This is a genomic window from Anoxybacillus sp. B2M1, assembly GCF_001634265.1.
Classification (GTDB): domain Bacteria; phylum Bacillota; class Bacilli; order Bacillales; family Anoxybacillaceae; genus Anoxybacteroides; species Anoxybacteroides rupiense.
Map to the genome: position 1 here is coordinate 2,495,001 of NZ_CP015435.1, position 55,989 is coordinate 2,550,989.

The following is a 55,989-nucleotide window of genomic DNA, read 5'->3' on the forward strand; positions in this document are numbered from 1 at the left end:
TTTTTTATAACTTTCGACGACGTTTTATAATATAACATTTCCAAATTTTAATGTCAATCATTTTTATACGATTATGATTTTCTTTTCCATTTAATCAGCATTCTTTTTATGATGCAATAAAAACAGGATAAATCCAAAATTTTGACCATAACTGAAAAATGAAGTGACTCCTGTCAAGTAGACAGTTATAAAAAAGACTAGGCAACCAGTGTGTTCCGGTATTCTATCGGTGCACACTGGCTTAATTTTTTCTGAAAGCATTCATGATTATAAAACCATACTGTAGTTGTCAATGGCTTGATAGAGTTCTTGTTCTGTTTTACACGGAGAAATAGACTCGCTTATGATTCACATGGAATCCTTCTTTTCTCAAAGCGACTTGCATTCTCGGATAGCCGTAAAAAGGACAGGAACGATGAATCGCCAATAGGTGCTCCTTTAGGATCTGATCTCTTTGTTGCCGTGTCTCTCTCTTCCTCTCTGTACTACACACCATTTGTAATAACCGGCACGAGAAATCTCAGCGATTTCTACTAACCAAGTCAATGGATACGGTTGTTTTAGCTCATGAATGATCTCAAAGCGACTCCGTTTTGGAATCCCCCCTCCCTGTGAAGATTGGGTACTGCTTTTTTAGATACTTTACCTGCGCTTTCAAGTAATCCCGTTCTTCCTCCATACTGTTAAATTTCGTTTGGGGACAACCAACCAATGGATTCCTGTTCACTTGTTTTCCTCCGTTGATCGCCAAGAGATTCTCCATTACGACACTTTTTCACCCATACCTTTACTTGGGTACAGCTTGGAATGTCCAATTTCTTCGCAACCGCTTGACAGCTCATTCCCTCATTCTCATCCATGTGAATCGCTCTTTGTTTGAATTCCTCCGTATAACGGTGAAATGTTTATCCTTTTCGTGCCATAAAAAATTCCCTCCAAGTATAGTGAAACACCCAACGATTAAAAATGGGCTTTTTACATTGTCTACTTAAAGGGGATAATATCACAACATAGAGTCGACTTTATCGATTATAGAGAGTCGGGAGAAGAAACAGGCTGCTTCATTCGACTGAAGCCATAATAAAAAACGGTAAGTGAATAGCGAACAATCCATCTGCATGCTTTAACATTATATAAATTTTAAGAACTCATGTTCTTCAGCATTAGCCCTCTATCACACGTTCATATAATAAAAAACCCTACGACCGCGGGAAAAAATTCTCCATCTTTCTTTTTTAGAGCTGGCTCGCTCAATTCCCCTTCTTAGACAAATCATTCACTTATTTTCGCTGTCTTTCTCTATTCGTAAAACATAAGCTCTCAAAAAATGCTGTATCGTTTCATAATTCGATATGACAAGCATAAGATGGTCATAACAGGGGTTGATGAAATAAAAAAGGGGGGAGAACCGTGAATCATCGTTTTTATGCTTTAAATGGTCATTCGTTAAAGAAAGGACTTATTATTATTTTAGCAGCATTTTTCACCGCTTTTGTTTTATATGTAGAGAAAATCAATCTTTCGGTATTTTCAACATCTAGCGGCCCCAAAGCGATATATAAAGCCGAAAAGCGCGCTAACGAAATCGCTCTAACCTTTGATATTAGCTGGGGAGATCAGTACGCCTTAACGATTCTAGAGGAACTTAAAAAGAACCGAATTAAAAATGCAACTTTTTTTCTATCCGCTTCATGGGCCGAAAGCCATCCGCAAATTGTGAAACGGATTCAAGAGGACGGACATGAAATCGGAAGTATGGGCTACAACTACATAGATTATACTCAGCTTGAAGATGCTCAAATAAGACAGGATTTAATGAAAGCCAAAAAAGTATTTGATACCCTTGGATTAAAAAAAGTAACGTTATTGCGGCCACCAAGCGGCCAATTTAATACAAAAGTGTTAAAAATCGCTGATTCCTTAGGCTATTCTGTTGTTCATTGGAGCATTGACTCAAAAGATTGGCTAAATCCGGGTGTCAATCATATTGTCAAAAATGTCGTTCATGATATGAAAGCTGGTGATATTATCTTGCTTCACGCTTCTGATTCTGCCAAACAAACCCCTCAAGCATTGCCGCAAATTGTGGAAGCAATGAAAAAGAACGGTTATCGAAATGTCAGCATTTCTGAGCTAATCGAAAACGGCCAAACGCAAAGCAAAGACGTGAATTAACTCATGTGTAAAGAGGCTTTCCTGTCTTCAGATCGTTAAAATTCAGCCACTATGTTTAAAGGAGGCTTTGAGAGCCTCCCTCGTTTTTTATATAATATGGGACACTCCCTCATGCTTCGATACCAATCCGGAAATATATACAATGAATGTAAATGGTATCCGTAAAAGAAGTTGCGATTTACCTTTGCCAAATGCACGTGTGATCCAACGCGCTCTCAAACGGATTCACTATGAGTTAAGCATCTTTTGTCAGCTTATGAAGAATCAATAATTGGTAAGCATTGCAAACGAGCAAAGGAATTAACATCAAATATAGCCAGTTTTCATCGTTGATGCGTAACGCCGGAAACCATTCAATGATCGTTACAACTGTCATAAAAAATAAAGAAGGAATAAATGCTTCTTTGTTTGTTTGTTGTCTTTTAACAGCGGCAACAATCACGCCTACGAGCAAAATTCCCAATGCAATCAGTATGTAGCTAATAATGGATTCTCCATCCTTCGCAAACAGCTGATAACGAAAATATATTAAATCAAATAAAACAAAGGCAATCAAAACGATTTGTACCGAATTCCAAAGAGCTACAGACCGGAAAATTCCTAAGCCAAACCGATGAACGGTTAAATAAGCAAAAAAACCCATTTGACTGACTACGCTAAAAATAAAGCCAAAACCAATAAACCATACTAAAACAGCAAACAGTTCACCAATCTTAAACTCAATAAACAGCTTTTCATATTCACTCCAGCGAATAATAAAACCAGCTAACGCTGTTGTGATTCCACCAATTCCTAACGTCGTCAAAAATAACCGAACCCATTTGCGGCTGTTCACACCCTAAACCTCCATCATTTCTCAAGTATTCCTTTAAAATTTTATCAGTCGTTCCTTAAAAACGCTAGCGCTGAATTGGTTCAGCGTATATTTTTTTAGCGGAACATCATATTAAAGATAAGGAACTTTTGCAGAAAGGAGCTTATTACTACATGAAAAATTGGACACTGCTCCTCTTAGTAAGTTTTTTTATTGTTCTTAGTTCTTGCGCTCCACAAGAAAGCAGTCCAGCTCCACCTGATTATGATCAAATCAAAAAAATGGTTGTTGATATTTTAAAAACAGATGAAGGAAAAAAGGCGATTCAAGATGTCATGACAGAAGATAAAGTAAAGCAGCAAATGATTATGGATCAAGCGGTTGTAAAACAAACCATTGAACAAATTTTGACCTCGAAAAAAGGAGAAGAATTTTGGAAGACCATGTTTCAAGATCCAAAATTCGTTGAAAGCTTTGCTAAAAGCTTGAAGACCGAGCAAGAGAAAACTATAAAATCCTTGATGAAAGATCCTGAATACCAAGGAATGATGATAAACATTTTACAAAATCCTGAAATGGAAAAAGAGTTTTTAACTGTCTTAAAAAGCAAAGATTTTCGCAATCATCTTCAAACCGTTATGACAGAAACATTTGACAGTCCGCTATTCAAAGCAAAAATTCAAGATCTGTTAATGAAAGCCGCTGAAAATATGCAAACAACGAAAAAGCAAAGCGGTTCAAATGAAGATGGCGGAGAAAGCGAAGAAGGAGATGGCGATCAGCAAACCCAAAGCCAGTAGCTTTTTTCTAAGCTTATTGAATGCAAAACGAGAGACCGTACAAAAAGGACGGTCTCTCGTTATTCTGTTTGAAAGCGCTTTTCATCACGTGGCTTTTTCATACTCTTCCCCTCACACGTACACATCGTTTCACCGCAGAAAACTTCTCAATGGATAGGCTAGGAGCAAGCGGTCACACATTTCATCTACATGTTCTTAGAAACGGCAAATGTCCGCGTGAATATAAGGAAGCACTGTTCGGCTTATGTAAGCCGGCATAAAGATTAGCACTTCTTGGCTATTTTCTTTGCTATTTCCATATATATTTTTCCAATCTGATGATCCTCTCCATATACGGAAGGCGCAAAATCATCATCGTTCCAATCTGGCTGCTGCAGCGGCAGCTGTCCAAGGAGCTCCGTTTGCAGTTCTTCAGCAAGCTTTTTACCGCCCCCTCGGCCAAACACATATTCTTTTTCACCGGTTAATTTGCTTTCAAAATATGACATATTCTCAATCACACCGATGATTTCATGTTCTGTGCGAAGCGCCATCGCCCCCGCCCGTGCAGCTACAAATGCGGCAGTCGGATGAGGGGTAGTAACGATAATTTCTTTACAAGCAGGGAGCATGGTATGAACATCTAAGGCAACATCTCCTGTTCCAGGAGGCAAGTCCAACAATAAATAATCTAAATCTCCCCATTCCACTTCTTTAAAGAAATTGTTCAGCATTTTTCCTAACATCGGCCCGCGCCAAATCACCGGGGCATTATCTTCAACAAAAAATCCCATTGAAATGACTTTTACGCCAAATCGCTCCACAGGAATGATTTTCTCACCGCGCACAACGGGCCGCTCGGTAATGCCCATCATGTCGGGCACACTGAATCCATAGATATCGGCATCAACGAGCCCCACCTTTTTACCAATTCTTGCGAGCGAGACAGCAAGGTTGACGGAAACCGTTGATTTTCCAACTCCTCCTTTTCCGCTGGCAATGGCGATATATGTCGTTTGTTTTTTTGTTCCTTGATGCTTTGCCATTTCTTCTTCAGGCAATTGAGTAAATCGCAAACCGACAGATGTTGCTCCTGCGTTTTTAAGAGTTTGTACAATCGCTGTCTGTACTTGAAGCTGTTCGGCTGCTCCCGGCTGCGCTAAAGCAATCTTGACGCTTACGTGCCCTTTTTCCTGTTTAATTTTGATTTCCTGAATCGCATTTGTTTCTTTAAAAGGCTTATTTAAATACGGATCTTGTATGTTTTCTAACAATGCTTGTACATCTTGTTCGGTTATCATGATTCATCACCAGCCCTTTTTATGTATTCGTTATCATATTTTTACTATATCATATCTATTAATGATCTTAACATATTGAACCTCTCCGTCTGCAGATAGGGCACACTGATTTATAAGAAAAATGCAAAAAAGGAACAAATCCTCTCTGAAAAAGGAACATGTGCAGCCATCTCCTGAGCTTAGAACCAAATTCTGCTTCGGATGGTTTTCTGATCATTGAACCAGTTGATTGTGCCGATTTTTCAAAACACGCTCCATATGAAAGGTAAAAATAAAATCCTCCCTTAATCAGGAGGAGTTTTTTCATTAGAAAAATAGCGCAGTACTCCTTTATAAATAGAAGCGGCAAGCTTGGTTTGGTATGGATCGGAATTAAGTAGCTCGCGTTCTTCAGGATTCGAGAGAAATCCTACTTCCACAAGTGCCCCTGGCTTTTTTGCATATTTCAGCAAATAAACCGTATCGAGTATTTTCGCAGAACGGTCTGTGTTCTCTAAATTGCGACGTAGTTCAGCTTGAATAAATTTAGCGACCCTCTCGTTTTCAATGTATGTCCCATAATAAAATGTTTGTGCTCCTTTCCATTTCGGAGATGGAATAGCATTCAAATGAATGCTGATAAATAAATCTGCTTCGGATTCATTAATCATCTGAACACGCTTTTTTAAATCCTCCGCTTTCCGGCGGCTATATCCTTTTGTATCCTCTGCCGCTAGATCTCGATCATCCTCACGTGTTAAAAGAACAAGCGCCCCTTGTTGCTGCAAATAATCGCGCAATTTTTTCGCCACATCGAGCGCAATATCCTTCTCTAATACTTTTCCGCCGCCAACCGCTCCGCCATCTGGACCGCCATGTCCAGGATCTAAAATAATAATTCTCCCTGAAAGAGGCAGATTCCACGACTTCATAGAATGAACATCCAAAATGACATATTGAAAAATGATCGCAAATAGGACGATACTTGCACCGATCATCCATAACATTCGCTTCCGCTTCATCTTTTCTCCTCCTGCGTTTTCCCTTCATTATCTTATATGGGACAAGAGAAGAAAGTAGAACCCCTTTTAGCGGAGTTTTAAGCGCCAGCGTTTTTTTCCTTTTTCAAATCCTTCGGTCCACCAGCTGGAAATATAACCTTCACACGTATAATATAATGGCTCGCCAATATGAATATCGTTAAGATCTGTCCAAAAGCATAAAAAATCAAACAAAGCATCGGTCAAGTATTTTTCCTCATGCTGTGAACGTTTTTTGACCAATTCAATCGGCTCGCCATAATAGCCAAATCGGCTGTAGCTTGCACCAAGTAAATAGGCTTCTATCGCCATGTCAATACATCCATCTTCCACCGCTGAGGGAAAGGTGGACTTCCCTTGGAAAAAAGGACGAAAGGATTCAGATGCTTGCTTTTGCAATTTTTCTAACGATAGCTCACGGAGCATTTTTCGCTCATATTTGATCTCTTTTTCCCTTTTCTTTTCTTTAAAAGATGTGATCACACTCATTTGCTTTCACACTCCTTTAGAATATAGTGTCCTACCGTTGAATCGGAAACATGCGTCGAAAAGCGCTGTCACCGATGAAAAAAAATCCCAAGTGGAACGGAGTTTGATATACATCCTGCTGTACCAACGTTTGTCTCAAGTAATGACCTGATTTCGATGGTCGGATGATCGGCTGTTCGGCGCTCGATCACGCTTTTTTGATGCGATGAAAACAAGCTGGTGACTTTGCCCCCGAATATCGCTAAAAAACCACACAAAATGTTTAATTAAACATTCATCTCGCTGTGTTCTTACAGTATTGAACCAAATACTGTCATCATATATTAAGTAATATGACTACACATTTGGCAGGTGATGGCTACATGTACAAAATTAGCTTATGTATGATTGTCAAAAATGAAGAAGAGGTACTTCGGCAATGCCTTACTAGCGTCAAGGATTTATGTGATGAAATCATTATTGTTGACACGGGTTCAACTGATAAAACAAAAGAAATCGCCCAAGAATTCACACAGAAAATATTTGATTTTGAATGGATTGATGATTTTTCCGCAGCCAGAAACTTCGCTTTCAGTAAAGCCACCATGGATTATATATTTTGGATGGATGCAGACGACATCCTATTAGAAGAAGACCAAAAAAAATTTAAACAACTTAAAGCAGAGCTCGATGGTGCTGTGGATGCCGTTTCCATGATATACAATATTGCTTTTGATGAAGCTGGAAACCCGACATTTAGCTACAGAAGAAATCGCTTAGTCAAAAGAGCGCGAAATTTTAAATGGATCGGAGCGGTTCATGAGTATTTAGAAGTCGGAGGAAATATTCTTTCATCAGACATTGCCATTACACATAGAAAATCAGAGAAGTCAAATGGAAATTTGCAAAGCAGCCGCAATCTAACGATATACGAAAACCGGCTCAAAAAAGGAGAGACTTTTACTCCAAGAGATTTATTTTATTATGCTAATGAATTAAAGGATCATGGGCAGTTTGAAAAAGCAATCGAATACTATCAAAAGTTTCTGGAAACGAAAAAAGGATGGATTGAAGATGAAATTCGCGCGTGCATTCATTTAGCGTCATGTTACAGACATTTAGGCAATACGGAAAAAGAAATTGAGGCCCTTGTTCAGTCTATTATGTATGATGTCCCTAGACCGGAAGTCTCTTGCCGACTTGGAGATTTATACAAAGAAAGAGGCATATTCAAAAAGGCCATCATCTGGTATCGATTAGCACTTGAAGTAGACCTTAACGATTCTTTAGGGTTTAGGGAAAACAGCTACTCGACATGGTATCCACATCTGCAATTATGTGTCTGCTATTGGCACATTGGGGAAAAGGAGCTTTCATTTGCTCATCATAATGAGGCGAAGAAGTATAAGCCCACAGATCCGCAAATTCAATATAATGAACAATTCTTTAAAGAAAACTTCAGCAAAAACTAACTAGATCAATGAAAGCCCTCGATATGAGGTGTCATATCGGGGCTATTTTTTTGCCGATATTAGAGGTATAAATGGTTTTCAAACGGGACGCGAATCCTCTTACTATATAAAGATTGAAACATTTTCATTTTACTGATAATCGCCGTTTGATCCTTCATGATCTTGGATTCCAAATGTAAAATTTGTTCCGTAATGTCGTCCTGATCCGTCGAAATGATATAGTCTTCAAGATCTACCGACTTGATAAAGTCAAATACCTTAAATCGATACCCTAACGCAATAAATGGAACATGGGAAGCTAAAGAAAGATAATTCGCATGTAATTTAAAATTAATTGTGAAAGCAAAATGTTGAATGATATTCATTAGTTCCTCTTGATTATAGAGTGTTTTATCCAAAATGGCAGATTGTTTATTATGTAACTTGTTGTATAGCCGTTCAACCGCTTCTAAATCCGCATTCCAAACAATAAACAAGTACACTTTATATCCTTGGTCGATCAATTGATTTAAGGCTCTGGCTAACTGATTTTCAACTTCTATTTCATTTTGGCCATAAATGAAATTATAGGTCGTTCCCCAATTAACCCCGATCACTTTCTCTTGATGATGAAATAGGGGGACTTGATCACCATCTAGATTGCCGTTAGTTAACAGAAACCCGGGATCTCCGCTCACTTGGATATTTTTCACTCCAAAATTTTGCAATACCTTTGAAGTTAATGGTCCTCGCACTCCAACCCATACACTTTCCTCAAACACTTCTCTTGTTTTTAATTTAAAATCATCTGAAACTTCAAGCGGTATTTCTTCATGACTTTCTAATTGTTGAATATAGGATTTCGGCACCCAATCAATTCCTGTTCCCCAGATCATAATTTTCTTATTCAATGATAAAGCTTGATGTAAAATATCAACAGTATAAGGATGAACAAAATAAGGTTCTCTGCTTAAAATGGATCCCCCTCCTAAAACAATGAGATCATACTCTTTAAAAGAAACATTTTTGAGAAATTGATGTTCGATATTGGCGGATTCCAGTTTGTATGAACCATCCAGCTTTAAAAATTGCTGTTTAAATAAATCAAACATTAATTCGTCTCCTAGATTCTGATAGCCAATCCATCCAACATACAACACTTTCTTCAACGCAAATCCCCCCAACTCATACAAAATGAAAATCCAAAGAAATATACAAGGAGTCAAGCGGCATCTTATCCGTATCAGTTGTATTAGTTATCCAATAAAGCCCCATTGGTATCACTCGATTCCTCGCTTTTTTGCCGTAGTCATCAGCTATTGGCTTGTTAACTAGAAAACTCAACAAAAATCTTCTCAAGCAACAAAGGCTTTACAGGGAAATGAATTTGCCTGCTGGTGTTCTTATTCAAGGGAAGAGGCAGAAAAGTTGAGGTTTAGCTAAATCATTTTATGTTTTTAAGTAAACTAATGGATCATCAACACTGATGTTTCAATATCAAAATGACATTTATATAAAATTCCTTTGTTTGTACATAACCGTTTGTCACTTTTCTCTCTGATCCTCATTGATTCGATTGGGCAATTATTCTATTTAAGCATAACTCTTTGTATTTCAATGCTTTAAAGCTCCCCGTGCCTTTCAAAATAAGGTAATCCGGATGGCATTCACCAAGCTCTAGGCACTTTTCGAATGAAGCCAATGCCTCTTGATACTTTCCTTTCTGAAATAAAATATAGCCCTTCATAAAATGCAGATCAACGTAATCCGGATATAACTGCAACGCCTTCTCAATGCCCAGCCAAGCTCCGTCGATGCTATTTGTTTCAAGCAAAATTGTGTATTTCAAGCGATAAACAATAGCAGGTGGTTTCGTTTGTTGACGCAAAAAATTTAGAATCGAAGCATTTACATAAAGGAAAGCTTTACTATAATCCTTTTCACGATAATATTCGCTTGCCAAATGGTATTCAATCCAAGGGCTGTGATGAGGGGTGTTTATTTCTTCCATTATCAACTCTTTATTTCGTGATGACTTATTTTTCCTTTCAGCAATTTCCTTTATATAGCCGTAATGATGAATAGGTGCATCGACAATATCAGAGGTATGATGTGAGAGAATTTCTTCTGGAAGCTGAATCGTCTCGTGGATTCTGTTATAAAACCGAATACCCATATGATTGCGAAACAAACGAGGCTGATAATATAAAAAAAACTGATCTTCCTGAATCGGAAAATGATCTCCATAATAATTAAGAACCGGAAATAAAAGCACATGTGCTTTTGTCTGCACAACCGATTGCTCGACCAAGCGCTCTTGATTAGATTCGAGCTGCTCATCGGCGTCCATCCATAAAATCCAATCACCGCTGGCTTGTAAAAGTCCAAAATTTCTAGCCTCAGCAAAATGATGGTTCCATTCATAATGGTATATCTTTGCCCGGAATTTTTCACAGATAGATAAAGTGCCATCAGTAGATCCCGTATCAACGATAATAATTTCACTGACTAATTTGCTTACACTAACCAAACATTGCTCGATAAAATCTTCCTCATTTTTTACGATCATACATAACGAAATAGCAGGAAATTTCATTGCTGCATCACACCCTTTATCCTGATATCCCGAAATATTAACGATTGCTTAGATATTTAGGCTTCCATGGAGGAGGTAGCGAAGCATCGACTACGACTTTGATATTTTGCACATCAGGTGAGTAATAGGTTAATATTTGCCTGATAATCTTCTCACAAAGCTGTTTGTGCTCTTGTTTAAAAAATGGATGTTGGTGGATTAAAGTCATTAAACATTTTAAATCATGATAACTTTCGTTTTTTTTACTAAGAAAGGGTAATTCCCCCGATAACATCCCTATTTCTTGAAAAAAGAGCTGTTGCTCATACAGATACATATGGATTTTTTCAATCAACTCCAGAGAGTGAACAATAACCCTTTCAGTACAAATTTGTTTTTGTCGGGAAGAAGGGCGGCAAGAAATGGCGAAAAAATAATGAATGATAAATTGAAAAAAGAAATGAAAATATTTGAAGTAGTTGATTTTGCTTTGAATGATTTTATCTTGCACAGATGCGTATTTACTTCGCATTTACTTCTCACCCCACATTTAATCATGTCTCACAAACTACCTAGAACATTTAATCTTATTCCTCATCACAGCCACACGGATAATATCTATCAAGACAATCAGGGCATGGTGGTTCCTCATCACATTCATCTGGATCTTGACTAGGGCATTTTTCACAGCACGTATCACGGTCCAATAAAATGATATCTTCTAGTTTAAATTGCAGTAATATTTGTGATTTGACTACAGCGCGAAGGGTACGATTGATACTTTCGTTTATTTTTAAATAATCATTTAAATTGTTTGGATCTGTATTTAAAAAAGCTTGAAGCTTTTCGGCTTCTGCGTTCAAAATATTTGATAATCCGATTTCTTCAAGGGCAATGGATGATAATAATAAATCGATGGTTTCACATCGTTCTAACGATATAATCGGTGTAATGTTTGGAATATTGGGGAGCGACATATTTCGTTTACCTCCTAAATAAGCTTTTTGTTCCGAATCCTTTACAGGTTTTCCTTTCATCATAAGTCCAAGAATGATGGATGCTCTCTAGGCATTCCTTACATGCAGCTTTTCAAATGAGAACAAAACAAAGAAAGATGGGCAATGCTTTGATCGATAATGGTCTCATAAAGAGGTCTCTTGAAACAAATGAGTTCTGTAGCAACCAATCGCTCCTCACCTGTGCCATCTTCCCTGACGCTTTCTATTTAATGCATTTGCCTATATCATATGTAAAAAATAAGCAGATGTTACCCCAGTAGAAAATATGTTAAAAAAGCAATCATTCTTTCCGCATATGTTCTAATGAATAAAAAAGCTGGTATGCCATGATGCATCCAGCTTTTCTCACTTGAATTAAGCGATTTGGTGTACAGACCAGACAATTCCAGACGATGTACCACCTAAATTTAACCCGATTGTTAAACCATTGGCTTCATAAAATAATCCGATTTGATCCCCTGCTGTTAGTTCAACTTCTCCACTCAATGTAACAGTGCCGCTTCCAAGAACAGCTCTTAAAGTTAAAACTAATGCAACGTTCACATTTAATACAGGGAATAATCCTGTTATTAAGTCTGTCGTGGTAGGGGCAATACGCCTTACAACAAACGCTGGGTTTACACCTGTTCCTAAACTGATAGTCAGTGCAGCAGATGTCTGATAATTAATGGTGGCCGAAATAGAATATCGACCCGTTGCTGGAACCGTATAGGTCCCTGTCGCTTCATTAAAGCTAGGATTATCATAATAAGGGGACGATACGGTCCATCCAGCAATCTGGGTAGAAGCCGTAACCCCTGGCGCAGTAGTGAATGCGGAAAAACCATTTGCTGCAAACGCCGGACCGGTTGGGCCGGTTGGACCTGTTGCTCCTGTCGCTCCCGTCGGACCCGTCGCTCCGGTTGCTCCCGTCGGACCGGTTGGACCCGTCACTCCCGTTGGACCCGTCGGACCCGTTGGACCTGTTGCTCCTGTCGCTCCCGTCGGACCTGTTGCTCCGGTTGGACCGATTGGACCCGTTGCTCCCGTCGCTCCCGTCGGACCGGTTGGACCTGTTGGACCCACTGGACCCGTCGCTCCCGTCGGACCGGTTGGACCCGTTGCTCCTGTCGCTCCCGTCGGACCCGTTGCTCCCGTCGGACCGGTTGGACCCGTTGCTCCTGTCGCTCCCGTCGGACCCGTTGCTCCCGTCGCTCCGGTTGGACCCGTTGCTCCTGCTGGACCCACTGGACCCGTTGCTCCTGTCGCTCCCGTCGGACCCGTTGCTCCCGTCGGACCGGTTGGACCCGTTGCTCCTGTCGCTCCCGTTGGACCCGTTGCTCCTGTCGCTCCCGTCGGACCCGTCGCTCCGGTTGGACCGGTTGGACCCGTTGCTCCCGTCGGACCCGTTGCTCCCGTCGGACCGGTTGGACCCGTTGCTCCTGTCGCTCCCGTTGGACCCGTTGCTCCTGTCGCTCCCGTCGGACCCGTTGCTCCCGTCGGACCGGTTGGACCCGTTGCTCCTGTCGCTCCCGTCGGACCCGTTGCTCCCGTCGCTCCGGTTGGACCAATCCCTCCGCTCGGCATAATTTGAGTAACTTGACGCAATTTGTTATCCAATAATAATTCCTTCTTCATTGCCATCGCCAACGTACTTTGAACACTTTCATTGATTTCTAATATATCTTCAAGTGTCGATGGCGTTGGCAATCCAGGAATGGTACCTAAAGCATATTGAATTTTTTCTCCTTCTGCGTTTACAATATGCGCTATCCCTATTTCTTCCATCGCTATTGAAGCTAAAAGTAAATTGATGACATCATCTCGATTTAAAGAAATAGTTGGAGTAATATTTGGTAAATTAGGCTGTGACACTTCTTTCCCCCCACTCGTATTTTTACAGGTTTCTCTTCTTAACGATCCATTGCTATAAAACCGTCATCCATAATCAACTCAATACAAGCCATAATCACTACCCACTATTCCGAGCATATCGGACAAATGGTTCTTTGACTATCGTCCTGCTATAACACCACCTATTCATAACTCAAATCAATATCTTCTTTAAGTTATTCAATGACATAGCAGATAGTGTAAGATAACTTCCATTTGTTTGTTAAATTTTCCAAAATAGGAATTCGTCTTATGAAGAGTATATGAAAATATAGGAGAAAATGATTAGGGAACAAATCAATTGAAGAACAAGAAAGGATAATTAGCTGAGGAAAAGGTTAGCCCAAGCAAAATAAAAAGACTCTCGAAGCATAAAAAGATCGAGAGTCCTGCGTTGAAATATTAACGTTTTGAGAATTGTGGCGCGCGACGAGCACCTTTGAGACCGTATTTTTTACGCTCTTTCATGCGTGCATCGCGAGTTAATAAGCCAGCACGTTTTAATGGTTGACGGTACTCTGGATCTACCTCCAATAACGCGCGAGCAATGCCGTGGCGAATAGCGCCTGCTTGGCCAGAGAAACCGCCTCCATGTACGTTAACTAATACATCATAGCTGCCTAATGTTTCTGTCAATACAAGCGGCTGTTTTACCACTTCAATCAAAGCCTGAGATGGAATGTACTCTTGAATATCACGATTATTGATGACAATACGTCCGTCACCAGGAACTAAGCGTACACGTGCAACAGAACTTTTTCGACGGCCTGTGCCATAATATTGTACCTGTGCCAAAATAATACCCTCCTTAATCGATTATCCGCGAAGTTCGTAAACTTCTGGTTTTTGTGCTTGATGTGGATGTTCGCTTCCTCTGTAAACATGCAATTTTTTAAACATTTGACGGCCAAGGCGACCTTTTGGAAGCATGCCGCGAATAGCTCCTTCAAGCATTTTCTCAGGATAGTTTGTACGCATTTCAAGCGCTGTTCTTACTTTTAATCCACCTGGATGCAAGCTGTGGCGGTAATATAGCTTATCCGTTAATTTGTTCCCAGTTAATTCAATTTTCTCTGCATTAATAATAATAACATGATCACCAGTATCAACATGTGGTGTGAAAGTTGGTTTATGCTTGCCGCGTAAAATTGCCGCAACTTCGCTTGCAAGACGACCTAGCGTTTTGCCTTCAGCGTCAACAACGTACCATTTACGTTCTACTTCGTTTGGCTTTGCCATATAAGTTGTACGCATGATTTTCCCTCCTAAAATAAAAAATCAACGAAACGTTATATATTTATCTGAACACGATTATTTTTCCGGGGCTAATCGTGGCTCTAAAATACATACCATATGATATGATATCTCTTTCCGTTGCCAATGTCAAGAAAATGTTACACCAGGATTAGTTGTCATAAAACACCTTCCATAAGTAGAGCCCATGCGGGGGAGCCGTTCTTCCCGACAGGCGGCGATCTCTTCCTTCTAAAATGGAAGGAATGCAGCTCCAGTGCCTTTTTCCTTGCCCGATTTCCAGCATCGTACCAACAAGGATTCGAACCATATTATATAAAAAACCGTTCCCTATCCATTGAAACTCTATGCCATCATCCGCTACAAGCAGATTCGCTTCATAAATGGTCCGTACCCGATCCTCTATCTCGGTTTTTGCCGAACAAAAGCTAGTAAAATCATGAGTTCCTTTCACAAGCTGTAGTGCTTGCTTTATTGCTCCATAGTTAAGCGGATACGGATAATGATAGGAATAATAGCGAGAAAATACATCTTGTTCAGATGCTGTCCTAATTTTATAACGGTATTCTTTTCCCACTGCGCTAAATCTAGCATGAAATGAAGCGTTTACTTCTTGTACTTGGCGAATCACAATATCATCTGGTAACATGGCATTCAGCGCTTTTTTCCATCCTTCTGTCGGAAGCTGCAATGGCGAATCAAAATGAATGACTTGTCCATATGCGTGAACACCTGCATCCGTTCTTCCTGACGCAACTACCCGGATCGGATCTCCTTTATGCATCTGTAATAAAACGCGTTCTAATTCCCCTTGTACCGTTCTTTGGTTAGGTTGAATCTGATATCCACCAAAATGCGTTCCATCATAAGAAATAATACATTTCCAACGTTTCATGTTTCCATTCTCCATTAAGATCGCAATAAAAATAATGCAGCAGCTAATATAGCAACGGCTAACAGCAAGACTGTGTCGATCCCCTTCCATGTCAAGACGCGATATTTAGTGCGCCCTTCTCCCCCGCGATATCCGCGTGCCTCCATTGCGATTGCCAGCTCTTCAGCACGTTTAAAGGAGTGGATAAATAATGGGACAAGCAATGAAACAATCGCTTTCATCCTTTCACCCAACGGCCCGCCGTAAAAATCAACTCCCCTAGCTGCCTGTGCCTTCATAATTTTCTCTGTTTCATCCATTAATGTAGGGATAAAACGAAGAGAAATAGACATCATGAGCGCTAGTTCATGGACAGGTATCCGAAATCGTTTTAATGGGCCAAATAAGCTTTCGATAGCGTCTGTTACCTCGATCGGAGTGGTTGAAAGCGTCAGCAAGGTAGTGATGAGAACGAACAAGAGAAAACGAAGGGAAATAAATATCCCTTGTTGAATCCCGCCTTCATAAATGGCAAATGGTCCAATCTGATACAGAACACTTCCCTCTTTCGTCATAAAGACATGAAGTAAAAAAGTGAACAACACAACCCAGAGAACGGGTTTGATTCCCTTTAAAACAAATAAAAACGGAACTTGCGATAAGAAAAGGAGCAAAAGCGTAAAAGCCGTTAAAATCGCATAAGTTACCCCATTATTTGCTAAAAAGACGATACCCACATAAAAAAATACTAAAAGAAGCTTAGCCCGAGGATCCATTCGATGGATCACAGAGTTACCTGGAACGTATCGCCCAATAATCATCTTATTCATGCTCATTCACCTTAGCGAATAGCTGCTTAATGCCTGCTATGAGTTGTTCCATTGTTAGGCATGGGGAAGGAATTTCTTGTCCCATTTTCTCCTCGAGCCGTCGCTTTAACAACACCGTTTCCGGCACATCTAAGCCTAAATGCAGCAAAGAGTCCAAATCATGAAAAATTTGCTGCGGCGTTCCTGTTTTCCAAACTGTTCCCTTATGCATAACGACGATATAATCTGCATACTTTGCTGCATCTTCCATACTGTGAGTAACTAAAATCGTGGTTAGTTGTTTTTCGCGGTGCAGACGAGCGAACATCTCCATTAAATCTTTACGACCTTTTGGATCTAAACCGGCCGTTGGTTCATCTAAAACAATCACATCTGGTTCCATGGCTAATATACCCGCAATAGCAACACGGCGCATTTGGCCGCCGCTTAAATCAAACGGGGATTTATTCAGCACTTCCTCAGGCAGTCCGACTAATGAGAGGGCTACCTTGGCTCTCCTTTTCGCTTCCTCCTCTGAAACGCCAAAATTGATGGGGCCAAAACAAATATCTTTCTCTACCGTTTCCTCAAATAATTGATGTTCAGGAAATTGAAAAACAATTCCCACCTTTTGACGCAGTGGCTTCAGCTGTTTCGTTTGTTTGGCGCTATGAATGACATAATCACCAACGCATACCATACCTTTTGTTGGCTGCAATAGCCCATTTAAATGCTGCAGCAATGTAGATTTTCCAGATCCAGTATGGCCGATAATTGCCACGTAAGTCCCGCTTTTTAGCGATAAATTGACATCATATAAAGCTCTTTGTGAAAACGGTGAATTCGCCTGATAAATATGTTCTACTTGTTCAAATACAATGTCCATAATTCATTCACCAGCCCCTCTAGCGATGCATCATTCAATTGAAGGGGGAGCCCCGCCTGCTTTAATTCATTTCTTATTTTAATGACAAAGGGAAGATCTAAACGAATTTCCTCCAGCTTTTCTCCCAATGAGAAAATTTGTTGTGGTGTTCCTTCGGACATGATCTCGCCACGGTTCATCACAATCATTTTATCCGCTTTCATCGCCTCTTCTAAGTCGTGGGTGATAGAGATGACCGTCATATGGTGTTTCGCTTTTAACTCTTCGATGGCCCTAATGACCTCTCTCCTTCCGCGCGGATCGAGCATTGAGGTAGCCTCATCTAAAATAATGATATCTGGCTGTAACGCAATCACTCCAGCAATAGCGACTCTCTGCTTTTGTCCCCCTGATAGATGATGAGGCTCTCTTAGCAAAAATTCTTCCATTCCTACTTGCTCAATAGCAGACTTCACACGCTCAATCATCTGTTCCCGAGGAACTCCGTTATTTTCCAACCCAAAAGCAATATCATCTTGCACAGTAGTTCCAACAAATTGATTGTCTGGATTTTGAAAAACGATGCCCATGCGTTTGCGAATACTCCAAATCGTTTCTTCATTTAGCAGCTGATCAAATACTTTGATGATGCCGCTTTTCGGCTTTAATAGACCCATGAGAAGCTTTGCAATCGTCGATTTGCCAGAGCCATTATGTCCAACAATGGCGATCCATTCACCTTTTTTGATTTGAAAGCTAACATTGTGAATCGCATCATTCGGTTGATTAGGATATTGAAAGAAAAGATTTTCTACTGATACCGCTATTTCTTCCACTCTTCTTCTTCCTCTCATCTCGATCTATATAGATGCAACTTAGCCTCTTAACTTTTGCATGGATATGCAGTCATGGTAAGTTACATCTATACATCGTGGCGCTTGTTGAGCATTACGCGTATATGAAGGCTTTACCGTTTGTCCCTGTGTGAGCTGGTGATGACCCGATTGCTTCGGCGGTTGCGTGACGGAACGACACCGCTTCCTCACAAATGGGTTGTCTGTAAAGAGGCTTATGGGTCGGCACCAAAGCGTGACCGAGACCAGTCATCTACTTGTCTCCCAATCATTATGTTTTACACATACCGTTCGTTCCAAGTCATAGAACCCAAGGCTAACTAATGAAGCGATTGGATCTAACACCACGGAATATCTATCTCTACTCTTTACTCTACTACATCACATATTCAAAAGGGAAATAAAAAAAGGGCATAGATCCAGTTCAAAATAAACTGTCTCGCCCTTGTTAGTCAACCGAATCGTATTAAACGAGTTCAATAACAACCATTGGAGCGCCGTCGCCACGACGTGGTCCAAGTTTCATGATGCGAGTGTAGCCGCCTTGACGCTCTTGGTAGCGAGGAGCGATATCGCTAAATAATTTTTGAATCGCATCCTGACCAGTTTCTGTGTTTGCTACCTCTGGGCGGATAAATGCAGCTGCTTGACGACGAGCATGTAGATCGCCGCGTTTTCCTAAAGTAATCATTTTTTCTACTACAGAGCGCAATTCTTTTGCACGAGCTTCTGTCGTTTCAATGCGCTCATTAATAATTAAATCCGTAGCTAAGTCACGAAGTAACGCTTTACGTTGAGCGCTTGTGCGTCCTAATTTTCTGTATGACATGAGAGATGTCCCTCCTTTTTTGAATAACTTGTAACATGAAAATGCCTAGTTAATCAAATGTTAACTAGTCATCTTTACGCAACCCTAACCCTAGCTCCTCAAGCTTTGCTTTGACTTCCTCAAGGGATTTCCGTCCTAGGTTGCGCACTTTCATCATATCTTCTTCTGTTTTCTGTGCAAGCTCTTGAACAGTGTTGATTCCTGCACGCTTCAAGCAGTTATAGGAACGAACGGACAAATCGAGTTCCTCGATTGTCATTTCAAGCACTTTTTCCTTTTGGTCTTCTTCTTTTTCAACCATGATTTCTGCATTTTGTGCTTCATCTGTAAGACCGACGAAAATATTTAAGTGCTCCGTCAAAATTTTAGCGCCAAGAGCAACGGCTTCTTTCGGACCAATGCTTCCATCTGTCCATACATCCAGCGTTAACTTATCATAGTTGGTCACTTGCCCAACACGAGTGTTTTCTACTTGATAAGATATGCGCGATACCGGTGTATAAATCGAATCGATAGGGATAACACCTATTGGCTGATCCTCGCGTTTATTCGCATCAGCTGGAGTATACCCACGTCCGCGTCTTGCCGTCATTCTCATGCGAAGATGACCGCCTTCAGCAAGCGTAGCAATATGAAGATCCGGATTTAGTATCTCAACATCGCTGTCGTGAGTAATATCCGCAGCCGTGACAACTCCTTCACCCTGTACATCAATTTCAAGCGTCTTTTCTTCGTCAGAGTAAATTTTCAACGCAAGTTTTTTAATGTTTAAGATCATTGCTGTCACATCTTCTACGACGCCTTCAATTGTTGAGAACTCATGCAGTACACCATCTATTTGAATAGATGTCACAGCGGCACCAGGGAGTGAGGATAATAGGATACGACGTAAGGAGTTACCCAAAGTTGTACCATATCCACGCTCAAGTGGTTCAACGACGAATTTGCCATACTTGGCATCTTCGCTGATTTCAACCGTCTCGATTTTTGGCTTTTCGATTTCGATCATGATCTATACATACCCTCCTTCAAAACGTCGAAACCCCGACCAAACGATATGCGTCTAATCGAAATTCCCCCATGAATCAGTTCCCGAATGTGCGCATTAACTGAGTAAAACTTCTCTGCTAGAAAATGATATCATATCCCATTATTGACAAGGGGATACAAAATCTATACAGAGAAATTAAACACGGCGACGTTTTGGCGGACGGCATCCATTATGTGGAACAGGAGTAACATCTTTAATTGCTGTGATTTCCAATCCAGCAGCTTGAAGTGCACGGATGGCAGCCTCACGACCAGCGCCAGGACCTTTTACGTTTACCTCAACAGTTTTCATACCATGCTCCATTGAAGCTTTCGCAGCTGCTTCTGCAGCCATTTGTGCCGCAAATGGAGTAGACTTACGAGAGCCTTTGAAACCTAATGCACCAGCACTTGACCAAGAGATTGCATTGCCATGGACATCAGTAATTGTCACGATTGTATTGTTAAATGTAGAACGAATATGAGCAATACCTGATTCAATATTTTTTTTCACGCGGCGTTTGCGTGTATTTGTTTTACGTGCCATTCGTTCATGTACCTCCTTTGCCTAATTATTTTTTCTTATTCGCTACTGTGCGGCGCGGACCTTTACGTGTACGAGCATTGTTTTTCGTATTTTGACCGCGAACTGGCAAGCCGCGACGATGACGAAGACCACGGTAGCAGCCAATTTCCATCAGACGTTTAATATTTAAAGATACTTCACGACGAAGATCTCCTTCTACTTTTAAGCGGTCAACAATTTCACGGATTTTCCCTAATTCTTCTTCTGTTAAATCGCGAACGCGAGTATCTTCAGAAACACCTGCTTCTGCTAGAATTTTTTGTGCAGTTGGTTTACCGATACCGTAAATGTATGTTAAAGAAATAACTACACGTTTCTCACGAGGAATATCTACACCTGCAATACGTGCCATAATTTTTACACCTCCTCAAAAATTACCCTTGTTTTTGTTTGTGTTTTGGGTTTTCACAAATTACCATAACTTTTCCACGTCTGCGAATGACTTTACATTTTTCGCAGATTGGTTTCACTGATGGTCTGACTTTCATGATTTTTTACCTCCTTGTTCATGCGGAGTACTGATTATTTATAACGGTACGTAATTCTGCCACGAGTTAAATCGTATGGAGATAATTCTACCGTAACTTTATCTCCAGGTAAAATACGAATGAAATGCATGCGAATTTTACCAGAAACATGTGCTAACACTGTGTGTCCATTTTCAAGCTCAACCTTAAACATTGCATTAGGCAATGTTTCAACAACTGTTCCTTCCACTTCAATTACATCGTCCTTCGCCATGGATCGGCTCTCCCTTCTTCGAATCAGTAACATATTTCATTAATGCATAACGCAATTTACCGTTTGTCACACGACCAGTTTCAAGGATGCTGTTTTTAACTTCCGGGGAAATCATGTCTAACAGCTTTATATGCTGGACATTCTTCTTTTTCGGGAAGTCAAACTTCCGCTTGCTTCCATCAGCAAGCAGAACAAACCGCTCATCAACGATTCCAACAACGACAGCATATTGCCCTGCTTCACGACCATGTGTAATCAACACAATTTGTCCGATTTGGCATGGTGAGCCTGTATGCAATGATTTCACCTTCGATTAGAGGGTAGTTAAAATCTCATAGCCGGTCTCTGTAATGGCGATTGTATGCTCAAAATGAGCGCACATTTTTCCGTCTACTGTTACAACTGTCCAATCATCTTCAAGCGTTCTTACATAACGGCTCCCCGCATTCACCATCGGTTCAATGCACAATACCATGCCTGGCTTCAGCCGTGGCCCTTTATTTGGCGGGCCATAATGCGGAATTTGCGGGTCTTCATGTAAGTTTTGACCAATTCCATGCCCGACATACTCGCGGACAATTGAAAAATGGTGTGCTTCTACATATGTTTGAATAGCATGAGAAATATTGGATAAGCGGACTCCTGGCTTCGCTTCCTTTAAACCTATATATAAAGATTGTTCCGTCACTTCTAGAAGCTTTTTCGTTTCGTCAGCAATTGGGCCGACTGGATACGTCCAAGCTGAATCAGCGTGGTAGCCATTATATTGAGCACCGATATCAATGCTAATGATATCGCCCTCTTCTAAAACACGGTTACCAGGGATGCCGTGCACCAGCTCTTCATTCACTGAAGCGCAAATGCTGCCCGGGAATCCGTTGTATCCTTTAAAAGAAGGAGTGGCTCCATGCTGGCGAATGACTTTTTCAGCGATTTGATCAAGCTCTTTAGTAGTGATTCCAGGCTGAATATGTTTTTGCAATTCTTGGTGAGTAAGAGCTACGATTCGCCCAGCTTCACGCATCACTTCGATTTCACGAGGGGTTTTGCAAATGATCATTACTTTAAGCCCCCAAGCAATTCACAAATATCCGCAAAAACCTGTTCAATTTCCTGTTGTCCGTTAATGTTGTGCAAATACCCTTTAGACCGATAAAAATCAAGCAACGGCTGTGCTTGGTTCATATTGACCTCCAAACGGTTCGCAACCGTTTCGGCATTGTCATCTGCACGCTGGTAAAGCTCTCCACCACACTTATCACAAACTCCTGATTGGGCAGGTGGATTGAATACTAAATGGTATGTGGCACCGCAGTCTTTGCAAATGCGTCTTCCTGTCAAACGTTCCATTAAAACTTCTTTATCTACTTGAATATTAATAACGGAATCAATTGAACGGCCAAGCTCCGTTAGCATGCTTTCTAATGCTTCCGCTTGAGCGACTGTTCGCGGGAACCCATCAAGCAAAAATCCTCTTTGGCAATCGTCTTTGCTTAAGCGTTCACGAACGATGCCGATTGTTACTTCATCTGGTACAAGATCGCCACGATCCATGTATTCTTTAGCTTGTAATCCTAATGCTGTTCTTTCTTTAATAGCTGCTCGAAACATGTCTCCAGTTGAAATATGAGGAATCTCATATTTCTCCACAATTTTTTCTGCCTGTGTCCCTTTTCCGGCACCTGGCAATCCCATTAAAACTAAGTTCATCACAGTTCCCCCTCAACTCTAGTGAGGTAGAGGGAATGAACTCCCCCGCAAACCTCTTTACTTAATGAAACCTTTGTAATGTCGTTTAACTAATTGACTTTCAAGCTGCTTCATGGTTTCAAGCGCAACTCCAATCACAATCAGCAAGCTCGTTCCACCAATTTGCACAGAGCTCGGCAAATTAGCAAGCTTGGCAAAAAATACAGGAAGAACAGCGATTACTGCTAAAAATATTGAACCAACAAATGTGAGACGATAAAGAACTTTGGTTACGTATTCTTGAGTGTTTCTTCCTGGGCGAATGCCTGGAATATATCCACCTTGTTTTTTCAGATTGTCCGCCATTTGTTCCGGGTTCACTTGAACAAAGGCATAGAAATACGTAAAGGCAATAATTAATGCCACATATATAATCATACCAACTGGCTGTGTATAATCAAACGTTTTCTTGATCCACAATGTTACATCATTCGAGCCGAAAAACGATGCAATTGTCGGTGGTGCAACAATAAACGACACCGCAAAAATAACAGGAATAACCCCTGCTGGATTTACTTTTAACGGCAAATGAGTAGAGTGACCGCCTACCGGACTGCGCCCCTCCAATCGCTTTGCATACTGAATTGGAATCTTTCTAAACGCTTGTTGAACGTAGATGACTCCAACAATGATGGCAATCACAGCTAAAGCGATAAGAAGCACCGTTACAATTCTTAAAAATAGCTGATCACCAGCGTTTTCAAACTGCTGGGCGTAAATTTGGTTAAGAGTAGAAGGGATTCCCGAAACGATACCCGCAAAGATGATAATGGAGATTCCGTTTCCTACTCCCTTTGCTGTAATTTGTTCTCCTAACCACATTAAAAACGATGTACCCGCAGTTAATACAAGCGCGATAAGCAAATATGTCGGCACTCCAGGATTTTTAATTAACATGCCATTTGTCATATTGTTAAAGCCGTATGACATACCGAATGCTTCGATGAAGCCAAGCACAATCGTAAAGTAGCGGGTAAACTGAGCTAATTTACGTCGTCCAACCTCTCCTTGTTTGGACCATTCCGTAAATTTAGGAACAACATCCATCTGTAGCAGCTGTACGATGATGGATGCTGTAATGTAAGGCATAACCCCCATAGCAAAAATGGAGAAGTTTTTTAAAGCCCCTCCTCCAAATGTATTGAGAACGCCGAACACATTTAACTGGTCTTGCATTTTCAATACATCAGCATTCACGCTTGGAACAGGAATAAACGTCCCAATCCGGAACACAATGAGCATAAGGAGGGTGAACAGAATTTTCTTTCTTATGTCACCCACGCGCATAAAGTTGGAGATTGTTCGAAACATTAAATCACCTCAGTTTTACCGCCAGCAGCTTCAATCGCTTCTTTTGCAGCAGAGGAGAATTTATGTGCTTTCACTGTTAATTTTTTCTCAATTTGACCATTTCCTAAAATTTTCAAACCAGCTTTTAGCTTGCTGATTACACCTGTTTCTAAAAGAAGCTCAGGTGTTACTTCTGTGCCATCTTCAAAGCGGTTGAGCGTATCAAGATTTACGATCGCATATTCTTTTCGATTGATGTTTGTAAAACCGCGTTTTGGAAGACGACGGAATAAAGGAGTTTGACCACCTTCAAAACCAAGTCTTACACCGCCACCTGAACGAGCATTCTGTCCTTTGTGACCTTTACCAGACGTTTTACCGTTACCAGAACCGATACCACGACCCACACGGTTACGTTCTTTGCGGGAGCCTGGTGCTGGTTGTAATTCATGAAGTTTCATCGCGAGGCACCTCCTTATACTAATTATTGTTCTAGCTCTTGTACTTTCACAAGATGCGATACTTTATTAATCATTCCGCGAATCGCTGGATTATCGTTATGAACAACTGTTTGATGCAATTTTCGCAAACCTAAAGTTTTTACAGTGACACGTTGATCTTCAGGACGACCAATCACGCTGCGAGTGAGGGTAATCGCTAATTTTTTCGCCATTTGTATTTCCCTCCTTATCCTAACAGTTCCTCAACTGTTTTACCACGCAATTTTGCTACATCTTCTGCGCGTTTCAATTGTTTTAAGCCGTCGATTGTCGCGCGCACCATGTTGACAGGCGTGTTAGAACCGATGGATTTAGATAGAATGTCACTTACTCCTGCTAATTCAAGTACTGCACGAGCTGGACCACCTGCGATAACTCCTGTACCTTCAGAAGCCGGCTTTAAGATGATTTCACCCGCACCAAAGTGGCCGACTACTTCATGAGGAATGGTTGTACCAACGATCGGCACTGTAATCAAGTTTTTCTTAGCATCTTCAATCGCTTTGCGAATCGCATCTGGAACCTCTTGAGCCTTTCCAGTTCCAAATCCGACATGACCGTTCTTGTCACCAACAACAACAAGAGCAGCGAAACGGAATCGACGTCCACCTTTTACTACTTTTGCTACACGGTTAACGGCAACTACGCGTTCTTCAAGTTCAAGTTTATTTGGATCAATGCGACGCATCTCTGTCCCTCCTTTATAATTAGAATTCTAACCCAGCTTCGCGAGCAGCGTCAGCAAGTGCTTTTACACGGCCATGATATAAGTATCCACCGCGATCAAATACTACGCTTTTAATTCCTTTTTCTAATGCGCGTTTTGCAACTAATTCGCCCACTTTTTGTGCTGCATCTACATTTCCAGTTGCGTCTAAGTTGAACTCTTTATCAAGTGTAGAAGCACTAACAATGGTTACAGCTTTGACATCATCAATAATTTGTGCATAAATGTGCTTGTTGGAACGGAACACATTTAAGCGTGGACGTTCAGCAGTTCCAAATAATTTTCTCCGAACACGAGCATGTCTTTTTTTGCGAACTGCGTTTTTATCAAGCTTAGTGATCATTTCCGTCACTCCTTTCATTTACCTAAGCAGCATTATTTCTTACCTGTTTTACCTTCTTTACGACGTACAACTTCGCCTTCGTAACGAATACCTTTTCCTTTGTATGGTTCTGGAGAGCGTACAGCACGAATGTTTGCTGCTAATTCACCAACACGTTGTTTGTCCGCACCTTTAACAACAATTTTTGTTTGTGAAGGAACCTCAATTTCAAGACCCTCTTCTGGCTCAATTTCAACAGGATGAGAGTACCCGACACTAAGCACGAGCTTTTTGCCTTGTTTTGATGCACGATAACCGACCCCTACTAATTCAAGGCCTTTCTCGTATCCTTTTGAAACTCCTTCCACCATGTTCGCCAATAAGCTGCGTGTTGTACCGTGAAGAGTGCGATGCTCTTTTGCATCACTTGGACGAGAAACTGTGAGAATATTGTCTTCCACTGTGATTGTCATATCAGGATGGAAAGCACGAGTCAATTCGCCTTTCGGTCCTTTTACTGTAACGGTGCTGCCGTTAACTGTTACTGTTACACCTGCAGGAATTTCGATTGGTTTTTTACCAACACGTGACATAACTTGACACCTCCATTCTTAAAAAGACTGATTACCAGATGTATGCTAACACTTCGCCGCCAGTTCCTTTTTGACGCGCTTCTTTATCTGTTAAAATTCCTTGAGACGTAGAAATAATAGCGATACCTAAACCGTTCAATACACGAGGCACTTCATTAGCTTTGGCATAAACGCGCAAACCAGGTTTGCTGATGCGTTTAAGACCAGTAATAACGCGCTCATTATTTGGACCGTATTTTAAGAAAATACGGAGAACACCTTGTTTGTTATCTTCGATGTATTCGACATCACGAATGAAGCCTTCACGTTTTAAGATTTCTGCGATTTCTTTCTTCATTTTCGAAGCAGGGACTTCAAGTTTTTCGTGACGCACCATGTTCGCATTACGAATGCGAGTAAGCATATCTGCAATTGGATCTGTCATCACCATTATGTTTTACCTCCTTCCCAATTCACGGGTTGATTACCAGCTTGCTTTTTTCACACCAGGAATTTGACCTTTATATGCTAATTCACGGAAACAAATACGGCAAAGTTTAAACTTGCGATAAACGGAGTGTGGACGTCCGCAGCGTTCGCAGCGAGTGTACGCCTGAACTTTAAACTTTGGTGCGCGTTTTTGTTTCGCGATCATTGATTTCTTAGCCACATTTTCGCCTCCCTCTTTTTATAAATGGGATTCATTATTTTTGGAACGGCATACCAAGCAATGTTAACAACTCACGAGCTTCCTCATCAGTGTTTGCTGTTGTAACGATCACAATGTCCATACCACGAACTTTGTTGACTTTATCGTAGTCAATTTCAGGGAAAATTAGCTGTTCTTTGATCCCTAATGTATAGTTACCGCGGCCGTCGAATGATTTTTTTGATACGCCACGGAAGTCGCGAACACGTGGAAGAGAAACAGAGATTAATTTATCAAAAAACTCATACATGCGCTCTCCGCGTAATGTGACTTTCGCTCCGATTGGCATACCTTCACGAAGACGGAAACCAGCGATTGATTTTTTCGCACGAGTAACAATTGGTTTTTGACCAGAAATTAATGCTAGCTCTTCAACAGCATTGTCCAATGCTTTCGCGTTTTGCACCGCATCACCAACACCCATGTTGATGACGATTTTTTCGATTTTTGGAACTTGCATTACAGATTTATAGTTAAACTTGCTCATAAGAGCAGGAATAACTTCTTTTACATATTTTTCTTTTAGGCGGTTCATGTAAGTACCTCCTTTCTCACATCACGATTATTTATCTAAAATTTCACCAGATTTTTTCGCGTAACGTACTTTTTTTCCATCTACTAATTTATAGCCTACGCGAGTTGGAGTTCCTGTTTTAGGATCTAAAGGCATTACGTTTGAAACGTGAATTGGTGCCTCTTTGCTAATAATACCGCCTTGAGGGTTTACTTGAGATGGTTTTGCGTGTTTTTTAACGATGTTTACTCCTTCTACAAGCACTCGGTTTTTCTTAGGGAACGCTGCAAGTACAACCCCTTGCTTTCCTTTATCTTTACCAGAGATTACTTGTACTTTATCACCTTTTTTTACATGCATCGTAGTTCGCACCTCCTTGAAAGGCTTTTCCTATTCATTAAATCACTTCTGGAGCTAGAGAAACGATTTTCATAAAATCTTTTTCACGTAATTCACGCGCAACTGGGCCGAAAATACGAGTTCCGCGTGGGCTTTTGTCGTCACGGATGATCACGCATGCGTTTTCGTCAAAGCGAATGTAAGAGCCGTCTGCGCGACGCACACCACGTTTTGTACGAACCACAACAGCTTTTACAACTTGACCTTTTTTAACAACGCCACCTGGTGTTGCGTCCTTAACAGTCACTACAACAACATCGCCGATGTTCGCATAGCGACGACCGGAACCACCTAACACTTTAATGACAAGCACTTCACGCGCACCAGAGTTATCTGCAACCTTCATACGAGTTTCTTGTTGAATCATTTACGAAACCTCCCTTCGGAATTATATCAATCATCCGAACATCATTAAAGAATAATCGCTTTTTCCACTACTTCTACAAGACGGAAACGCTTTGTTGCAGAAAGCGGACGAGTTTCCATGATTTTTACGATATCGCCAACTTTTGCTACGTTGTTTTCGTCATGCGCTTTATATTTTTTTGAGTATTTAACACGCTTTCCATAAAGCGGATGTTTTTTGTATGTTTCTACAAGAACCGTCACCGTTTTGTCCATTTTGTCAGACACAACGCGGCCAATGTATACTTTACGTTGATTGCGTTCACTCATGTCGCGAACCTCCTCTCAAGCGTTTATTTATTAGCAGCAATCTCTCTCTCGCGAACGATCGTTTTCATGCGGGCAATAGATTTACGCACTTCGCGAATGCGAGCTGTGTTTTCTAATTGGCCTGTCGCTAATTGGAAGCGAAGGTTGAATAATTCTTCTTTTAAAGATTTAATTTTTTGTTCAATCTCGGCAGTGGTAAGGTCACGGATTTCTTTAGCTTTCATTAGATTCACCACCAATTTCTTCACGTTTTACAAACTTACACTTAATCGGAAGTTTATGAGAAGCTAAACGCAATGCTTCGCGTGCTACTTCTTCAGAAACACCCGCAATTTCGAACATTACTTTACCAGGTTTTACAACCGCTACCCAACCTTCAGGCGCCCCTTTACCGGAACCCATGCGCACTTCTAAAGGTTTTGCTGTATAAGGCTTTGAAGGGAAAATTTTGATCCAAACTTTACCGCCACGTCTCATATAACGAGTCATCGCACGACGAGCAGCCTCGATTTGACGGTTCGTAATCCAAGCAGATTCTAATGCTTGTAATCCATATTCACCGAAATGCACTTCTGTACCGCCTTTTGCGCGGCCTCTCATGCGTCCACGATGTTCACGACGGAATTTCACGCGTTTTGGCATTAACATAATTAATTTCCTCCTTCCTCAGTTTTCTTTTTCGCAGGAAGGACCTCTCCACGATAAATCCATACTTTCACACCGATTTTTCCATATGTTGTATCCGCTTCTGCTGTTGCATAGTCAATGTCAGCACGAAGAGTGTGGAGTGGAACTGTTCCTTCACTGTAGTGTTCAGAACGAGCGATATCGGCACCGCCTAAGCGACCAGATACCATTGTTTTAATTCCTTTTGCACCAGCACGCATTGTGCGTTGAATCGCTTGTTTTTGTGCACGACGGAACGATACGCGGTTTTCAATTTGACGCGCAATATTTTCAGCTACTAATTTCGCATCTAAATCCGGTTTTTTGATTTCTAAAATGTTGATATGAACACGTTTTCCAGTTAGTTGGTTAAGAGCTTTGCGAAGCGCTTCGACTTCTGTGCCGCCTTTACCGATCACCATGCCTGGTTTAGCAGTATGGATCGTAATGTTGATACGGTTAGCTGCACGTTCGATTTCTACTTTAGAAACAGCCGCATCGCTTAAACGTTTCGTGATGTACTCACGCACTTTAAGGTCTTCATGCAAAAGATCCGCATAATCTTTTTCAGCATACCATCTTGATTCCCAATCACGGATAATACCGATGCGAAGACCGACTGGATTCACCTTTTGACCCACTGATTATCCCTCCTTCTTTTCTGAAACAACGATCGTAATATGGCTTGTGCGTTTGTTGATCGCGCTCGCACGACCCATTGCGCGAGGACGGAAGCGTTTCAATGTTGGACCTTCATCCACATATGCCTCTGTTACGACTAAATTGTTAACATCCATATCATAGTTATGCTCTGCATTCGCTACAGCAGATTTCAATACTTTCTCAATAATTGGAGAAGCAGCTTTAGGAGTATGACGAAGAATCGCTACTGCTTCACCTACTTGCTTTCCTCGAATCAAATCAATCACTAAACGAGCTTTACGAGGAGCAATACGAACTGTTCTAGCAACAGCTTTAGCTTGCATAAATGAGCCTCCTCTCATTAACGTTTTGTTTTCTTATCATCGCCAGCATGACCTTTGTATGTGCGCGTTGGTGCGAATTCACCAAGCTTGTGTCCTACCATATCCTCTGTAATGTACACAGGTACATGTTTGCGTCCATCATATACCGCGATTGTGTGACCGATGAATTGTGGGAAAATCGTCGAACGACGAGACCATGTTTTAATTACTTGTTTTTGTCCAGTCTCATTTAACTTTTCAACTTTTTTCATTAAATGATCATCACAAAAAGGACCTTTTTTTAGGCTGCGACCCATAAATAAACCTCCCTTCGTGATTGTTCTACGGTTCTTAAGAACCGTAGTTCAACCCCGTTATTTTTTACGACGACGTACAATAAATTTATCGGATTTATTTTTCTTTTTACGAGTTTTGAATCCAAGAGTTGGTTTACCCCATGGAGTCATTGGCGACTTGCGTCCGATTGGTGCTTTACCTTCACCACCACCATGTGGGTGATCAACAGGGTTCATAACGGAACCGCGAACAGTTGGACGGATGCCTAACCAACGAGCACGTCCTGCTTTACCAACATTGACAAGCTCATGTTGCTCGTTACCCACTTGACCGATTGTCGCACGGCAAGCACCTAAAATCATGCGAACTTCACCAGAAGCTAAACGAACAAGAACATACTTACCTTCTTTACCAAGCACTTGTGCAGATGTACCAGCAGAGCGAACAAGCTGTCCACCTTTTCCTGGTTTCAATTCAATGTTGTGTACTAAAGTACCAACAGGGATATTCGCAAGCGGTAATGCATTACCTACTTTGATGTCCGCTTCTGGACCAGACATGATTTCCATGCCTACTTCTAAGTTTTTAGGAGCGATAATATAACGTTTTTCACCATCTACATAGTGAATCAACGCAATGTTCGCTGAACGGTTTGGATCGTACTCGATTGTAGCAACGCGTCCTGGAATGCCATCTTTGTCGCGTTTGAAATCGATGATACGATATTGACGCTTATGACCGCCACCTTGGTGACGAACTGTCAACTTACCTTGGTTGTTACGACCACCTTTTTTCTTTAAAGGCGCAAGCAATGATTTCTCTGGCTTGTCAGTTGTGATTTCTGAGAAATCAAGAACTGTCATGCCACGGCGACCGTTGGACGTTGGTTTATATTTTTTAATCGCCATGTCGGTTTCCCTCCTTCTCTGTTAAACTTATACTTCGAACAATTCGATCTCTTTGCTGTCTGGTGTTAATGTCACAATCGCTTTGCGACGGCGGTTTGTAAGCCCGCTATAACGGCCAACTCGTTTGAACTTTCCTTTGTAGTTCATGATGTTGACTTTCGCAACCTTTACGCCAAAAATGGCTTCGACAGCATCTTTTACTTCTGTTTTGTTTGCTTTTACATCCACTTCGAATGTATATTTTTTCTCAGCCACTAAATTCATTGAGTTTTCAGTGATAACGGGGCGCTTAATAATATCGCGAGGATCTTTCATTATGCAAGCACCTCCTCTACTTTTTCCACGGCTGCTTTTGTAATCACAAGCTTATCGTGGTTTAACACATCAAGCACATTGATTCCGTTAGCAGCAACCACTGTTACTCCAGGAATGTTGCGTGCCGATAGCATGATATTTTCATTGATGTCCGCTGTTACGATTAACGCTTTGCGGTCTGCAGAAAGATTGCTTAAAATTTTCACCATTTCTTTTGTTTTTGGTGCTTCTAAAGCTAAATTGTCTAATACAACAATGTTATTTTCAAGAACTTTTGAAGACAAAGCAGATTTAATAGCTAAACGACGAACTTTCTTTGGAAGCTTGTAGCTGTAACTGCGTGGAACTGGACCAAACACAGTACCGCCGCCACGCCATTGTGGAGAGCGGATCGAACCTTGACGAGCACGTCCAGTACCTTTTTGGCGCCATGGTTTACGGCCACCGCCGCTTACTTCAGCGCGATTTTTCGTTTTGTGCGTTCCTTGACGCAAAGAAGCACGTTGCATAATCACTGCTTCAAATAACACATGTTTATTTGGCTCAATACCAAATACGGAATCGTTTAATTCAATTTCTCCAACAGTTGCTCCGTTTTGGTTGTACAATGCTACTTTTGGCATTGGATAATTCCTCCTTTCTTAAAAAAGTTATTTCACTTTTGCTTTAACCGCACTTTTGATCACAACAAGTCCTTTATTTGGACCAGGTACATTTCCTTTAACAAGAAGCAGATTACGTTCTACATCTACTTTTACAATTTTCAAGTTTTGAACTGTAACACGCTCTCCGCCCATGCGACCTGGCAATTCTTTCGATTTAAATACGCGGTTTGGCGCAATAGGACCCATTGAACCAGGACGGCGATGATAGCGAGAACCGTGAGCCATAGGTCCACGAGATTGGCCATGGCGCTTAATTGCACCTTGGAATCCTTTACCTTTTGAAACTCCTGTTACATCGATCATATCGCCCTCAGCGAAAATATCAACTTTGACTTCCTGACCAACTTCGTATTCCGCTACGTTAGCACCGCGGATTTCACGGATGAAGCGCTTAGGTGCAGTGTTCGCTTTGGCTACATGACCTTTTTCCGGTTTGTTAGCTAACTTTTCGCGTTTATCTTCAAAACCTAATTGGATTGCTTCATAGCCATCATTTTCAACTGTTTTCTTTTGAAGAACAACGTTAGGAGTCGCTTCAATTACCGTTACCGGAATTAGATCGCCGTTTTCTGCGAATACCTGCGTCATACCAATTTTTCTCCCTAAGATTCCTTTGGTCATTTGTCACACCTCCTATAAATTCGTTTTTACAATTAAAGCTTGATTTCAATATCGACACCGGATGGTAAGTCCAAACGCATTAATGAATCCACAGTTTGTGGAGTTGGGTTTACGATATCGATCAAACGTTTATGTGTACGCATTTCAAATTGTTCACGAGAGTCTTTATACTTGTGAACAGCACGTAAAATCGTATAAACAGTTCTTTCTGTTGGTAATGGAATCGGCCCAGATACTTTTGCACCTGAACGTTTTGCTGTCTCTACGATTTTCTCAGCAGATTGATCAAGGATTCGATGATCGTAAGCTTTTAAACGGATACGAATTTTTTCTTTTGCCATTATTTTCCCTCCTTCTTCGCCTATTTTAAAAATAGACATTCTCCGTGGAAATTTCCTCACACTCGCCATGGCAAAGCGGCCGGGTGTGTCAGCAACCTTCCACTTCATCGCAGTCAAAGACCAACATTAGATATTATACAGATATCTATAATGAAATGCAAGCAAAATCTCGCTTTGCATCCATTGTTTTATCGTAAAACTGATTTTCGCTACAGCTTATCAACGCGTGTCAAAAATGCCTGAATCCATTGTAGACGAATGGGGACATTTATAAACCTATTGACCTGAATTTCATTATTGAGATTTAGGCCCCTATTCCTTGAGTCTATGTTGAAAATACTTTCATATCGACATGATTGGATTCTCATATGAGCGGATGATGATTTACTTTTGCAGTCAAACGATCATGAGTTTTAATAGATATCATCATATGTATACAAGCATGGAGACAATAAGTGATTCGATCTAGCACCACGAGCTTTCATTTATTTATGAGAAAAACTCTCCAAACATAGCAAACACAATTTTCATCTTTTGGATGGCGACGGAACTTTCCGTCATAGACACGTAATGAAGACAACGCTGTCCAGATAGATTTTCAACAATAAAAAAGGGTTTGCTTCAAGCAAACCCTTTCTATGATTATTCAATGATAGAAGATACAACGCCAGCGCCTACTGTACGTCCACCTTCGCGGATAGAGAATTTTGTACCTTCTTCAATCGCGATAGGTGCAATCAATTCTACTGTCATTTCGATATTGTCGCCAGGCATAACCATCTCTACGCCTTCTGGTAGAGTGATGATACCAGTAACGTCAGTTGTACGGAAGTAGAATTGTGGACGGTAGTTAGAGAAGAATGGAGTATGACGTCCACCTTCTTCTTTAGATAATACGTAAACTTCTGCTTTAAATTTTGTGTGTGGTGTGATTGTACCTGGTTTTGCAAGTACTTGACCGCGTTGTACTTCGTCACGAGAGATACCGCGAAGAAGTGCACCGATGTTGTCACCAGCTTCTGCTTGGTCAAGAAGCTTACGGAACATTTCTACACCAGTAACTGTTGTAGATTTTGGCTCATCAGCAAGACCGATGATGTCTACAACGTCACCAACTTTTAAGATACCGCGTTCAACACGACCAGTAGCAACTGTACCACGACCAGTGATAGAGAATACATCCTCAACTGGCATCATGAATGGTTTATCAGTGTCGCGTTGTGGAGTTGGGATATACTCATCAACAGCGTTCATAAGCTCAACGATTTTAGCTTCCCATTCAGCGTCACCTTCAAGAGCTTTTAACGCAGAACCTTTGATTACTGGGATTTCATCGCCAGGGAATTCGTATTCAGACAATAGGTCACGAACTTCCATTTCAACAAGTTCTAATAATTCTTCGTCGTCTACCATATCGCATTTGTTTAAGAATACTACGATGTATGGTACGCCTACTTGGCGAGAAAGAAGAATGTGCTCACGAGTTTGTGGCATTGGACCGTCAGCAGCAGATACTACAAGGATCGCGCCGTCCATTTGTGCCGCACCAGTGATCATGTTTTTCACGTAGTCAGCGTGTCCTGGGCAGTCAACGTGTGCATAGTGGCGGTTGTCAGTTTCGTACTCAACGTGTGCAGTTGAGATTGTGATACCGCGCTCACGCTCTTCTGGAGCAGCGTCGATTTGATCGTATGCACGAGCTTCTGCTTTACCTTGTTTCGCAAGAACAGTTGTGATTGCAGCTGTTAAAGTTGTTTTACCATGGTCAACGTGGCCGATTGTACCAATGTTAACGTGTGGTTTAGAGCGTTCAAATTTCGCTTTAGCCATTATAGATATCCTCCTTAAATAATAAATTTCATTTTAATTTTTAAGTATATTGAATGCTTGGAAGCAAACATGCAAGCATGTCCGCTCCCAAGTCTTACATAAGTATTTATACTTGAACCATGCTAGAAAATCAATTATTCACCTTTATTTTTTTTGATGATTTCCTCAGCAATGCTCTTTGGAACTTCTTCATAGTGATCAAATACCATGGAGAATACTCCGCGTCCTTGCGTATTAGAACGCAATGAAGTAGCATATCCGAACATTTCGGATAATGGAACCATCGCGTGTACCACTTGCGCGTTACCGCGAGCCTCCATGCCTTCTACGCGTCCGCGGCGAGAAGTGATGTCACCCATAATGTCACCAAGGTATTCTTCTGGAATGACAACTTCTACTTTCATAATTGGCTCAAGTAATACTGGGTCACATTTTGTTGCTGCGTTTTTCAATGCAAGAGAAGCAGCAATTTTGAACGCCATTTCACTTGAGTCTACATCGTGGTAAGAACCATCGAATAGTTTCGCTTTGATATCAACAACTGGATATCCAGCAAGAACACCATTTTGCATTGCGTCTTCAAGACCCGCTTGAATTGCCGGGATATACTCTCTTGGAACAACGCCACCGACAATCGCATTTTCAAATTCAAAACCTTTTCCTTCTTCGTTTGGCGTAAATTCAATCCAAACGTGACCGTATTGACCGCGACCACCAGACTGACGTACGAATTTACCTTCTACTTGAGCAGACTTGCGGAATGTTTCGCGGTATGCAACTTGCGGAGCACCTACATTCGCTTCTACTTTGAACTCGCGACGCATACGGTCAACAATGATATCAAGGTGAAGCTCACCCATACCCGCAATAATGGTCTGACCTGTTTCTTGGTCTGTCCACGCGCGGAATGTTGGGTCTTCTTCTTGAAGCTTTTGCAACGCTGTGCTCATTTTGTCTTGGTCTGCTTTTGATTTTGGTTCAATCGCAATTTGAATAACTGGCTCTGGGAATGTCATCGATTCCAAAATAACAGGATCTTTTTCATCGCACAGAGTATCTCCAGTCGTTGTATCTTTTAAACCTACTGCTGCAGCGATATCACCCGCATATACTGTAGAAATTTCTTGGCGGTGGTTCGCATGCATTTGTAGAATACGACCGATACGTTCACGTTTACGTTTTGTCGAGTTCAATACGTATGAACCGGAATCTAATGCACCAGAATATACGCGGAAGAACGTCAACTTACCAACATAAGGGTCTGTCATAATTTTAAATGCCAATGCTGCAAATGGAGCATCATCGCGAGATTCACGCACTGTCTCTTCTTCTGTATCTGGAACAACCCCTTTAATTGGCGGGATGTCCACTGGAGCAGGTAGGTAATCTACGACTCCATCTAACATTAACTGAACACCTTTGTTTTTGAAAGCAGAGCCGCAGAATACTGGGAAGAATTCAACAGAAATAGTGGCTTTACGGATTGCTGCCTTTAATTCCTCTGTTGTAACCTCTTCTCCTTCTAAATATTTCATCATTAATTCTTCATCAAGCTCCGCTACTGCTTCAATCAATTTCCCGCGATATTCTTCTGCTACATCGCGGTAATCTTCTGGAATTTCAATGCGCTCAATGTTTTTACCTAATTCATCGTGGTAATGATAAGCGCACATTTCAACAAGATCAATAATGCCATTGAATTGATCTTCAGCGCCAATCGGCAATTGGACCGGATGAGCATTCGCTTGCAAACGGTCATGAAGTGTTTTAACAGAATATAAGAAATCAGCGCCGATTTTGTCCATTTTGTTAACGAATACAATACGAGGAACACCGTATGTAGTCGCCTGACGCCATACCGTTTCAGTCTGAGGCTCTACCCCAGATTGCGCATCAAGTACTGCTACTGCTCCGTCTAAAACGCGCAAAGAACGTTCAACTTCCACTGTGAAATCTACGTGTCCTGGTGTGTCGATAATGTTAATACGATGACCTTTCCATTGAGCTGTTGTCGCCGCAGACGTGATGGTAATCCCGCGCTCTTGCTCTTGTTCCATCCAGTCCATCGTAGCAGCGCCTTCATGCACTTCACCGATTTTATGAACGCGACCTGTATAGAAAAGGATACGTTCCGTTGTTGTCGTTTTACCGGCATCGATATGAGCCATGATACCAATATTGCGAGTGTTTTCTAAGGAGAACTCTCTTGCCATCTTGGTTTTTTCTCCTTCCTTGATAAGTTAAGTATCTTAATTTAATAAATAGTTGCAAATATAGGAAGATAGGTGAGCATACGAACAGGGTCAACACCTGATCGTCTTCACCTATTTTCCTCATTGGACATAAAAGATCCATCGTTTCATTAAGGCAATACGATTACCAGCGATAGTGAGCAAATGCTCTGTTTGCCTCTGCCATTTTGTGAGTATCTTCGCGTTTTTTCACAGATGCTCCTGTATTGTTTGCAGCATCTAAAATTTCGTTTGCTAAACGCTCTTCCATCGTTTTCTCACCACGAAGACGAGCGTAGTTTACTAACCAACGAAGACCTAATGTTGTGCGGCGGTCAGGACGAACCTCTACTGGAACTTGGTAGTTCGCACCACCAACGCGACGTGCACGCACCTCAAGAACAGGCATTACATTTTTTAATGCTTGTTCAAATACTTCCATCGGATCTTTGCCAGTGCGTTCACGAATAATATCGAACGATGTGTAAAGAATTTTTTGCGCCTTTCCTTTTTTACCATCAATCATGATTTTGTTGATGAGGCGTGTTACGAGTTTCGAATTGTAAATTGGATCTGGTAGTACATCTCTTTTCGCAACCGAACCTTTACGTGGCATAGTTTTTCCTCCTTTCAAGAAAAAAATCCTATTTTTTCAATTGTCATCATCTATTATTTTTTAGCAGCTTTTGGTTTCTTAGCACCGTATTTAGAACGGCCTTGCATACGGTTAGCCACACCTGCAGTATCTAATGCACCGCGAACGATGTGATAGCGCACACCCGGCAAGTCTTTAACACGGCCACCGCGAATTAATACAACGCTGTGCTCTTGTAGGTTGTGGCCGATACCCGGAATGTATGCTGTTACCTCGATTCCGTTTGATAAACGCACACGGGCATATTTACGAAGCGCTGAGTTTGGCTTCTTCGGCGTCATTGTACCTACACGTGTACATACACCGCGTTTTTGCGGAGAAGCAACGTTCGTTTGTACTTTTTTGAAGCTGTTATACCCTTTATTTAAAGCAGGGGATTTAGATTTCACAACTTTTTTCGTACGGCCTTTGCGTACTAATTGGTTAATTGTAGGCATAATAAAAATCCTCCCTTCACACATAAGTTCAAGTCCACACATCCAGGTGGCTCATTATTTATGCAAAAACAAAGTTTTTGTAGAAAATCCACAAAAACAGTTTTAACGAATAATCGCAACAGCTGCTGCCCTTACTTGGATTTTACACGCTTCCCCAAGCTTCTTCATCGAATCTACCTTTGTTACAGGGACGCCTGCCTTGTTTGCTGCTTCCATAATTTTAGTGGTAATGGCTGGATCAGCATCCTCGGCAACCACTACTTCCTGTACGCTTCCTTCTTTTAGGGCGCGCATTGTTTGCTTTGTTCCCACTAACACTTGTTGAGCCTGTAATACTTTTTCATAAGACATATGCCATATCCTCCAAAGCAACAGGTTTTCGGAACACCTTTATTACATTAACATGTTCTACATGACATTGTCAACTCTTATTTGATGAATTTGTTACCGGCAGGTCTTACCTGCCGGTAACTCCATAAATCATGATTTACTTGGTTGTTACTTGTTCATCCTGATGCTGTTTAACCGCAGGCTTGATTTTTCGATAACGCGCCATTCCCGTTCCGGCTGGCACAAGCTTACCGATGATCACATTTTCTTTTAAACCCAGCAATTCATCGCGCTTACCTTTGATAGCTGCATCCGTTAACACACGCGTCGTTTCTTGGAATGAAGCAGCGGATAAGAACGAATCTGTTTCGAGTGACGCTTTTGTAATACCAAGAAGCACCGGACGAGCCGTAGCTGGACGTTTTCCTTCAAGCAGAACCTGCATATTCGCATCTGTAAATTGATGAACATCAAGCAAGGTACCTGGGAGTACATCTGTGTCTCCAGCGTCAATGACTCGAACTTTGCGAAGCATTTGTCGCACCATCACTTCAATATGCTTATCGCTAATTTCTACCCCTTGCATCCGGTATACTTTTTGCACTTCACGCAATAAGTACTCTTGAACAGCCGTGATGTCTTTTACTTTGAGGAGCTCCTTCGGATCAATCGATCCTTCTGTCAACTCTTGACCTCTCTCAACTTGCTTTCCTTCTTGAACTTTTAATCTTGCGTTGTATGGAGCTGTATATGTCCGTGTCTCAACCTCGCCTTTTACGACGATTTCTTGTTGACGGTCTCTCGTTTCATTAATAGCAACGACGACACCATCAATTTCAGAGATGACCGCTTGCCCCTTCGGATTACGCGCTTCAAATAGCTCCTGAACCCGAGGCAAACCTTGTGTAATATCGTCTCCTGCTACCCCACCTGTGTGGAATGTACGCATCGTTAGCTGTGTACCAGGTTCACCGATGGATTGGGCAGCGATAATACCAACTGCTTCTCCTACTTCTACTTCTGCACCAGTAGCAAGGTTGCGGCCATAACATTTTTTACATACTCCATGGCGAGTGTTGCATGTAAAAGCAGAACGAATCCATACTTGATCAATGCCGGCTTTAATAATAGCGTTAGCAATATCCTCTGTGATCATTTCGTTCTCTTTTACTAGAATTTCTCCTGTTTCTGGATGCTTCACTGTTTTCCGCGCATAGCGTCCTACTAGACGCTCCTCTAGCTTCACAATCACTTCTGTTCCATCAGTTAGTGATTTCACAAGCATACCACGGTCTGTACCGCAATCATCTTCACGAACAATGACATCTTGGGCAACGTCGACAAGTCGGCGTGTTAAATAACCAGAATCCGCTGTTTTTAATGCTGTATCAGCAAGTCCTTTACGCGCACCGTGTGTGGAAATAAAGTACTCCAATACTGTTAAACCTTCACGGAAGGATGATTTAATCGGCAATTCGATAATGCGTCCCGCCGGGTTCGCCATCAATCCGCGCATACCTGCAAGCTGTGTAAAGTTAGAGGCGTTACCACGCGCTCCAGAATCGCTCATCATAAAGATCGGGTTACGCTTATCTAAGGACTCCATCAGCTTGCTTTGAATTTTATCTTTCGCAGCGCTCCACACGGAAATGACACGTTCATAACGCTCTTCATCTGTAATTAAACCGCGTCTAAACTGCTTTAGCACTGTATCTACTTTCGTTTGCGCTTCTTGAAGGATTTCTTGCTTTTCCGGCAATACGACGATATCGGCTACACCAATAGTGATACCAGCTTTTGTCGAATACTTAAATCCAAGATCTTTCATCCGGTCTAACATTTTAGATGTTTCCGTAATTTTGAACCGTTTAAATACTTCAGCAATAATATTACCGAGTATTTTCTTTTTAAATGGAGGCACAAGCTCGCGCTTGCGGATTTCTTCTTTTACGTTTACGCCTTTATCAAGGAAGTATTTATCCGGCGTTCTTTCTTCAATATTTTCCTGTGTCGGCTCGTTAATATACGGGAAAGACTTCGGCAGAATTTCGTTAAAGATCAACTTACCGACTGTTGTAATGAGCAACTTCTGATTTTGCTCTTCTGTGAACGTTTCATTTTTTAACGAACCCGCATGGATGGCAATTCGAGTGTGCAAATGCACGTAGCCACTATGGTAAGCGAGCAACGCCTCATCTGTATCTTTGAAGATCATTCCTTCACCGACCGCACCCTCACGTTCCATCGTCAAGTAATAGTTTCCTAATACCATATCCTGTGAAGGAGTAACAACTGGTTTTCCATCTTTCGGGTTCAAAATGTTCTGGGCCGCCAGCATAAGCAAACGCGCTTCCGCTTGTGCTTCTGCTGATAACGGAACGTGTACAGCCATTTGGTCTCCGTCAAAGTCCGCATTATAGGCTGTACATACAAGCGGATGCAGACGAATTGCCCGTCCTTCAACAAGCGTTGGTTCAAACGCTTGAATTCCAAGTCTATGCAAAGTTGGAGCACGGTTTAAAAGCACTGGATGTTCTTTAATGACAGACTCCAATACATCCCAAACTTCCGGGTGCACACGCTCGATTTTCCGTTTCGCGCTTTTAATATTATGAGCCAAACCACGCTCAACCAGCTCTTTCATAACAAATGGCTTGAAGAGCTCCAGCGCCATTTCTTTTGGCAAACCGCATTGATACATTTTTAAGTTCGGGCCGACGACGATTACAGAGCGGCCAGAATAGTCCACGCGTTTACCAAGTAAGTTTTGGCGGAAACGCCCTTGTTTACCTTTTAGCATATGCGATAAAGATTTAAGCGGACGGTTTCCTGGCCCTGTTACCGGACGGCCACGGCGTCCATTGTCAATTAACGCATCCACCGCTTCTTGAAGCATCCTTTTTTCGTTTTGCACAATGATGCTTGGCGCACCCAGATCTAATAAACGCTTCAAGCGATTGTTCCGGTTAATGACACGACGATATAAATCATTTAAGTCTGAAGTCGCAAAACGGCCACCGTCTAATTGAACCATTGGGCGCAATTCAGGCGGAATAACCGGAAGTACGTCAAGCACCATCCATGCTGGATCATTTCCGGAATTACGGAAGGCTTCCAACACTTCTAAGCGTTTAATCGCCCGAGCGCGCCGTTGTCCTTGCGCTGTTTTTAGCTCTTCTTTTAATGTTTCTACTTCTTTTTCAAGATCAATATCCTGTAAAAGCTTTTTAATGGCTTCTGCTCCCATTGATGCTTGGAATGAGCTTCCGTATTTTTCACGATAGGCACGATACTCCTTCTCGGAAAGAAGCTGCTTTTTCTCAAGCGGTGTATCTCCGGGATCTGTAACAACATATGAGGCAAAATAAATGACCTCTTCCAAAGCTCGCGGGGACATGTCTAGGACAAGTCCCATGCGGCTCGGAATCCCTTTAAAATACCATATATGCGAAACAGGGGCAGCCAGTTCAATATGGCCCATACGCTCACGGCGAACTTTCGCTCGAGTAACTTCTACACCACAACGATCGCAAACAACACCTTTATAACGTACGCGCTTATATTTTCCACAATGGCATTCCCAGTCTTTCGTTGGTCCAAAAATGCGCTCGCAGAACAACCCGTCTTTTTCAGGCTTGAGTGTACGATAGTTAATCGTTTCTGGTTTTTTCACTTCGCCATAGGACCAAGAGCGAATTTTTTCCGGCGAAGCGAGTCCGATTTTCATATACTCAAAGTTATTTACATCTAGCAAGGGGCCTACCTCCCTCTCAATCTCCAGGTTTTACCCTTTTTGCCTTATCGGTTTATTCCTTTGTCACTGCATCTTTTTCTTCTTCTTTTTCCACTTCTATTCCAACGGCAATGGCTTCTGCTGGTTGGACATCATCATCTTCGTCAAAGTTTTCCATGTTGATTTCTTTCTCGTCACTTGAAAGGATCGTCACATCCATTCCTAAGCTTTGAAGCTCTTTGATTAAAACTTTAAATGATTCCGGAACGCCTGGTTCTGGAACATTTTCACCTTTGACAATGGCTTCGTAAGTTTTTACGCGACCCACTACATCGTCCGACTTCACAGTCAAAATTTCTTGTAGCGTATATGCCGCACCATAAGCCTCAAGAGCCCAAACCTCCATCTCACCAAAACGCTGGCCGCCAAATTGAGCTTTACCGCCAAGCGGCTGTTGCGTGACAAGCGAGTATGGACCTGTAGAACGAGCATGGAGCTTATCGTCAACCATGTGCGCAAGTTTAATCATGTACATGATTCCGACAGAGACACGATTATCGAACGGCTCACCAGTTCTTCCATCATAAAGCACCGTTTTGGCATCACGTGCCATTCCAGCTTCCTCCAAAATGGCCCAAACGTCTTCTTCGCGAGCTCCATCGAATACTGGTGAAGCAACATGAAGGCCAAGCTTTCTCGCAGCCATTCCCAAATGCAATTCAAGCACCTGACCAATGTTCATGCGTGAAGGAACGCCCAATGGGTTTAACATGATATCCACCGGTGTTCCATCTGGTAAAAATGGCATATCTTCTTCCGGAAGAATTCTTGAGATAACCCCTTTGTTTCCGTGACGACCAGCCATTTTATCTCCAGCAGAGATTTTCCGTTTTTGAACAATGTATACACGCACAAGCTGGTTCACGCCGGGAGGAAGTTCATCCCCATCTTCTCGGTTAAAGACTTTGACATCCAGTACGATCCCGCCGCCACCGTGTGGTACACGAAGCGAGGTGTCGCGCACTTCACGCGCTTTTTCTCCGAAGATAGCATGAAGCAGACGTTCTTCCGCTGTCAGCTCTGTCACCCCTTTTGGTGTGACCTTCCCTACTAGCAAATCTCCGTCTTTTACTTCTGCGCCAATTCGCACAATGCCGCGCTCATCTAGATTGCGCAACGCGTCTTCTCCAACGTTTGGAATATCGCGGGTGATTTCCTCTGGTCCCAATTTTGTGTCACGAGATTCTGATTCATATTCTTCAATGTGAACAGACGTATATACATCTTCTTTTACAAGACGTTCGCTCATAATGATCGCGTCTTCGTAGTTATAACCATCCCATGTCATAAAGGCAACTAATACGTTGCGACCGAGCGCCAGTTCACCTTTTTCCATTGATGGTCCGTCTGCGAGAATTTCTCCTTTTTCAACAATATCGCCTTTTTTCACAATTGGGCGTTGATTATAGCATGTTCCTTGGTTGGAACGAACAAATTTAAGCAGACGATATTTGTCCAGATCGCCTTTTATCTCTTTCCCGTCAACTTCCACCAAACGGCGAACCCAAATTTCTTTTGCTTCCACCCGCTCAACAATTCCACGATGCTTACAAATAACAGCAGCACCTGAATCTTTAGCTGATACATATTCCATTCCTGTACCAACAATTGGTGCTTCCGGCTGCAATAACGGCACCGCTTGGCGTTGCATGTTTGCTCCCATCAACGCCCGGTTGGAATCGTCATTTTCTAAGAATGGAATACACGCAGTCGCCGCTGATACGACCTGTTTCGGCGATACGTCCATATAGTCGACGCGATCGCGTTTAACGACAATGTTTTCACCACGGAAGCGCGCTACAATATCTTCATCTAGGAATGTTCCATCCTCAGCAATTCTGGCATTTGCCTGCGCTACCACATAGTTATCTTCTTCGTCAGCCGTTAAATAGTCGATGCGGTCCGTGATTTTTCCTGTTTCAGGGTCAACACGGCGATAAGGTGTTTCAATGAATCCAAATTTATTAACTTTGGCATACGTAGATAAAGAGTTAATTAAACCGATGTTTGGCCCCTCAGGTGTTTCAATCGGACACATGCGTCCATAGTGAGAATAGTGTACGTCACGCACTTCCATACCCGCACGTTCGCGAGTTAAACCGCCTGGTCCTAATGCGGATAAACGGCGCTTATGAGTCAGCTCAGCCAGCGGATTGGTTTGATCCATAAATTGTGAAAGCTGTGAGCTGCCAAAGAACTCCTTAATAGCAGCAATCACTGGACGAATATTAATAAGCTGTTGAGGTGTGATCGTATTTGTGTCCTGAATCGACATGCGCTCGCGAACTACCCGTTCCATGCGCGATAAACCGATACGGAATTGGTTTTGCAACAGCTCTCCTACAGAACGAAGGCGCCGGTTTCCTAAATGATCGATATCATCCGTGTCACCTACTCCATGGAGAAGGTTGAAGAAATAGCTAATGGACGCAATAATATCGCTTGGCGTAATGTGTTTGACATCTTCAGCAATGTATCCGTTGCCAATGACATTAATGACTTGCTCACCATCAGGATCATTCGGTGCATAAATTTTAATGGACTGAAGCGTAAACTCCTCATCTACTACACCACCGAATGGTTTATATGTCCGGAAGCCAATCCCGTTTTCGAGATAAGGTAGAATTCGATCAAGCGTTCTGCGATCAATCATCGTTCCTTTTTCAGCGATAATTTCACCAGTCTCCGGATGAACGAGCGTTTCAGCAAGCCGTTGATTGAAAAGTCTATTTTTGATATGAAGTTTTTTGTTAATTTTATAGCGGCCGACGCTCGCTAAATCATAGCGTTTTGGATCAAAAAAACGAGAAATAAGCAAGCTTTTCGCGTTTTCTACTGTCGGCGGCTCGCCAGGACGTAAGCGCTCGTAAATTTCTAGTAACGCTTTCTCCGTATTTTCTGTATTATCTTTTTCAAGCGTATTACGAATATACTCGTTTTCACCGATTAAATCGATAATCTCTTGATCGGATCCAAATCCAAGAGCACGCAAAAGCACGGTGACAGGCAGTTTACGAGTACGGTCAATGCGAACATAGACAACGTCCTTTGCATCTGTTTCATACTCCAGCCACGCGCCTCGGTTTGGGATAACAGTGGCTGAGAATCCGCGTTTGCCGTTTTTATCTACTTTTCCGCTATAATATACGCTTGGAGAACGTACAAGCTGCGAAACAATGACCCGTTCGGCACCGTTAATAATAAACGTTCCCGTCTCTGTCATTAGAGGGAAATCGCCCATGAAAACATCTTGCTCTTTTACTTCGCCTGTTTCTTTATTAATCAGGCGCACTTTTACGCGAAGTGGTGCCGCATATGTAACATCGCGTTCTTTCGACTCTTCGACTGAGTATTTCGGCTCTCCTAGGCTATAGTCGATAAATTCAAGAGATAGATTTCCGGAAAAATCCTCAATTGGCGAAATTTCTTTGAACATTTCTCTCAGACCTTCATCAAGAAACCATTGGTAAGAGGAGGTCTGAATTTCGATAAGGTTTGGTAATTCCAATACCTCACTAATACGCGCGTAACTTCTTCGTTGGCGGTGTCGTCCATATTGAACTAGTTGACCTGTCAACTGATTCACCCCTCAAATTCAAGCGTTGATAAAAAAGTAGAAGGCTGCCTTGCTGATGAAGGCATTTTTTGCCTTACTATCAGACAAAAGAAAAATGGTTTCTATAACAAGAAAACCACATTTTCACCTATTTATTGATTTTATAATTTTCCCCATTAGAAATAAAATTATACATATGAATTATAGATAGCTACATAAGGTTACACATTTGGCATTTTATAATGCTATCATAGCTAAAAAAAACTGTCAATATTTTTTTGCCTTTATGATATAATATCCTTTTTTCTTTGTTATTACTTCTACTTCTGGAAATAGTGATTGGAGTTTTTCAAGAGCGGAAGGAGCCCCTTGCTTCTTCTGAATCACAATCCATAATTCTCCACCAGAAAGGAGATGATCCACACTTTCTGCAAAAATCGAATGAACGATCTGCTTTCCCGCACGAATTGGGGGATTCGTTAAAATGGCGGCGAACTTTTTCATTCCGATCTCTTGAAACAAATTGCTTTCATAGATGATGGCATTATGAATTTGATTTTGCTGCTGATTTTGGCGGGCTAACGCAATCGCTCGTTCATTAATGTCAACCATCTCCACCTTGCGCTCAGGGAAAGATTTTGCTAAAGCTAAACCAATCGGACCGTAGCCGCAGCCAACATCCAAAAAGTCCCCTTGAATCAACGGCTCTTCAAACGTTTCAATGAGCAATCGTGAGCCAAAATCCACCTCACGCTTAGAAAAAACACCTTGATCAGTTGTAAAGAGCAAATCATTTCCTCTAAGTGTGTAACTCCATGTATGTGGATCACTTGAAGAAGACGGAGCTTTGGAGTAGTAATGTTCACTCAATGATTCTCATCCTTTCATTGGCTTTTTACCATTCTCTCCATACTTGATAGCAGAATATGCTGTAAAATCCATGTATATAGATATATAGCCGGATGCCTCCACATCAATCCCAAAGTGAGCAGGGGATGATCCTGCTTCGTCCGATTTCAACGGTCAGACAACCATAGTTTTTTACACATACCATCCATTTCATCTTTGTATTGATGCCGTACAAGGACAACAAAGTGAATCGATTTTATTTGACTGATACGATAAGTGCTGTAAAGATGAAAAAGCCCGCTATCATTAGCGAGCTTTTTCATTCCGCATAAAGAAAAGAGAAATTACTTCACTTCTACGCTAGCGCCAGCTTCTTCAAGTTTAGCTTTGATTTCTTCAGCTTCTTCTTTAGAAACGCCTTCTTTAACTGGCTTTGGAGTGTTGTCAACTAAGTCTTTTGCTTCTTTTAAGCCAAGACCAGTAAGTTCACGCACAACTTTGATAACTTTGATTTTTTGCGCGCCGCCATCTGTAAGAATAACATCGAATTCTGTTTTTTCAGCAGCAGCTTCGCCACCAGCAGCACCGCCACCAGCAACTACTACAGGAGCAGCAGCAGTTACGCCGAACTCTTCTTCAATTGCTTTTACTAAATCGTTTAATTCTAAAACTGTCATATTTTTAACCGCTTCAATGATTTGTTCTTTCGTCATTGTAATATTCCTCCCTTAATATCAAGATGTTTAGCATTGTTTTTCAAATGGGCTAAGCCACTATAAGATTAAGCACCTTGTTCTTCTTTTTTCTCTGCAACTGCTTTTGTAACAAGCGCGAAGTTGCGGATAGGAGCTTGAAGAACGCTAAGCAACATAGAAAGCAAGCCTTCGCGAGAAGGAAGATTAGCAAGTGCTTTCACTTCTTCAACTGTAGCTACGTTGCCTTCAATAATTCCTGCTTTAATTTCCAACGCTTCATGCGCTTTTGCAAAATCGTTTAGAAGCTTGGCTGGAGCTACTACATCTTCGTTACTAAACGCGATCGCATTTGGACCAGTAAGTACTTCATCTAACCCTTCTAAACCAACTTCTGCAAGCGCACGGCGAGTTAACGTATTTTTGTATACTTTGAACTCAATACCAGCTTCGCGAAGCTGTTTGCGAAGTTCAGTAACTTCTGCTACGTTTAGACCGCGATAGTCTACAATAATAGTTGATTTGCTTGCGCGGAATTTCTCTGCGATTTCTGCGACTACTTGTTTTTTGAGTTCGATTGCGCTGCTCATTTTCACACCTCCTGTAGAAGATAAGATGAAATACCACTTATACCGTTCATAAGAAAACCTCCATGCCACGTAGACATGGAGGTACTGTAAAGCACCACAAGATGCACTTTGCTTTCTATAAACAAAACACCTCGGTAGGAAATTAAGCTCATGCCGAGCACCTACTGTCTACGGTACAAATGATATTCTCTTTTCAGACAAATTTTATGATACTAAATGACTGCCCGAAAGTCAACAGCCACTTATTTTGCAACAGCAAATGTTGAAGGATCGACTTTGATGCCAGGTCCCATCGTTGAAGTTACTGTTACATTTTTTACATATGTGCCTTTAGCAGCAGCAGGCTTCACTTTTAAAATTGTTTCGTAAATTGTTGTGAAGTTGTCCACTAGCTTTTCGTTATCAAACGAAATTTTGCCAATTGGCACATGAATGTTTCCAGCTTTATCAACACGGTACTCTACTTTACCAGCTTTGATTTCTTTTACCGCTCTTGCTACATCAAATGTAACTGTTCCTGTTTTTGGATTCGGCATTAATCCTTTAGGTCCTAGGATACGACCTAGCTTACCGACTTCACCCATCATATCAGGAGTAGCTACGATTACGTCAAAATCAAACCATCCTTGTTGGATTTTGTTGATGTACTCTGTATCGCCGACATAATCTGCTCCCGCAGCTTCAGCTTCTTTTGCTTTTTCTCCTTTTGCAAATACAAGCACGCGTTGTACTTTACCTGTTCCATGAGGCAACACAACGGCCCCGCGAATTTGCTGATCCGCTTTTTTAGGGTCAACCCCTAAACGGAAAGCAACTTCTACAGTGGCATCAAATTTCGCAATACTTGTTTTCTTCACTAATTCAATTGCTTCAGTTACAGAATAAGCTGTATAGCGGTCCACAAGCTTCGCCGCTTCTAAATATTTTTTTCCTCTTTTAGCCATTTCAATTTCCTCCTTATTGTGGTTTTAGCGGAATAACCTCCCACGAATAAAGGTTGCGAAACAGATTATTTCTGTACTCGCAACCTTCAGCAGCCAGATACCATAACACGATTAGTCTTCGATAACAATTCCCATGCTGCGTGCGGTACCTTCCACCATACGCATTGCTGCTTCAATGCTAGCAGCATTGAGATCTGGCATTTTTGTTTCAGCAATCTCACGTACTTTGTCACGCTTGATTGTTGCTACTTTATTACGGTTTGGCTCACCAGAACCTGACTCAATGCCAGCCGCTTTTTTAAGCAAAACAGCAGCAGGCGGAGTTTTTGTAATAAATGTAAATGAACGGTCCTCGTATACCGTAATTTCAACAGGAATGATCAAACCTGCTTGGTCAGCTGTACGAGCATTGAATTCTTTACAGAATCCCATAATGTTTACACCAGCTTGACCTAAAGCTGGACCAACTGGTGGTGCCGGATTCGCTTTACCTGCAGGAATTTGTAGCTTTACAACTTTGATTACTTTTTTAGCCACGAGACACACCTCCTTAAGTCCGTGATGTGGTATTAGGGACGTTCCCTCCCACTCATATAAGGTTATGAATAATGCAGCATTTGCATTATTCTTTCGTAAGGCAGGACGTAACCTTGCGCCCTTCTATTTCCTATCATGCTTAAAGCATAGGAAATGCCACTGATTTATCATGGATTATAAAAAAGTTCATATGATCAGCCTGTATCATGAGATACACTGACTATAAAATATTATCACTTTTCCTTTTTGATTGCAAGTTGTTTCAGCAATTATATTTTTTCAATTTGCGAAAAATCAAGCTCTACTGGGGTTTCACGCCCAAACATATTCACAAGCACTTTAACCTTCCGCCGATCCATATCAATTTCTTCAATCGTTCCTGTGAAATTAGCAAAAGGTCCTTCCTTAACCTGTACCGTTTCTTTTAGCTCATAATCAAAATCAAGCTCATTAAGCGGCACGCCCATCCGTTTTAAAATTAAGTGAACCTCTTCTTCAAGAAGAGGGGTTGGCTTTGACCCCGCTCCGCTTGATCCGACAAATCCAGTAACTCCTGGTGTATTGCGCACTACATACCAAGAGTCATCCGTCATAATCATTTCCACCAACACATATCCAGGGAATACCTTCCGCTTTGTTACTTTTTTCTTTCCGTTTTTCATATCTGTTTCTTCTTCTTCAGGAACGACAACGCGAAAAATTTTATCCTGCATCCCCATCGATTCTAAACGTTTTTCCAGATTGGCCTTCACTTTATTTTCATAGCCTGAATATGTATGGATAACATACCAGTTTTTCTCCATTGGCTGGGACTTAAACGTCCTTCCCTCCCCTTAAACAGCAATTAGGTTTTATAAGCAAAACAAAAACCCGTTTCCGGGCCTTTTATTTCTACCTTATTATCTTTTATTATACCATAACAAAGCGCCAGTTATTCAAGCACAAAACGAATTAAAGAAGAAATCCCTAGATCCACAACCGCAAAAAAAATGGTCATGAAAGCAACGGTGGCTAACACGGTAATGGTATAATTGACTAACTCTTTTCTTTTCGGCCAACTGACTTTTTTCATCTCACGTGCGACTTCATTAAAAAAATTGATAATACGTTGCATGATTAATAACCTCCAACAACTTAGAGCTGCTTTGCCAGTCATTGGCATGATCGTAAAACTTATTTCGTTTCCCGGTGAATGGTATGTTCATTGCAAGTTTTGCAAAACTTTTTGATATCTAGACGCTCTTGAGTATTTGCGGTATTTTTCATCGTTGAATAATTACGGGTATTGCATTGACTGCAGGCTAATATCACCTTTTTACGCATATGCCTCCCACCGTTCTACGAGATGTCTTTAAAAATTTAACATATCCATCTTTCTTATGTCAATGACAAATAGTGCTTTAGCCTGTTGCCCAGCATGCCCTTTTCATTTATAGACTGATTTCGCGATATTCCAAATATCTTTCCAACTTTCGCTTCACTCTTTGTAAAGCGTTATCAATCGATTTAACATGGCGGTTAAGCTCTTCAGAAATTTCTTGATATGACCGCCCATCTAAATATAGAACAAGCACCTTTCTCTCTAAGTCACTTAACAGCTCGGCCATTTTAATTTCAATATCATCGACTTCTTCACGATTAATAATCAACTCTTCTGGATCCGTTGCTTTTGTTCCGGAAATAACATCCATCAGTGTTCGATCGGATTCATCATCATAAATAGGCTTATCAAGCGAAACATATGAGTTGAGCGGAATGTGCTTTTGCCTTGTGGCCGTTTTGATTGCGGTAATCATTTGCCGAGTAATGCATAATTCCGCAAAGGCTTTAAAAGAAGTAAGCTTGTCCTCTTTAAAATCCCGAATCGCTTTATATAGGCCAATCATTCCCTCCTGAATAATGTCCTCTTTATCTGCTCCAACTAAAAAATAAGAACGCGCTTTCGCTCGGACAAAGTTTTGATACTTATGAATCAAAAAGTCCAAGGCATCGCTGTCTCCTTGGTGCACCCGTTCGACTAATACTTCATCCTCAAACTGTTCCAACTTTTTCTCATCTTTGCTTTTGAAGACTTCGCCCACGCCGATCCCTCCGACCGCACAAATCGATAAAATTATTATACAGTACAAAATTTTACAGCGTCAACCTCTCATTTTTCGCCTCTTCGCCATCTTTCGAAAATTCTTGCCACTTCATCTGTTAAAGGAATTTTTGAGACTGGTTTTTGTTCGTGAATGGCTTTTACTTTTTTAGAAATTCCTTGTTCAATTGATTCCATTTCGGTCAAAAGCTCACGAGCCGACTTTCGCAAAGCACCTTGTCCAAAAATCGCCCATTGTTCTGTGTAATCAGAGGTCGCTACATATACTTTTGTCCGAATATTAATTAGCTGCTTTGCAAGCTTTTCAATTCGCTCATCTGCTGTTTCATTCTCTTTTGTAAAAATAACATCTACTTGATAATTGCTATATTTTTTCTCAACGCCTTGTACGAGGTGTGCATCAAAAACAATGATCACTTTATATCCAGTAAACCCTTGGTACTCAGCCATTTTAGAAATTAATACATCTCTTGCTGAAGCAAGATCATGCTCTTTTAATTTGCGAAGCTCAGGCCAAGCACCAATCACGTTGTAGCCATCCACAATGAGAATATCCATGGAGTTATTCTCCTAAAGGATATCGTTTACGGTACACCTCATACATTAATAAACTGGCTGCCACTGAAGCGTTTAGCGATGTTACCTTCCCCTTCATCGGAAGGCGAATTAAAAAGTCACATTTTTCCAAAATCAACCTCCCAATTCCTTTCCCTTCACTTCCAATTACGAGGGCTAAAGGCATTGTTCCATCCAGCTGGCGATAATCGTCTTGTGCTTTGGCATCCGTGCCGACAATCCAAATTCCCCGTTCTTTTAGCTCATCAATCGTTCTTGCTAAATTCGTCACACGGGCAACTGGAATATGTTCAATCGCTCCTGTGGAAGCTTTGGCCACTGTTGAGGTTAAGCCAACTGAACGACGCTTCGGGATAATAATGCCATGTGCTCCGACCGCATCGGCTGTGCGCATAATAGAGCCTAAATTATGAGGGTCTTCCAGCTCATCAAGCATCAAGAAGAAAGGAGGTTCATTTTTTTCTGCCGCACGATGAAATAATTCATCGATATCATAATATTGGTAAGCAGCTACTTGAGCAATAACTCCTTGGTGATTTCCATCAACCATCTGATCCAGCTTTTTTTTCGGAACATATTGCACAATCACTTTTTGCTGCTTAGCCAGCTCAATGACCGATTGCATCGCTCCCCGCTGCGCCCCTTCGGCAATCCAAATTTTATTTACTTCCCGTTCCGACTTTAACGCTTCTAATACAGGATTTTTTCCGATAATAAGGTCCATTTCTTTACGTCTTCCTTTCTTAGCCTTCAATAATATCAAATGAATAACGGATGAGCTCTTTCAGTCTTTCCTCATTATTTCCTAAGAAATGATACCCAATCAACGCTTCAAAGGCTGTACTGTATCGATACGTTTGAACATCGGTATTTTTAGGAATTGTAGCTGATTTAGCATTTCTCCCTCTGCGCAAGACCGCTTGCTCTTCCTCCGTTAAGATCGCTTGTTCTAGTAACGCCAATACCACTTTTGCCTGCGCTTTGGCAGAAACATACCGGATGGCTTGCTTGTGTAATTGATTTGGCTTAACGCTTCCTTTGGCAAGGAGGCGATGCCGCACATACAATTCGTAGACAGCATCACCGATATAAGCAAGAGCTAAACCATTAAGTTGTTTTACATCTTTTATATCTACAAAAAAGTCTTTCACACTCTTATCCTCTTTTCCATCTCGTTCCTTGCGGCGTATCTTCTAAAATAATATTTTTTGCTTTTAGTTCATCCCTAATTTGATCAGCTAAGGCAAAATCGCGATTTTTTCTAGCTTCATTTCGCTTCTGGATCAATGCTTCGACTTCGTCATCGAGCAATTCATCCTCTGTTAAAGAAATTCCCAATACACCTAATAGCTCTTCAAACTCATGTATGAAAGCAGAAATGACTTTTTCAGCTGTATTTTTTTCAAGCAAATATAAATTTGCCTGTTTAGATAGCTCAAATAATACAGCAATGGCATTTGCCGTGTTAAAATCATCATCCATCTCCGTCATGAAAGCATTGCGGCATTCATTAATCTTATCTAACCATTGCTCATCGTTATCGGTTAAATTGCTGCAGCTCGCAAGACGATGTTTTAAATTAAGGTAGGACGTTTTTAAACGTTCCAATCCGTTCTTTGTGCTTTCTAACAACTCTTGACTATAGTTAATCGGATGACGGTAATGAACAGATAGCATAAAAAAGCGCAATACTTTCGGATCTACTTGCTGAATGATATCGTGTACAAGAACAAAGTTCCCGAGAGATTTAGACATTTTTTCATTATTGATATTAATGTAGCCATTATGCATCCAATATTTTGCAAATGTCTTTCCTGTCAACGCTTCTGACTGGGCAATCTCGTTTTCGTGATGTGGAAATGTTAAATCTTGGCCACCTGCATGAATATCGATAGTATCTCCTAAATATTTGTGCGCCATCGCTGAGCATTCGATATGCCAGCCCGGCCGTCCTTTTCCCCAAGGGCTATCCCAAGCGATTTCGCCCTCTTTCGCTGCTTTCCATAAAGCAAAATCAAGCGGATCTTTTTTCTTTTCTCCAATTTCAATACGGGCCCCCGCTCGAAGCTCATCAACCGATTGATGTGAAAGTTTTCCGTATTCTGCAAACGCTCTTGTTTGATAATAAACATCCCCATCTACTTCATAAGCATATCCTTTTTCGATCAGCTGCTCAATAAATTCAATAATAATGTCAATATTTTCGGTTACACGCGGATGAACATCGGCTTTTCGGCAGCCTAATGCGGATACATCTGCAAAATAAGCCTCAATAAAACGTTCAGCAATCGTTGGAACATCTTCTCCTAATTCTTTAGCCGCCTTAATCAATTTATCATCAACATCAGTAAAGTTCGAAACATATTGCACATCATAGCCGCGAAATTCTAAATAGCGGCGGACGGTATCAAATACAATAGCTGGACGCGCATTTCCAATATGAATATAGTTGTACACCGTTGGACCACAGACATACATTTTTACCTTATTTGGTTCAATCGGTTCAAATTTCTCTTTCTTTCGTGTCAATGTGTTATAAAGCTGAATGCTCATTTTGTGCCTTCCCTTCTTTAAGTTGTTGAATTTCCATTTGTAGCTTTTCAATCTGATTCTCTAGCTCTTTTAAACGATCGGCAATAGGATCCGGTAAATCCGTATGGTTTAAATCTTTGTTCACTCTGACTCCATTATGCACCACGACTTTCCCTGGAATACCAACAACAGTGGAGTTCGGGGGTACATCTTTTAAAACAACCGATCCTGCTCCTATTTTTGAATTTTCTCCAATTGTAATGGAACCAAGCACCTTAGCTCCTGTTGCAATCAAACAGTTATCTTTAATGGTCGGATGGCGCTTTCCTTTTTCTTTTCCTGTCCCACCCAATGTCACTCCTTGATATACCGTCACATTATTGCCAATTTCACATGTTTCTCCAATCACAACACCCATGCCATGGTCGATAAAAAAGCGACGACCGATCTTTGCACCTGGATGAATCTCAATGCCTGTAAAAAAGCGACTAATTTGTGAAATCAGCCTTGCAAGAAAGTACAGTTTCCGTTTATAAAAAGCATGAGCAATGCGATGCGCCCAAATAGCATGTAATCCTGAGTAAGTCAAAATAACTTCTAAATAGCTTCTTGCTGCCGGATCTTGTTCAAACACAACTTCAATGTCCTCTTTCAAGATTTTAAACATCTCTCTCCCTCCTCCTCAGACTTCCAGAATAATAAAAAGCGTCTCTGTGTTTGCAAACACAGAGACGCTCGGACGCGCGGTTCCACTCTGTTTAGCCAAATGAAAAGCTTGGCTCCCTCA

Annotated in this window: 72 protein-coding genes and 2 other annotated features (1 of these 74 cut by a window edge); of the genes, 3 read left to right on the plus strand and 69 right to left on the minus strand. The window is 41.5% G+C overall.

What is annotated here, in order from left to right:
* Window positions 1-319: 319 nt before the first annotated feature.
* Together GFC28_RS20290 and GFC28_RS19815 are read right to left on the minus strand one after the other, a co-directional pair.
* Window positions 320-496 (minus strand): IS3 family transposase, encoded by a 177-nt coding sequence (locus GFC28_RS20290; protein ID WP_080862230.1) that lies wholly within the window; start codon window positions 494-496, stop codon window positions 320-322.
* 187 nt (window positions 497-683) lie between these two features.
* A complete protein-coding gene (locus GFC28_RS19815) occupies window positions 684-860 on the minus strand; it encodes a hypothetical protein (protein WP_231734669.1) in 177 nt (58 codons plus the stop codon).
* A 550-nt stretch (window positions 861-1,410) separates the two neighbouring features.
* Here GFC28_RS19815 and pdaB point away from each other — a divergent pair.
* Window positions 1,411-2,175: a polysaccharide deacetylase family sporulation protein PdaB gene (pdaB, locus tag GFC28_RS12100; protein ID WP_044744921.1), complete on the plus strand. Its 765-nt coding sequence runs from the start codon at window positions 1,411-1,413 to the stop codon at window positions 2,173-2,175.
* A 235-nt stretch (window positions 2,176-2,410) separates the two neighbouring features.
* On the opposite strand, the gene GFC28_RS12105 is transcribed toward pdaB, so the two are convergent.
* Entirely contained in the window at window positions 2,411-3,010 is a 600-nt protein-coding gene (locus GFC28_RS12105; protein WP_044744920.1) for a KinB-signaling pathway activation protein, read from the minus strand.
* Between the two features lie 152 nt (window positions 3,011-3,162).
* On the opposite strand from GFC28_RS12105, the gene gerD reads away from it, so the two are divergent.
* Entirely contained in the window at window positions 3,163-3,789 is a 627-nt protein-coding gene (gerD, locus tag GFC28_RS12110; RefSeq protein ID WP_044744919.1) for a spore germination lipoprotein GerD, read from the plus strand.
* 263 nt (window positions 3,790-4,052) lie between these two features.
* Here the strand turns inward: gerD and GFC28_RS12115 are convergent, their stop codons facing one another.
* The 3 genes from GFC28_RS12115 to GFC28_RS12125 form a co-directional block, all read right to left on the minus strand.
* Window positions 4,053-5,069, minus strand: a complete 1,017-nt coding sequence (locus GFC28_RS12115) for an Mrp/NBP35 family ATP-binding protein (RefSeq protein WP_044744918.1) — start codon at window positions 5,067-5,069, stop codon at window positions 4,053-4,055.
* A 284-nt stretch (window positions 5,070-5,353) separates the two neighbouring features.
* Window positions 5,354-6,046, minus strand: coding sequence for an N-acetylmuramoyl-L-alanine amidase CwlD (cwlD, locus tag GFC28_RS12120; protein WP_369818780.1), 693 nt, complete (start codon window positions 6,044-6,046; stop codon window positions 5,354-5,356).
* Window positions 6,047-6,136: 90 nt separating this feature from the next.
* Window positions 6,137-6,577: a DUF2521 family protein gene (locus tag GFC28_RS12125; RefSeq protein ID WP_044744916.1), complete on the minus strand. Its 441-nt coding sequence runs from the start codon at window positions 6,575-6,577 to the stop codon at window positions 6,137-6,139.
* A 362-nt stretch (window positions 6,578-6,939) separates the two neighbouring features.
* Between GFC28_RS12125 and GFC28_RS12130 the strand changes: the two genes are divergently transcribed.
* Window positions 6,940-8,028 (plus strand): glycosyltransferase, encoded by a 1,089-nt coding sequence (locus GFC28_RS12130; RefSeq protein ID WP_044744915.1) that lies wholly within the window; start codon window positions 6,940-6,942, stop codon window positions 8,026-8,028.
* Window positions 8,029-8,087: 59 nt separating this feature from the next.
* Here the strand turns inward: GFC28_RS12130 and GFC28_RS12135 are convergent, their stop codons facing one another.
* The 63 genes from GFC28_RS12135 to cysE form a co-directional block, all read right to left on the minus strand.
* On the minus strand, window positions 8,088-9,167 hold the full coding sequence (locus tag GFC28_RS12135; RefSeq protein WP_231883481.1) for a polysaccharide pyruvyl transferase family protein: 1,080 nt from the start codon (window positions 9,165-9,167) through the stop codon (window positions 8,088-8,090).
* Between the two features lie 404 nt (window positions 9,168-9,571).
* Window positions 9,572-10,603, minus strand: a complete 1,032-nt coding sequence (locus GFC28_RS12140) for a glycosyltransferase family 2 protein (protein WP_044744913.1) — start codon at window positions 10,601-10,603, stop codon at window positions 9,572-9,574.
* A 37-nt stretch (window positions 10,604-10,640) separates the two neighbouring features.
* The gene (locus tag GFC28_RS12145; RefSeq protein WP_044744912.1) at window positions 10,641-11,114 is read right to left on the minus strand and encodes a hypothetical protein; all 474 of its coding nucleotides are present in this window, start codon (window positions 11,112-11,114) and stop codon (window positions 10,641-10,643) included.
* A gap of 55 nt (window positions 11,115-11,169) precedes the next feature.
* A complete protein-coding gene (locus GFC28_RS19610; protein ID WP_216636299.1) occupies window positions 11,170-11,622 on the minus strand; it encodes an alpha-helical endospore appendage domain-containing protein in 453 nt (150 codons plus the stop codon).
* 333 nt (window positions 11,623-11,955) lie between these two features.
* A complete protein-coding gene (locus GFC28_RS12155; RefSeq protein WP_066329592.1) occupies window positions 11,956-13,455 on the minus strand; it encodes a collagen-like protein in 1,500 nt (499 codons plus the stop codon).
* Between the two features lie 420 nt (window positions 13,456-13,875).
* A complete protein-coding gene (gene rpsI / locus GFC28_RS12160; RefSeq protein WP_044744035.1) occupies window positions 13,876-14,268 on the minus strand; it encodes a 30S ribosomal protein S9 in 393 nt (130 codons plus the stop codon).
* Window positions 14,269-14,289: 21 nt separating this feature from the next.
* Window positions 14,290-14,727 carry a 50S ribosomal protein L13 gene (rplM, locus tag GFC28_RS12165; protein ID WP_044744036.1) on the minus strand — a complete coding sequence of 146 codons (438 nt, stop codon included), beginning with the start codon at window positions 14,725-14,727 and terminating at the stop codon, window positions 14,290-14,292.
* Between the two features lie 151 nt (window positions 14,728-14,878).
* Window positions 14,879-15,622, minus strand: a complete 744-nt coding sequence (gene truA, locus GFC28_RS12170; protein WP_044744037.1) for a tRNA pseudouridine(38-40) synthase TruA — start codon at window positions 15,620-15,622, stop codon at window positions 14,879-14,881.
* Window positions 15,623-15,636: 14 nt separating this feature from the next.
* Window positions 15,637-16,431 (minus strand): energy-coupling factor transporter transmembrane component T family protein, encoded by a 795-nt coding sequence (locus GFC28_RS12175; RefSeq protein ID WP_044744038.1) that lies wholly within the window; start codon window positions 16,429-16,431, stop codon window positions 15,637-15,639.
* Window positions 16,424-17,296 (minus strand): energy-coupling factor ABC transporter ATP-binding protein, encoded by an 873-nt coding sequence (locus GFC28_RS12180; protein ID WP_044744039.1) that lies wholly within the window; start codon window positions 17,294-17,296, stop codon window positions 16,424-16,426. Before GFC28_RS12180 ends, GFC28_RS12175 begins: the two co-directional genes overlap by 8 nt.
* On the minus strand, window positions 17,272-18,111 hold the full coding sequence (locus tag GFC28_RS12185) for an energy-coupling factor ABC transporter ATP-binding protein (RefSeq protein ID WP_044744040.1): 840 nt from the start codon (window positions 18,109-18,111) through the stop codon (window positions 17,272-17,274). The genes GFC28_RS12180 and GFC28_RS12185 overlap by 25 nt, the downstream gene beginning before the upstream one ends.
* Window positions 18,112-18,595: 484 nt before the next feature.
* The gene (gene rplQ / locus GFC28_RS12190; protein ID WP_027410616.1) at window positions 18,596-18,958 is read right to left on the minus strand and encodes a 50S ribosomal protein L17; all 363 of its coding nucleotides are present in this window, start codon (window positions 18,956-18,958) and stop codon (window positions 18,596-18,598) included.
* A 64-nt stretch (window positions 18,959-19,022) separates the two neighbouring features.
* The gene (locus GFC28_RS12195) at window positions 19,023-19,967 is read right to left on the minus strand and encodes a DNA-directed RNA polymerase subunit alpha (protein WP_044744041.1); all 945 of its coding nucleotides are present in this window, start codon (window positions 19,965-19,967) and stop codon (window positions 19,023-19,025) included.
* A 177-nt stretch (window positions 19,968-20,144) separates the two neighbouring features.
* Window positions 20,145-20,534, minus strand: coding sequence for a 30S ribosomal protein S11 (gene rpsK / locus GFC28_RS12200; protein WP_003397692.1), 390 nt, complete (start codon window positions 20,532-20,534; stop codon window positions 20,145-20,147).
* A 25-nt stretch (window positions 20,535-20,559) separates the two neighbouring features.
* Complete coding sequence (rpsM, locus tag GFC28_RS12205) at window positions 20,560-20,925, minus strand: 30S ribosomal protein S13 (protein ID WP_027410257.1); 366 nt, start codon at window positions 20,923-20,925, stop codon at window positions 20,560-20,562.
* Between the two features lie 22 nt (window positions 20,926-20,947).
* Entirely contained in the window at window positions 20,948-21,061 is a 114-nt protein-coding gene (gene rpmJ, locus GFC28_RS12210; protein WP_000868344.1) for a 50S ribosomal protein L36, read from the minus strand.
* Window positions 21,062-21,095: 34 nt separating this feature from the next.
* Entirely contained in the window at window positions 21,096-21,314 is a 219-nt protein-coding gene (infA, locus tag GFC28_RS12215) for a translation initiation factor IF-1 (protein ID WP_003178377.1), read from the minus strand.
* The gene (locus GFC28_RS12220) at window positions 21,292-21,612 is read right to left on the minus strand and encodes a KOW domain-containing RNA-binding protein (RefSeq protein WP_044744042.1); all 321 of its coding nucleotides are present in this window, start codon (window positions 21,610-21,612) and stop codon (window positions 21,292-21,294) included. Before GFC28_RS12220 ends, infA begins: the two co-directional genes overlap by 23 nt.
* Window positions 21,613-21,627: 15 nt before the next feature.
* Window positions 21,628-22,374 (minus strand): type I methionyl aminopeptidase, encoded by a 747-nt coding sequence (gene map / locus GFC28_RS12225; RefSeq protein WP_044744043.1) that lies wholly within the window; start codon window positions 22,372-22,374, stop codon window positions 21,628-21,630.
* Window positions 22,374-23,024, minus strand: coding sequence for an adenylate kinase (locus GFC28_RS12230; protein WP_044744044.1), 651 nt, complete (start codon window positions 23,022-23,024; stop codon window positions 22,374-22,376). The genes map and GFC28_RS12230 overlap by 1 nt, the downstream gene beginning before the upstream one ends.
* A 57-nt stretch (window positions 23,025-23,081) precedes the next feature.
* Window positions 23,082-24,374, minus strand: a complete 1,293-nt coding sequence (gene secY / locus GFC28_RS12235) for a preprotein translocase subunit SecY (RefSeq protein WP_044744045.1) — start codon at window positions 24,372-24,374, stop codon at window positions 23,082-23,084.
* Entirely contained in the window at window positions 24,374-24,814 is a 441-nt protein-coding gene (rplO, locus tag GFC28_RS12240; protein WP_044744046.1) for a 50S ribosomal protein L15, read from the minus strand. Before rplO ends, secY begins: the two co-directional genes overlap by 1 nt.
* 23 nt (window positions 24,815-24,837) lie before the next feature.
* On the minus strand, window positions 24,838-25,026 hold the full coding sequence (gene rpmD / locus GFC28_RS12245) for a 50S ribosomal protein L30 (RefSeq protein ID WP_044744047.1): 189 nt from the start codon (window positions 25,024-25,026) through the stop codon (window positions 24,838-24,840).
* A 14-nt stretch (window positions 25,027-25,040) separates the two neighbouring features.
* A complete protein-coding gene (gene rpsE, locus GFC28_RS12250) occupies window positions 25,041-25,541 on the minus strand; it encodes a 30S ribosomal protein S5 (RefSeq protein ID WP_044744048.1) in 501 nt (166 codons plus the stop codon).
* Between the two features lie 19 nt (window positions 25,542-25,560).
* A complete protein-coding gene (gene rplR, locus GFC28_RS12255; RefSeq protein WP_044744049.1) occupies window positions 25,561-25,923 on the minus strand; it encodes a 50S ribosomal protein L18 in 363 nt (120 codons plus the stop codon).
* 32 nt (window positions 25,924-25,955) lie between these two features.
* Entirely contained in the window at window positions 25,956-26,495 is a 540-nt protein-coding gene (rplF, locus tag GFC28_RS12260; protein ID WP_044744050.1) for a 50S ribosomal protein L6, read from the minus strand.
* Between the two features lie 31 nt (window positions 26,496-26,526).
* Window positions 26,527-26,925: a 30S ribosomal protein S8 gene (gene rpsH, locus GFC28_RS12265; RefSeq protein ID WP_044744051.1), complete on the minus strand. Its 399-nt coding sequence runs from the start codon at window positions 26,923-26,925 to the stop codon at window positions 26,527-26,529.
* Window positions 26,926-26,958: 33 nt separating this feature from the next.
* The gene (locus tag GFC28_RS12270; RefSeq protein WP_066150233.1) at window positions 26,959-27,144 is read right to left on the minus strand and encodes a type Z 30S ribosomal protein S14; all 186 of its coding nucleotides are present in this window, start codon (window positions 27,142-27,144) and stop codon (window positions 26,959-26,961) included.
* 34 nt (window positions 27,145-27,178) lie between these two features.
* Window positions 27,179-27,718 (minus strand): 50S ribosomal protein L5, encoded by a 540-nt coding sequence (gene rplE, locus GFC28_RS12275; protein ID WP_044744052.1) that lies wholly within the window; start codon window positions 27,716-27,718, stop codon window positions 27,179-27,181.
* Window positions 27,719-27,745: 27 nt separating this feature from the next.
* Entirely contained in the window at window positions 27,746-28,057 is a 312-nt protein-coding gene (rplX, locus tag GFC28_RS12280; protein WP_044744053.1) for a 50S ribosomal protein L24, read from the minus strand.
* 37 nt (window positions 28,058-28,094) lie between these two features.
* Window positions 28,095-28,463: a 50S ribosomal protein L14 gene (gene rplN / locus GFC28_RS12285; protein ID WP_044744054.1), complete on the minus strand. Its 369-nt coding sequence runs from the start codon at window positions 28,461-28,463 to the stop codon at window positions 28,095-28,097.
* A gap of 44 nt (window positions 28,464-28,507) precedes the next feature.
* Window positions 28,508-28,771, minus strand: a complete 264-nt coding sequence (rpsQ, locus tag GFC28_RS12290) for a 30S ribosomal protein S17 (RefSeq protein ID WP_044744055.1) — start codon at window positions 28,769-28,771, stop codon at window positions 28,508-28,510.
* Window positions 28,772-28,794: 23 nt separating this feature from the next.
* On the minus strand, window positions 28,795-28,995 hold the full coding sequence (rpmC, locus tag GFC28_RS12295) for a 50S ribosomal protein L29 (RefSeq protein ID WP_044744056.1): 201 nt from the start codon (window positions 28,993-28,995) through the stop codon (window positions 28,795-28,797).
* Entirely contained in the window at window positions 28,985-29,419 is a 435-nt protein-coding gene (rplP, locus tag GFC28_RS12300) for a 50S ribosomal protein L16 (protein WP_044744057.1), read from the minus strand. The genes rpmC and rplP overlap by 11 nt, the downstream gene beginning before the upstream one ends.
* Before the next feature lie 2 nt (window positions 29,420-29,421).
* Window positions 29,422-30,078 carry a 30S ribosomal protein S3 gene (rpsC, locus tag GFC28_RS12305; RefSeq protein WP_044744058.1) on the minus strand — a complete coding sequence of 219 codons (657 nt, stop codon included), beginning with the start codon at window positions 30,076-30,078 and terminating at the stop codon, window positions 29,422-29,424.
* Between the two features lie 3 nt (window positions 30,079-30,081).
* On the minus strand, window positions 30,082-30,423 hold the full coding sequence (rplV, locus tag GFC28_RS12310) for a 50S ribosomal protein L22 (RefSeq protein ID WP_044744059.1): 342 nt from the start codon (window positions 30,421-30,423) through the stop codon (window positions 30,082-30,084).
* Between the two features lie 17 nt (window positions 30,424-30,440).
* On the minus strand, window positions 30,441-30,719 hold the full coding sequence (gene rpsS, locus GFC28_RS12315; RefSeq protein ID WP_044744060.1) for a 30S ribosomal protein S19: 279 nt from the start codon (window positions 30,717-30,719) through the stop codon (window positions 30,441-30,443).
* Between the two features lie 57 nt (window positions 30,720-30,776).
* Window positions 30,777-31,607 (minus strand): 50S ribosomal protein L2, encoded by an 831-nt coding sequence (rplB, locus tag GFC28_RS12320; RefSeq protein WP_044744061.1) that lies wholly within the window; start codon window positions 31,605-31,607, stop codon window positions 30,777-30,779.
* 27 nt (window positions 31,608-31,634) lie between these two features.
* Entirely contained in the window at window positions 31,635-31,922 is a 288-nt protein-coding gene (gene rplW / locus GFC28_RS12325) for a 50S ribosomal protein L23 (RefSeq protein WP_044744062.1), read from the minus strand.
* Complete coding sequence (gene rplD / locus GFC28_RS12330; RefSeq protein WP_044744063.1) at window positions 31,922-32,545, minus strand: 50S ribosomal protein L4; 624 nt, start codon at window positions 32,543-32,545, stop codon at window positions 31,922-31,924. Before rplD ends, rplW begins: the two co-directional genes overlap by 1 nt.
* Before the next feature lie 27 nt (window positions 32,546-32,572).
* Complete coding sequence (gene rplC, locus GFC28_RS12335; protein WP_044744064.1) at window positions 32,573-33,208, minus strand: 50S ribosomal protein L3; 636 nt, start codon at window positions 33,206-33,208, stop codon at window positions 32,573-32,575.
* Window positions 33,209-33,240: 32 nt separating this feature from the next.
* Complete coding sequence (rpsJ, locus tag GFC28_RS12340; RefSeq protein ID WP_003247558.1) at window positions 33,241-33,549, minus strand: 30S ribosomal protein S10; 309 nt, start codon at window positions 33,547-33,549, stop codon at window positions 33,241-33,243.
* Window positions 33,550-34,191: 642 nt separating this feature from the next.
* The gene (gene tuf / locus GFC28_RS12345) at window positions 34,192-35,379 is read right to left on the minus strand and encodes an elongation factor Tu (RefSeq protein ID WP_044744065.1); all 1,188 of its coding nucleotides are present in this window, start codon (window positions 35,377-35,379) and stop codon (window positions 34,192-34,194) included.
* A 134-nt stretch (window positions 35,380-35,513) separates the two neighbouring features.
* On the minus strand, window positions 35,514-37,592 hold the full coding sequence (fusA, locus tag GFC28_RS12350) for an elongation factor G (protein ID WP_044744066.1): 2,079 nt from the start codon (window positions 37,590-37,592) through the stop codon (window positions 35,514-35,516).
* A 163-nt stretch (window positions 37,593-37,755) separates the two neighbouring features.
* Entirely contained in the window at window positions 37,756-38,226 is a 471-nt protein-coding gene (rpsG, locus tag GFC28_RS12355; RefSeq protein ID WP_044744067.1) for a 30S ribosomal protein S7, read from the minus strand.
* A 53-nt stretch (window positions 38,227-38,279) separates the two neighbouring features.
* Entirely contained in the window at window positions 38,280-38,702 is a 423-nt protein-coding gene (gene rpsL / locus GFC28_RS12360; RefSeq protein ID WP_044744068.1) for a 30S ribosomal protein S12, read from the minus strand.
* Between the two features lie 102 nt (window positions 38,703-38,804).
* Window positions 38,805-39,053, minus strand: coding sequence for a 50S ribosomal protein L7ae-like protein (locus GFC28_RS12365; protein ID WP_044744069.1), 249 nt, complete (start codon window positions 39,051-39,053; stop codon window positions 38,805-38,807).
* Between the two features lie 136 nt (window positions 39,054-39,189).
* Complete coding sequence (rpoC, locus tag GFC28_RS12370; RefSeq protein ID WP_044744070.1) at window positions 39,190-42,786, minus strand: DNA-directed RNA polymerase subunit beta'; 3,597 nt, start codon at window positions 42,784-42,786, stop codon at window positions 39,190-39,192.
* Between the two features lie 52 nt (window positions 42,787-42,838).
* Window positions 42,839-46,402: a DNA-directed RNA polymerase subunit beta gene (rpoB, locus tag GFC28_RS12375; protein ID WP_044744071.1), complete on the minus strand. Its 3,564-nt coding sequence runs from the start codon at window positions 46,400-46,402 to the stop codon at window positions 42,839-42,841.
* 246 nt (window positions 46,403-46,648) lie between these two features.
* A complete protein-coding gene (locus tag GFC28_RS12380) occupies window positions 46,649-47,251 on the minus strand; it encodes a class I SAM-dependent methyltransferase (RefSeq protein WP_044744072.1) in 603 nt (200 codons plus the stop codon).
* A 323-nt stretch (window positions 47,252-47,574) separates the two neighbouring features.
* Complete coding sequence (gene rplL / locus GFC28_RS12385) at window positions 47,575-47,943, minus strand: 50S ribosomal protein L7/L12 (RefSeq protein WP_044744073.1); 369 nt, start codon at window positions 47,941-47,943, stop codon at window positions 47,575-47,577.
* Between the two features lie 68 nt (window positions 47,944-48,011).
* The gene (rplJ, locus tag GFC28_RS12390) at window positions 48,012-48,512 is read right to left on the minus strand and encodes a 50S ribosomal protein L10 (RefSeq protein WP_044744074.1); all 501 of its coding nucleotides are present in this window, start codon (window positions 48,510-48,512) and stop codon (window positions 48,012-48,014) included.
* Window positions 48,513-48,554: 42 nt separating this feature from the next.
* Window positions 48,555-48,704 (minus strand) — a sequence feature (ribosomal protein L10 leader region).
* A 50-nt stretch (window positions 48,705-48,754) separates the two neighbouring features.
* Window positions 48,755-49,456 (minus strand): 50S ribosomal protein L1, encoded by a 702-nt coding sequence (gene rplA, locus GFC28_RS12395; RefSeq protein ID WP_044744075.1) that lies wholly within the window; start codon window positions 49,454-49,456, stop codon window positions 48,755-48,757.
* 111 nt (window positions 49,457-49,567) lie between these two features.
* On the minus strand, window positions 49,568-49,993 hold the full coding sequence (rplK, locus tag GFC28_RS12400; RefSeq protein ID WP_027410223.1) for a 50S ribosomal protein L11: 426 nt from the start codon (window positions 49,991-49,993) through the stop codon (window positions 49,568-49,570).
* 269 nt (window positions 49,994-50,262) lie between these two features.
* Window positions 50,263-50,796, minus strand: coding sequence for a transcription termination/antitermination protein NusG (nusG, locus tag GFC28_RS12405; RefSeq protein ID WP_044744076.1), 534 nt, complete (start codon window positions 50,794-50,796; stop codon window positions 50,263-50,265).
* A gap of 128 nt (window positions 50,797-50,924) precedes the next feature.
* Window positions 50,925-51,107, minus strand: coding sequence for a preprotein translocase subunit SecE (gene secE / locus GFC28_RS12410; protein WP_044744077.1), 183 nt, complete (start codon window positions 51,105-51,107; stop codon window positions 50,925-50,927).
* A 59-nt stretch (window positions 51,108-51,166) separates the two neighbouring features.
* On the minus strand, window positions 51,167-51,316 hold the full coding sequence (gene rpmG, locus GFC28_RS18945; protein WP_080862215.1) for a 50S ribosomal protein L33: 150 nt from the start codon (window positions 51,314-51,316) through the stop codon (window positions 51,167-51,169).
* Between the two features lie 107 nt (window positions 51,317-51,423).
* Window positions 51,424-52,074: an RNA polymerase sporulation sigma factor SigH gene (gene sigH, locus GFC28_RS12415; protein ID WP_044744078.1), complete on the minus strand. Its 651-nt coding sequence runs from the start codon at window positions 52,072-52,074 to the stop codon at window positions 51,424-51,426.
* A 68-nt stretch (window positions 52,075-52,142) separates the two neighbouring features.
* On the minus strand, window positions 52,143-52,652 hold the full coding sequence (locus GFC28_RS12420; RefSeq protein WP_044744079.1) for an NYN domain-containing protein: 510 nt from the start codon (window positions 52,650-52,652) through the stop codon (window positions 52,143-52,145).
* A 4-nt stretch (window positions 52,653-52,656) separates the two neighbouring features.
* Window positions 52,657-53,394, minus strand: a complete 738-nt coding sequence (rlmB, locus tag GFC28_RS12425; RefSeq protein WP_044744080.1) for a 23S rRNA (guanosine(2251)-2'-O)-methyltransferase RlmB — start codon at window positions 53,392-53,394, stop codon at window positions 52,657-52,659.
* A gap of 19 nt (window positions 53,395-53,413) precedes the next feature.
* On the minus strand, window positions 53,414-53,821 hold the full coding sequence (locus GFC28_RS12430; protein ID WP_231883396.1) for a Mini-ribonuclease 3: 408 nt from the start codon (window positions 53,819-53,821) through the stop codon (window positions 53,414-53,416).
* Between the two features lie 4 nt (window positions 53,822-53,825).
* The gene (cysS, locus tag GFC28_RS12435) at window positions 53,826-55,223 is read right to left on the minus strand and encodes a cysteine--tRNA ligase (protein ID WP_044744081.1); all 1,398 of its coding nucleotides are present in this window, start codon (window positions 55,221-55,223) and stop codon (window positions 53,826-53,828) included.
* Window positions 55,204-55,869, minus strand: a complete 666-nt coding sequence (gene cysE, locus GFC28_RS12440; RefSeq protein WP_044744082.1) for a serine O-acetyltransferase — start codon at window positions 55,867-55,869, stop codon at window positions 55,204-55,206. The genes cysS and cysE overlap by 20 nt, the downstream gene beginning before the upstream one ends.
* 57 nt (window positions 55,870-55,926) lie before the next feature.
* Window positions 55,927-55,989, minus strand: a binding site (T-box leader) (it continues 166 nt past the right edge of the window).

Excerpts from the sequence above, each read along its gene's own strand:
- GFC28_RS20290 (WP_080862230.1), bottom strand. The coding sequence starts at position 496 with ATGGTGTGTAGTACAGAGAGGAAGAGAGAGACACGGCAACAAAGAGAT.
- GFC28_RS19815 (WP_231734669.1), bottom strand. The coding sequence starts at position 860 with ATGGATGAGAATGAGGGAATGAGCTGTCAAGCGGTTGCGAAGAAATTG.
- gerD (WP_044744919.1), top strand. The coding sequence starts at position 3,163 with ATGAAAAATTGGACACTGCTCCTCTTAGTAAGTTTTTTTATTGTTCTT.
- GFC28_RS12115 (WP_044744918.1), bottom strand. The coding sequence starts at position 5,069 with ATGATAACCGAACAAGATGTACAAGCATTGTTAGAAAACATACAAGAT.
- cwlD (WP_369818780.1), bottom strand. The coding sequence starts at position 6,046 with ATGATCGGTGCAAGTATCGTCCTATTTGCGATCATTTTTCAATATGTC.
- GFC28_RS12125 (WP_044744916.1), bottom strand. The coding sequence starts at position 6,577 with ATGAGTGTGATCACATCTTTTAAAGAAAAGAAAAGGGAAAAAGAGATC.
- GFC28_RS12130 (WP_044744915.1), top strand. The coding sequence starts at position 6,940 with ATGTACAAAATTAGCTTATGTATGATTGTCAAAAATGAAGAAGAGGTA.
- GFC28_RS12140 (WP_044744913.1), bottom strand. The coding sequence starts at position 10,603 with ATGAAATTTCCTGCTATTTCGTTATGTATGATCGTAAAAAATGAGGAA.
- GFC28_RS12145 (WP_044744912.1), bottom strand. The coding sequence starts at position 11,114 with ATGCGAAGTAAATACGCATCTGTGCAAGATAAAATCATTCAAAGCAAA.
- GFC28_RS19610 (WP_216636299.1), bottom strand. The coding sequence starts at position 11,622 with ATGATGAAAGGAAAACCTGTAAAGGATTCGGAACAAAAAGCTTATTTA.
- rplM (WP_044744036.1), bottom strand. The coding sequence starts at position 14,727 with ATGCGTACAACTTATATGGCAAAGCCAAACGAAGTAGAACGTAAATGG.
- truA (WP_044744037.1), bottom strand. The coding sequence starts at position 15,622 with ATGAAACGTTGGAAATGTATTATTTCTTATGATGGAACGCATTTTGGT.
- GFC28_RS12175 (WP_044744038.1), bottom strand. The coding sequence starts at position 16,431 with ATGAATAAGATGATTATTGGGCGATACGTTCCAGGTAACTCTGTGATC.
- GFC28_RS12180 (WP_044744039.1), bottom strand. The coding sequence starts at position 17,296 with ATGGACATTGTATTTGAACAAGTAGAACATATTTATCAGGCGAATTCA.
- rplQ (WP_027410616.1), bottom strand. The coding sequence starts at position 18,958 with ATGTCATACAGAAAATTAGGACGCACAAGCGCTCAACGTAAAGCGTTA.
- GFC28_RS12195 (WP_044744041.1), bottom strand. The coding sequence starts at position 19,967 with ATGATCGAAATCGAAAAGCCAAAAATCGAGACGGTTGAAATCAGCGAA.
- rpsK (WP_003397692.1), bottom strand. The coding sequence starts at position 20,534 with ATGGCACGTAAAACAAATACACGCAAACGCCGCGTGAAAAAAAATATT.
- rpsM (WP_027410257.1), bottom strand. The coding sequence starts at position 20,925 with ATGGCACGTATTGCAGGTGTAGATATTCCTCGTGAGAAACGTGTAGTT.
- rpmJ (WP_000868344.1), bottom strand. The coding sequence starts at position 21,061 with ATGAAAGTCAGACCATCAGTGAAACCAATCTGCGAAAAATGTAAAGTC.
- infA (WP_003178377.1), bottom strand. The coding sequence starts at position 21,314 with ATGGCGAAGGACGATGTAATTGAAGTGGAAGGAACAGTTGTTGAAACA.
- map (WP_044744043.1), bottom strand. The coding sequence starts at position 22,374 with ATGATCATTTGCAAAACCCCTCGTGAAATCGAAGTGATGCGTGAAGCT.
- GFC28_RS12230 (WP_044744044.1), bottom strand. The coding sequence starts at position 23,024 with ATGAACTTAGTTTTAATGGGATTGCCAGGTGCCGGAAAAGGGACACAG.
- secY (WP_044744045.1), bottom strand. The coding sequence starts at position 24,374 with ATGTTTCGAACAATCTCCAACTTTATGCGCGTGGGTGACATAAGAAAG.
- rplO (WP_044744046.1), bottom strand. The coding sequence starts at position 24,814 with ATGAAACTTCATGAATTACAACCAGCACCAGGCTCCCGCAAAGAACGT.
- rpmD (WP_044744047.1), bottom strand. The coding sequence starts at position 25,026 with ATGGCGAAAAAATTAGCGATTACCCTCACTCGCAGCGTGATTGGTCGT.
- rpsE (WP_044744048.1), bottom strand. The coding sequence starts at position 25,541 with ATGCGTCGCATTGATCCAAATAAACTTGAACTTGAAGAACGCGTAGTT.
- rplR (WP_044744049.1), bottom strand. The coding sequence starts at position 25,923 with ATGATCACTAAGCTTGATAAAAACGCAGTTCGCAAAAAAAGACATGCT.
- rplF (WP_044744050.1), bottom strand. The coding sequence starts at position 26,495 with ATGTCACGTGTTGGTAAAAAACCAATCGAAATTCCTGCAGGTGTAACA.
- rpsH (WP_044744051.1), bottom strand. The coding sequence starts at position 26,925 with ATGGTGATGACAGATCCAATTGCAGATATGCTTACTCGCATTCGTAAT.
- rplE (WP_044744052.1), bottom strand. The coding sequence starts at position 27,718 with ATGAACCGCCTAAAAGAAAAATATGTAAAAGAAGTTATTCCTGCTCTT.
- rplX (WP_044744053.1), bottom strand. The coding sequence starts at position 28,057 with ATGCATGTAAAAAAAGGTGATAAAGTACAAGTAATCTCTGGTAAAGAT.
- rplN (WP_044744054.1), bottom strand. The coding sequence starts at position 28,463 with ATGATTCAACAAGAAACTCGTATGAAGGTTGCAGATAACTCTGGTGCG.
- rpsQ (WP_044744055.1), bottom strand. The coding sequence starts at position 28,771 with ATGAGTGAACGCAATCAACGTAAAGTATACATTGGCCGCGTTGTGTCT.
- rpmC (WP_044744056.1), bottom strand. The coding sequence starts at position 28,995 with ATGAAAGCTAAAGAAATCCGTGACCTTACCACTGCCGAGATTGAACAA.
- rplP (WP_044744057.1), bottom strand. The coding sequence starts at position 29,419 with ATGTTAATGCCAAAACGCGTGAAATTCCGTCGTGAACATCGTGGACGC.
- rplV (WP_044744059.1), bottom strand. The coding sequence starts at position 30,423 with ATGCAAGCTAAAGCTGTTGCTAGAACAGTTCGTATTGCTCCTCGTAAA.
- rpsS (WP_044744060.1), bottom strand. The coding sequence starts at position 30,719 with ATGGGTCGCAGCCTAAAAAAAGGTCCTTTTTGTGATGATCATTTAATG.
- rplB (WP_044744061.1), bottom strand. The coding sequence starts at position 31,607 with ATGGCGATTAAAAAATATAAACCAACGTCCAACGGTCGCCGTGGCATG.
- rplW (WP_044744062.1), bottom strand. The coding sequence starts at position 31,922 with ATGAAAGATCCTCGCGATATTATTAAGCGCCCCGTTATCACTGAAAAC.
- rplD (WP_044744063.1), bottom strand. The coding sequence starts at position 32,545 with ATGCCAAAAGTAGCATTGTACAACCAAAACGGAGCAACTGTTGGAGAA.
- rplC (WP_044744064.1), bottom strand. The coding sequence starts at position 33,208 with ATGACCAAAGGAATCTTAGGGAGAAAAATTGGTATGACGCAGGTATTC.
- rpsJ (WP_003247558.1), bottom strand. The coding sequence starts at position 33,549 with ATGGCAAAAGAAAAAATTCGTATCCGTTTAAAAGCTTACGATCATCGA.
- tuf (WP_044744065.1), bottom strand. The coding sequence starts at position 35,379 with ATGGCTAAAGCGAAATTTGAACGCTCTAAACCACACGTTAACATTGGT.
- fusA (WP_044744066.1), bottom strand. The coding sequence starts at position 37,592 with ATGGCAAGAGAGTTCTCCTTAGAAAACACTCGCAATATTGGTATCATG.
- rpsG (WP_044744067.1), bottom strand. The coding sequence starts at position 38,226 with ATGCCACGTAAAGGTTCGGTTGCGAAAAGAGATGTACTACCAGATCCA.
- rpsL (WP_044744068.1), bottom strand. The coding sequence starts at position 38,702 with ATGCCTACAATTAACCAATTAGTACGCAAAGGCCGTACGAAAAAAGTT.
- GFC28_RS12365 (WP_044744069.1), bottom strand. The coding sequence starts at position 39,053 with ATGTCTTATGAAAAAGTATTACAGGCTCAACAAGTGTTAGTGGGAACA.
- rplL (WP_044744073.1), bottom strand. The coding sequence starts at position 47,943 with ATGACGAAAGAACAAATCATTGAAGCGGTTAAAAATATGACAGTTTTA.
- rplJ (WP_044744074.1), bottom strand. The coding sequence starts at position 48,512 with ATGAGCAGCGCAATCGAACTCAAAAAACAAGTAGTCGCAGAAATCGCA.
- rplA (WP_044744075.1), bottom strand. The coding sequence starts at position 49,456 with ATGGCTAAAAGAGGAAAAAAATATTTAGAAGCGGCGAAGCTTGTGGAC.
- nusG (WP_044744076.1), bottom strand. The coding sequence starts at position 50,796 with ATGGAGAAAAACTGGTATGTTATCCATACATATTCAGGCTATGAAAAT.
- secE (WP_044744077.1), bottom strand. The coding sequence starts at position 51,107 with ATGCAACGTATTATCAATTTTTTTAATGAAGTCGCACGTGAGATGAAA.
- rpmG (WP_080862215.1), bottom strand. The coding sequence starts at position 51,316 with ATGCGTAAAAAGGTGATATTAGCCTGCAGTCAATGCAATACCCGTAAT.
- GFC28_RS12420 (WP_044744079.1), bottom strand. The coding sequence starts at position 52,652 with ATGGATATTCTCATTGTGGATGGCTACAACGTGATTGGTGCTTGGCCT.
- rlmB (WP_044744080.1), bottom strand. The coding sequence starts at position 53,394 with ATGGACCTTATTATCGGAAAAAATCCTGTATTAGAAGCGTTAAAGTCG.
- cysS (WP_044744081.1), bottom strand. The coding sequence starts at position 55,223 with ATGAGCATTCAGCTTTATAACACATTGACACGAAAGAAAGAGAAATTT.
- cysE (WP_044744082.1), bottom strand. The coding sequence starts at position 55,869 with ATGTTTAAAATCTTGAAAGAGGACATTGAAGTTGTGTTTGAACAAGAT.